Consider the following 57,671-nt stretch of genomic DNA (forward strand, 5'->3'; position numbering starts at 1 on the left):
ATCAGTATGGTTAATCTATACTTCTCAGGAAGGCCGGCGACCAGATAAAGATAATATGCAGTTTACGTCCATTATTAAATATCAGAAAACATATGACAATGGTGAAAATTGGACTGAACCAGAAGTATTATTTAGCCAGCCTGGTACATTTGCTCGACAAACTATTCAAGTATTAAGTAATGGTAGATGGATATTTAGCACGTGGGTATGTGAAGATTCAGAATTAGGTCTTACAAACGATCCAACAGTATTTCAAGTATCAGATGATGAAGGTCTAACATGGAAAGAAGTACGCATGCCTGAAAGTAACGGACGAGTACATGCCAATGTTGTTGAATTAGAAGATGGCCATCTAGTGGCATTTATGAGAAGTAGATTTGCGGATTATATTTATAGAAGTGAGTCAACAGATTATGGAGATTCTTGGACAGTACCTGAGCCAACAACATTACCAAATAATAATTCAAGTATAAGTGCAATCAAACTGGATAACGGTGCAATTGCTATTGCATATAATGCAAACTCTGCTAATAATCCTGAAAAAGGTAAAGTAGCATGGCCTGGATTAAGAAACCCGGTAGTGGTTTCAGTGTCTGAAGATGGCGGAAATACTTGGCCAATCGGTCGAATTATTGAACACGCAGAAGGTTTTATTGGAACAGAAAATAAAACCAATAATTCACAATTTGAATATCCTACTATTTATCAAGACGCCCAAGGACTTTTACATTTAGTATACGCATATAAGAATAGAATATGTGTTAAATATAATAGTTTCTCAGTTGAAGATATATATGGTGAAAAGCGCGAAAATGAAGGGGTTTACAATCCTACATCTGGAGAAATTAGTTAGATAATAAGTTATCACATAATTATATTCCATAGTCTCATTCATAAAAAACGGGCTTTAGACAGAATCTTACACAATAAATGACTCAGGCTCACTAAGAGACCTTGACAGTCTACAATATGATAGCAAAGTGTCATCATTTATGAGAGGAGAAACAAAAAATGACATTGGAAATGATTCTTGCCCTTGGTATCTTGACCTTGATGATTGTAATGATCATGTCAGATAAATTTGCCTTTGGCGCACCACCAATCCTGGCCTGCCTTCTGCTAGTAGTAACCGGTCTATCCACCGTTCAGGAGGCTTTTGCAGGCTTCGTGAACCCAAGCGTTATCATGATCGCTGGCTTTATGGTTGTTATGGCGGGATTAATGAGGACTAGCTTGATTGGTAAGGTTCAGTCCTCTATGCTCGCTTTGGTAAAGAAGGGCGGTTATAAGAGCTATGCTCTTTTGCTCGTGGTAGTTATGTTTGGTGCCAGTTTTCCAGGTGCCGGTGCCACTGGTTATTATGTACTGATTCTATCATTGATATCTACTATCCCTTACAATAAAAAAATGCCTACGTCCAAACTGATGATGCCTTTGGGGTTTGCTACTAACCACCCGTTGCTTCCTTTCAATGTAGCACTCTTCTATGGTGTGACTGTCAGCGTACTGGAGACGGCAGGTTATACCGCCGGGCTTTCTATGTCGAAATTTGCTGTAGTCAATTTCATCCTGGCTCTTGGTTTCTTGGCATGGAGTTTGGCTGCTTATCGTCTTCTACCGGACCATCCAATTTCGGAAGCATCTGAATTTGATGAGGTGGCGGCTGCGGTTGAGGTAATGCCTGCTTGGAAAGAATACTGCACCATCACTGCATTTATCCTCAGTGTTGTTGGTATGATGCTGATGAGCGTGTTGGGCAATGCTGCCTATGTAATCCCTGGCCTTGCAGGGGCATTCTTGTTAATCATCAACGTACTTGACTTCAGGGAAGTTCGAGATAATATGGGTGCACCTGTAATCCTTATGATGGCTGGTGTTATCGGTGTTGCTGACGCTCTGGCTAATTCAGGATTTACGGCTATGATCGGAGAGGTTGTAGCGGATTCATTGGGTACAAATATCAATCCATTCATTCTTATCTTCATTTTCGCACTACTAACTAGTACCTGTGCTACTTTTACTGGTTCAAGTATGGGTTCTGTATTCATCTTTGCACCAATTGCTATTGCAACCAGCTTGAGTTTGGGATTAAATCCTGTTGCAGCCGCAACTGCAGTTGTAATAGCTGGATGGAACGGCGGGTACATGCCGGTCGATGGTATGCCTGCAATGATTTTAGGCATGGGTAAATATAAGCTACCACAGTTCTGGTTGTTCGCAGTACCTATGTACCTGATCCGTATTTTTGCGCTATGTATAGGTGCTATTATTATGTTCCCTGTAAGCTGATAAAGTGATAGAAGAGGCAGTTGGATTAAGTGGGTCGAGCTGCAGAATTACTACAGAGACTGGGGAATAGCGTCAGGTATAACCTGAAACAAAGTCGTTATTACATGGATTACTCCATCGGCTTTGTTGGCATATAACTATGCTTAGCCAGACCTTTGCCTAATTAGATGGCAAAGGTCTCTTTATTCTTACTTTTTATAAGGGAGGAAAATTGTATGGAACAACAACTACCTAAAGTAAAACCTTTATGTCCACCGGGGCGCCCGCCGCGCTACGAAGATGTTCCCTTTGCGGAGGTAACCCTGGATAATGGGGAGCCATACACTCTGAAAATGGATATCTATCAAGATCTTAACCAGAAAACGCCAGGCCCATGCATTATTTACTATTTCGGAGGGGGATGGATGTATGGAGAATACAAGCAGGTTACTCAAAAAGCAGTATATTGCCGGGAACTTATAAGATTGGTAGAGCAAGGATTTACTGTTGTATCTCCATCCTATCGCTTGGCTAGTCAGTCTGTTTTCCCAGCGTGTATCCATGACTGCAAGGGAGTAGTGCGGTTTTTGAAAGTAAATTCAGAAAAGTTTCATATCGATCCCGAACGGATTGGAGTGTTAGGAAATTCTGCTGGTGGGCATCTAGCCGCAATGGTCGCAATGAGCGCAAATTGCAGTGAAATGGAAGGCGATGTCGGCGGTAACCTAGAATATACGAGCGCGGTAAAGGCAGCCACAATTTTTTATGCTCCAACCGACCTAGTCGCACTCCTCAGGAACGACGCGAATGAAGCAATAAAGAGTCTGTCTGGAACAGAAGTCGATAATGCTGGCAAATCCATGGATAATGTGATAACCCAAATTCTTGGATATACTGAACCTGGAAAATCGTTATTAGATTTGAATCAATTGCTAGAAAGCAGCGATACGGGTGACCCAGATTGGAAGTATATAGAACTAGCAAAAAAATGTAGTCCTATTACATATGTAAGTGCCGATTGTCCACCAATGATGATTTTGCACGGTGGCAAGGACCCTCTCGTGCCTATTGATCAAAGCGAGAGTCTTTACAAAGCCCTAGTGTCTTCTAATGCGGACGCGATGTATTTATCGTCTTCCCAGGCTAATCATGGCCCAACGATGGGAATTGAAGCTGATCAAATGGCATATCAGTTCTTAAAAAACAGACTGTAAGAAAAATATATATACTACTGCGATATGGTTTTAGGTAAGTTTGCATTCGCTGTACCCTGATGGCTGCAGTAAACCTTGGGCCTGAATGCATTGGAATTAGACTAAAATATTAACTTTTAAGGCTGTTGCATAAAATCAACAGCCTTTTTATTGTTATATGGGTGCACCGGGTGCCGGGCAACATCCAGAGAATTTCCAGTCCGTTTAAAAGGTAATTTATTATCGAAAGACTTTTACAAGAAACAGGTAAAAGTACTTTTTAATAGAGGCAGTTCTTTATAATTTTTAGTATAATTGATGAAATGATAAAATAGGCTTATTGTACTAAATATATTCTTTACACCCGATTTATTCAGGGAGGAACTAAAATGGAGATGAGAATTGCGTTAGTTACTGGCGGGTTAAAAGGAATTGGACAAGCCATTTGTGAAAAGCTTGCCCAAGATGGCTTTATCACATATGCGACATCTAGAACTCCTAATAAAAATTTTAAGCATGAAAATATCATACCTATACGAATGGATATTACATCCGAGATGGATTATAAAAGTGTGATTAATCAGATAAGCAAAGAACAAGGGAGATTAGACCTATTAATCAATAATGCTGGGATTGGACTTTTCGGCCCATTTGAAGATTTAGACAAAAATAAATGGGAAGAAGTGATTAAAACAAATATTATCGGAACAATGGGAATCACCCAAGAAGTGTTTCCAATGCTTCAAGTAAGGGGCGGACGAATTATTCAAATATCCTCAATTGCGACTAAAAGGGCCCTCCCTTATAATTCCATATATGCTTCATCAAAAATGGCAATGAAAGGCTTTGGAGAGGTGTTAGCGGAAGAGTGGTCTAAATATTCAATTGGTGTAACAAATATACATCTTGGTGCTACTTATACGGATATTTGGAAAGAGCTAGAGGGATTTTCTAAAGAGGATATGTTGAGGGTTGAGGATGTGGCTCGCGTTGTTTCTTTTATAGCTGAAACTCCACTCCATGTTCGGATCGATGAACTTACTTTAACTCCACCAAAAGGGATTTTATAATAAGGCTCCGTTATTATTCATTGTTGATTTTCGAGTAGGGTTGAAAATTCATAGGCGGAGAATTTCCGGCTAATGTATATAGAGGAACCTTAAGAAGCAGATATAAGCGGAGATATTCCGGTTAACTGCTTTAAATAAGACAAATTCCAAGGATTTGGATACAATAAGCGGAAAAACTCCGCTTATTTTTAAGGAAATATGGGTATTTCCCAATTTAAACGGAAATTCTCCGTTTATTTTCCAAACATAGTAAAATCAACATTCAGTTTTAACAGAGCCTATAATAAAGAAAGGGGATTTTTAAAAGTGATGCATTTAACCAGAACCATTTTTTTTGGAGCTGTCCATTTGCTTGATTCTTCACCAGCTGTCTCGGAGCGAACAATGGGATATGATTATAAATTGGATATTACCGTAAAGGGGAATTTAAATCAAAAAACAGGGATTGTTGTTAATATTGTTCATATTGATGAGATGATTCAAACCGTTATGCAAAACATAGATGGAAATCTATTAGATGAGTTGGAGTTTTTTAGGGAAAACAAACCTTCGCTAGAAAATCTATTAATCTATTTTTGGAATGAGTTAGAAGGGCTTTTTATCGATGCAGAATTGGATAAAATAAAGATTCAACAGACACCTTTTATATACGGAGAAATAGGAGGGAACGATAAGATGAATGTATATGTAACAAAGCTTTTCCATTTTAGCAGCGCACATCGTTTACATAGTAATTTTTTAAATCAGGAAGAAAATATTGAACTATTTGGCAAGTGCAACAACCTTTATGGCCACGGACATAATTATAAGTTGGAGGTTACTGTAAAAGGAAGACCTGACCCAAAGACAGGAGCGGTGATCCATTATAAGAGTTTTGAGGATATTGTAAAAGAGCGTGTGGTCAATTTATTTGATCATAAACATATCAATGCTGACTTAGAGATGTTTGAAAATAAAAACCCTACTTCTGAAATGCTGCTTTATGTCATCTGGGATCTTTTAAAAGATGAAATTTCAGGTTTATATAAAATAGGAATTTGGGAAACTGATAAAAATTATTTTGAATATTATGGGCACGATCATGAATAAACATCCTGGGAGAGATTCTTTTGTCGATTAAATCAAAGCTTTCGATTATTTTTTCTTCAGTTGTCTCCATCATTCTTATTGTAAGTAGCGCACTAAATTATTTTTTTACAAAGGATCTTTTGGAAAACGACCAAAAACATCAAATGGATTTATTAGCAAACGAGGTAAAAATTTCAATTGAGCAAGCTGATATTGGTTCAAAATATATTGAGGACTTAATTGGAGAAAAACTCCGTTACGCGGCCATATATGCTAAAAGCAATCTAGACCCCAAGTTAGAAAATATTAGTAACGAGGAGCTAGTAGAATTAAGTCAACAATTAGGTGTTTCCCATATTACCCTTTTTCAACAGGTTGGTGATGATATCGTAGGGAAGAAATCTTCTGATCCGACTCAAATTGAATTAAGTACCAAAGAATGGGGATACTGGTTTGAAGCATTTCAACAATTACTAAACAACCAGCAGGTTACGATTAAAGAGGGGCAAAAGCTTCCTAACTATTGGGCGGGTCCGTTCGATGTGTCTACTTCAGATCCAGGTTCGATTGATAAGTGGGGCTATTATTACGATGGGACAACAGATTATATTATTAACCCGTATATTAAAGACGACCAATTGTACCAAAAATTCATTGAAACCACTAGTTCCAGCTCCATAGTTAATAAGATATTGGCTGAAAGCAATATGATATTAGATATTACTGGTTTTAATCCCAAAACATTTGGCAAAGAGGCTATTTATACAAATCAAAATGGAGAAAGGTTTATCGAATTACGGAATAGGCCATTATTTTTCGGAAAAAACTCATTTGAATCTTTAGAGAAAGATATAGAGAGTGTCGTTAAGGCATACGAAACAGGTAAATCTGTAAGCTATGTTGCTACAATAAATGGTAAGAAAGTGATTAAAAATTTTGTTCCTATCCAAGCGGAAAATCCGTATGTTACTGGTTTAGTAACCGATTATAATGTTATTCAGAATATATTAAATAAACAATTGATTAATAATATGGTAATTTCCATTTTATTGCTATTTATGGTGTTTTTCGGAAGTTACTTTTTGGCAGGTTATATTGTAAGGCCGTTAAATAAGATTTTGAGGTGTGTAGATGAGATTTCGGACGGGAATTTTGGTGTCCGTATCGCCCTTAATCGAAAAGATGAATTGGGTGTTTTAGCAGAACGAGTCAACACTATGTCTGATAGCCTTGCTTCCTATACGAAGCAATTAAAGGATAAAAATGAGGAAATAAAATATTTAGCTTATTATGACGCACTTACTCAATTACCAAACAGAAACGGACTTCATGAGTTATTTAACCTTAAGATTGAAGAATCAAAAAGGGATAATAAAAAATTAGCTACTCTATTTTTAGATTTAGACCGTTTTAAGCCGGTAAATGATTTATTTGGGCATACAATAGGAGACCAGTTACTTAAAGAAGTAGCAAAAAGATTGGATGGGCATTTTGAATCCAATGATAGCGTTACTCGTTTTGGTGGAGATGAATTTATCCTTGTTTTATTTGATACAGACTATAGTCAGACAGTTAAAGCGGTAGAGCGGATCATTGAAATCCTTGGGCAGCCTTTTACATTAGAGGGAAATGAAATCTTTATCACACCGAGTATTGGTATAAGTATGTATCCTCAGGATGGGACGGATATAGAATCACTCATAAAGAGTGCAGATATTGCGCTATATCGGGCAAAAGAAAAAGGAAAAAATACGTATGAATTCTTTACATCAGATATGAAGACTGCTGCTCTTAAAAGAGCACAGCTTGAAAAGGATTTACACTATGCTTTACAGCGCGGGGAGCTTGAACTATATTATCAGCCTCAAGTCAGTTTAAAAAGTGGTAAGGTGATTGGTATGGAAGCATTGCTTCGTTGGAATCACCCAGAGCTAGGTTCAATTTCACCTGATGAATTTATTCCATTAGCAGAGGAATCAAATTTAATTATCCCAATAGGAGAATGGGTCATTAGGGAAGCATGCATACAAAATAAAAAATGGCAGGAAACAATTATGCCTAACATGAGAGTTTCGGTAAATTTATCAGCTATTCAATTCCACCAACATTTACTAGTGAAAGTGATTGAACAAATATTACAAGAAATCGATTTAGACCCGCAATTTTTAGAAATAGAAATTACAGAAAGTATTGCTATGTATAATGCTGATTATGTTATTTCAAAACTAAAAGATTTAAAGCAGATAGGGGTCAAGATTTCTATTGATGATTTTGGTACTGGCTATTCATCCCTTAGCTATTTAAAGGAATTTACAATTGATACATTGAAGATTGACAGGTCATTTATAAATGATTTAGATAATTCGGGAATTATTAGTACGATTATTACGATGGCCAAATATCTTAACCTAAATGTTATCGCTGAAGGTGTAGAGACCGTTGACCAAATTCTATTTTTGAAGCAGCATTTATGTGATGAAGTACAAGGCTATTATTTTAGTAAACCTTTGCCGGCAAGGGAGATTGAAGAATTATATAGCAGTTTGAATGAAGTGGCAGCAAGCTTTACTTTAGATTGAAGTGAGGGAACAAATTTGCTTTTATTGTTAGTTTTTTGGCATCTTGTATAATCACTAGAAATGTATCTAGTTAACTTCATAAGTAAACCCTATTTTAAGAAATCAGGAATCTATAAAGTTTCCTGATTTTTTGCCGTTGTAATCGTTATGGTGACAGGAAAAATCTTTAAGAATAAAGCTGCCCAAAAAATCATTTTGAAAACCATCTTTTAGACAGCTTTTTGGATTTATTTGTTGATCATTGCTATCCCAATTGGCACTCTAATTATCTGCAGGTTAGGGGAATAAAAGCCAGAAGAATCCTCGACGGGGCTTAGTTGGTAGCACCACTATCAACTTTGGCTTCGATGCTGCTTTGGATGCTTGTCGAAATTGAAGATAGGAAATCATAACCAGTCATCGATTCAATAGAGTCAACACTTACCCTGTAGTTGCCCCAAGGTTGACTGGAAGCTGTTTGATCATTCGGTACCATTACAGCGATTACTCTAGTTGCAGTGGATACACGGCTAATATCATTATTTCCTTTAGGCAATACAACGATAACCTTCCACACTTTTGCCGGAACGACAACTCCATTCCCTACAGTCGTTCTATATCCATTTACCCCGGTTCCCCCACTGCCGTAACCACCGGAAATAATATACAATTCGTTACCAGCTGAAACCAGTTTACGTGAATAGGATTCTAAGTTTTCCCATGTGATTTGGTTGTTATTTGGAGCTTGAGGGATAATATTGGTCATCAGAAATGTTGCTGAATTGGCCTCTACGGAAGATGTACGGTCGCCAGAAGGAGTCATGTGCCCTCTGTCAAATCCGCTTCCTGAAAATTCACTAGCCGTAACTTGATACCATCCCGACGGTAATGTGGTATCCGCACGGAAGTCATCCTGACGCGGAGTATTACCAATATCAGATGAATCTAAATGCCAGCTAACCCAGTTAGGTATGTGTTTGCTATTGTTATACGATAGTGTATATTGCAGCTTAGCCATCAGATAATTATTGGAGTTGGTTGTAACGGCAGTAGCCCCACTTGGATTCCCTAGTCCTATATGATCATCCTCAACACCTGTCCCTGTTCCAGGATCTGTCCCAGGGTCAGTTTCTGTTGTAGGTTCAGCTGGTGATGATGAATTCTGAGGGGCCAAGCTGCTTGTAATCACTAAGTCCATTGAATTATTGTTCGTGTCCCAGCCATTACCTTGGCCCTGAACGGTTCCACCGTTATTGTCTTTACGTTCTGCACTTGTAGTAGCAGATAGAGAACCAACTGGAGAAGTTTCTGAATTATTGGCAGAACCGTAGCCTACAAAATCGACAACATTAGAACTAGTTGACCCCGTTACCGCTGTCGTGACTTTTGCTAATGCAACTTTACCACTGGTTGCACTTAAGTTAATGGTACCAGTCACATTAGCAGTCGGTAAATTAACCGTTCCGCCGCCGCCGCTAGCCTGTTTAATTAAATAGTATTGTTGTGGCCCAATACTGCCTGTTAAATTAGTAATGTTATTGAACGAGCCCGTTGAAGAGGCATATTGAACAGACCATCCAGACAAGCTAACACTAGAATTTGTAGGATTGTAGAGTTCAATATAATCATTTTTATAGGAAGAGCCACTATTGCCCCCGCCACCATAAACTTCACTGATTACCACATTCGTCCCTACAGCAGCTTGTACGGGTGAAATATTTACATTCGTTATCGCACCTAAAAACACGAGGCACGTTGAAACAAGAATGGCTACCTTTTTCATTATGCTTTCTTTGCCCCTTTTTGATAAATTTGCATTTGGTACAGAACCGTTTTCAGACATATAGCGATAACCTCCTATTGGTTTTAAGAAAATCAAATTAGTAGAAAAATAGATAGGCAAGAAAAGATTGAACACAAGGTAAAAGTGATGAGGAAATAGCCGGTATATTTTCTTTGAAATAAGGTTGATATTAAAAAAATAGCACTTAATCCCCAGCTACAGGTCTAAGTTTAAATATCCTAAATAGATCTTGGGCACCTCCTTGTATATTTTCTTTTCCACTAACACAACTTACTCCTCGTGCACAGTTATGTACTGTGAATACCTTGATAAAATTTACAATATCATAAAGGTTTTTCTAAAAGTGTTAATTTTCAGTAAATTTGTATTTTGGGGACGGTTCTTATGGCTTTTTGACAATGGGGAGGAGACAACTAAAACCATGCCTGGCAACAAAGGGAGAGCTAATCCACTGTAAAGCTTCCTTTTTCATTCATCTTACTATCTTGTCTTGTGAAACGAGATTTTTCGAGAATCATAGTGACAGATATTTGCAAAAACAAGTTTAATCTAACTCTTACTAGGGTACGGAATACTGTAATGTTTTTACATAATAAATACCTATAGGGAGGAACGATAATGAACGACAAGGGGAAGAAAGTGAATGAAAACAGTAAAAATGAGCAGCTGGAGCAGTTCCGGGTTAATGACGAAGGCAAGCAAATGACGACCAATCAGGGGTTAAAGGTTTCGGAGGATGAGTTTTCCTTAAAAGCAGGTGAACGTGGTCCGACTTTAATGGAGGATTTTCATTTTCGCGAAAAGATGACGCACTTTGATCATGAGCGTATTCCAGAGCGTGTTGTGCATGCACGCGGCTTCGCTGCCCATGGTGAGTTTGAAGTTTATGAGTCGATGAAAGAGTATACAAAGGCAAATTTTTTGCAGGATCCATCTGTTAAAACGCCTGTTTTTGTCCGATTTTCAACTGTAGCAGGCTCACGGGGGTCAGCTGATACCGTCAGAGATGTCCGTGGTTTCGCGACAAAATTTTATACGAAAGAAGGTAATTATGATCTAGTTGGCAATAATATTCCGGTTTTTTTTATTCAGGATGCCATTAAATTCCCAGATTTAGTGCATGCTCTCAAACCCGAGCCTCATAATGAGATTCCACAAGCTTCAACAGCTCACGATACATTTTGGGACTTTGTAGCGAACAATCCGGAAACTGCCCATATGATCATGTGGCATATGTCAGACCGTGCGATTCCACGAAGCCTTCGTATGATGGAAGGATTTGGCGTTCACACCTTCCGATTTGTTAATCATCAAGGTAAAGCGCGTTTTGTAAAGTTTCACTGGAAGCCTATATTGGGCGTTCATTCACTAGTGTGGGACGAAGCGCAAAAAATCTCAGGTAAAGATCCTGATTTCCATCGCCGTGATTTATGGGAATCAATTGAAAACGGCAATTTTCCTGAGTATGAATTAGGTGTCCAAATGATAGATGAGGAAGATGAATTTAAATTTGATTTCGATGTACTCGATCCGACAAAATTATGGCCTGAAGAAGTAGTACCGGTAAAAATCATTGGGAAAATGACATTGAATCGTAATGTCGATAATGTTTTTGCTGAAACGGAGCAAGCAGCATTTCACCCAGGTCATGTTGTACCGGGTATAGATTTCACGAATGATCCTTTGCTTCAAGGCCGCTTATTTTCCTATACAGATACACAATTAATTCGCCTTGGAGGACCAAATTTTCATGAGCTGCCGATTAATCGACCTGTCTGTCCGTTCCATAATAATCAGCGTGATGGCTTTGGACGTCAAACCATTAACAAAGGGCAAGTTAGCTACCATAATAATTCACTAGCGGCAAATACACCAATTCCCGCAACTGAAGAAGAAGGTGGGTATGTTCATTATCAGGAAAAAATAGAAGGCAGAAAGGTACGAAGCCGCAGCGAAAGCTTTAAAGATCATTTCTCTCAAGCTAGATTGTTTTGGAACAGTATGAGTAAAACTGAAAAAGCGCATATCCTTGACGCGTTCCGTTTTGAGCTTGGAAAAGTAAAGAATAAATATGTGCAGCAGCAAGTGGTCGATATGTTTGCTAGCGTTAGTTTAGAGCTCTCAACGGCCATTGCGGATGGGATCGGTGCAACCCCGCCCCAAGGAGAAGTCTCAGAATCAGAAGTAATGAAATCATCTCCAGCACTTAGCCAGATAAATACAAAGACACGGCCGGAAACACGTAAAGTAGGTGTGATTATTAGCAACGGTTATAACGGTGCTGATGTATTGGAAGTATTAAAAGCCTTAAAAGCAGAAGGCATTCAAGTTGAAATCATTAGCGACAAACTCGGAATATGCAAAGGTTTTGATGGGACAGAGCTGGAAGTTAACCATACTTTTTTAACGGCGGATTCCGTATTATTTGATGCAATTTATGCGGTTGGTGGAAATAGTGAATGTAAGAAGTTTAACCAAAACGCAGCCTATTTCATTAACGAGGCATACTCTCACTTCAAGCCGATTGGTGCCACACACGAAGGCGAAAAATGGCTGCAAGCGGGGAATTTGATTAACAGTCCCGGCGTTTTAATTGGAGATAATATGAGAGAGTTTGCAGAGAAATTTGTAAAATCTATTTCTGCTCACCGTCACTGGGATCGCCAAATCGTTTAAACCAAAAAGCGGTGTAGACTAAGGAGGTTGTATCTTTAAGCCCGCCGCTGAATAATGGGTGCTGGGTGAAATGAGAGTCTCACGTCCCGTATTGAGATAGGCGCATGAATTTTTCATGCGCCTACTCTACTTTTTTTTTATGGAATTTTATTTGAAGTCAATAAGATTAAAGGATTCGTCATCGCTCTTATGTAGTTTATTTTTCATAATGTATGCACTGTAAAATTTCCTCTTTCAGTTTACCCAGGAGCAAAAATGTAATGAACTATTGCCCATGTTCAAAGTACCCGATCTGAAAAATAGACGGAAGAATTCCGCCTAATTAGAAAATCTCATTAAAACTAGCATAAATAGACGGAGAGATGAGACTGTCGATTAAGTTGTAGTTTCTTCCACTTCTTAATCTTATTTCACATAATTTGTGAAATTTATAGAATTTTTTCACAAACTTTTATTAATTTTTATGTTTTTTCCCTTATTAAGGCCTTCTATTTGTCCTAATTTCCCTAATTTGGGCAGACGGGGGCCTTCATCCGATTCTCGTATTTTTTAAAACGATAAAAGGGCTGGATGGGTTCAGTTAATTTCTTTACCATTATTTTCAAATTGATGACCATGGCCGTCAATTTGGATATGATCCTTAATGATTCCCTCCCTCTTGTTCTTGGTTTCCTGAGTCCATGATGGTTGGCAGCTTCATGATTCGTTCTTTCCACATCGTACCGAGCACTTAATGCACTCTTTCCAGCTCCGGTTTGATTATAGGATTTTCCTTGTTCCATGATTTCATAATAATCACTGATAAAGACGGTTCGACCATTTTCATTGGTTGTACATAGTTTATATAGTGGGCAAGCTTTACAAGTTTTTGCATCGAATTTAAATTGATGCCCCTGATTCGGGTTATTTCGCACTTTTTTAGAAGTCGAGTACCCTAGAGGACAGGTGACCTCATCCAATTTTGCATCATAAACAAACCAATCGTTTTCTAACAATCCCGTTGGGTTTGTATATTTTTGTATAGGAGCGGTCAGTAAAATCTGCATCTCTTGTATTTTCTTGCGATTTTCACCTGTGCCATAGGCCGTATCACCGACGACTTGTTTCGGTACTATACCGTGACGATTGATCACTTCCTCCACCATCGGGGCAAGACGATCTCCGTCCCATTCGTTACCTGGAATGGGTTCAGTATTCAAGATTAATCCGTGTATTCTTGACTCTAAGACTTGGATTTTATCTCCAGTAAACTTCAAGGATTTCGATTTGTATCCACTCCGGATTTCTGGATCATAGGCACTTCGGATACGATCTTGTGGTTTTTCTTTTTTCGATAATTCTTGGTAGTGGAGTGGTTCCTGTTCGGCACCTTCGGGTTTATTCGAAACCATCGGTTTCGTGTTCTCTTGTAAAATTTGATAGAGGGTCGCTTGAAGCTCCAAACAACGAAGCTGCTGTTTAGCTTTCTCCCATGTCCAGAATAAAGGTTGAACCACGTTTGATGTGTTGAATAATTTGAAGGATTCCTTGCTGGATTAAACGGTAAGCCCCCACCTTCGCAATGTTGGCATACGTATGAAAGGAATCAATAAGCCAACGATCATCATCTTTCCCCCATAGCCCTTTTTCCAAAGCTTGGGATAGAATATGGTGATGACACGCATCAAAAAGGGCAGAACCCATGCGATCTCGGTCGAGCCCCAAGGTACTATGATCGAATCCGTTAAAAGCTACGGGTACTCCCAAAAAACGTTTTAAATGAAGATGATAAAGAATGGCCTCTTCCATTTCACGATCAGAGTAATTGTGATAGCGTTGCGCAAAATGAACCTTTAATTTTAAGGAAGGGGCATAAGGACGTTGTCCTTTGGGGGAATACAAAGGCGCACAGAGTTTATCTGCAAAGGAAAAGTCAACCACTTGGTCCACTCGGTTCCAGAAAGGATGGGGAGGAACCGAAGAGAAGACTTCATAATCTGATAAGGTTAACTGACCAAATGTTTTATATTGAATATAGTCCATCACGATCACTCCATACATAAGATATATCTTAATTTTATCGTACATATGGAGTGTAGTGATGAGTAATTTTAAGAATTTAGAAAAAGTATGTGAAAAAGGAGATTTTTTAAGAGTTAATCGACAGTCTCGAGATTCCGCCTATTGACTCGAAAAATAGGAAAATAGGGGATTTTGCTTTGCATAAGCGGAATATCTCCGCTTATTTACCCCTAATTGAGCTCCGTTCTATATTTAACCGGAATATCTCCGCTTATTTTGCCTCTTCTGGATGACAGCTAATCCTAAGAGAAAACCAATAAAAATAATGGTGCCAAAATAACCGAGGACGATACTCCTTAGCTGTCTCTCTCTTTTTTGAAGGAAAAAATAGGGGACTGTCACAAGTTTTGTGTCAGTCCCAGAAAATCAGAGAGATTTTGTTCGTAATATATTGATAGCTATTGTAACCCGTAAGGCTGCAAACCTTCCTTTTTGACCTTAATTCGCCAGACTTCATTTTTCAATGACTCTGTTACATAAAGGTATCCATTATGAAAAGTCAGATTGGTGGTAAAAGTCCCTGCATCCTCAGGCAGGCGAATGGTACCGTATTTAAATCCACTAGCGTCAAGTACGACAACTTCGCCAGCTTGGAAATGGGCTACATAAAGATTGCCCTCCGTATCGACGGCCAAGCCATCTGGACCGATTCCGCCTTCAAATTGACCGAAGACAAATGGTGTTTCACGCGCGTCTTTCGCCTCTTTTGAAGGTACAGAGATAATTCGATTTGTAGCGAATTCAGAGATATAAACACGTTGACCGTTCGCTGAAATCGCAATCCCATTTGGATAAGCAATACCTTCTTGAAAGAGTACTGGTTCTTCACTATTCGGCGGCAGGTAGAAGACACGGCCTACTGGTTTCGTTGCACTGGATCCCATTGGCTCTGTAAAGTAAAGTCCACCAGATTGGTCAAATACGAGGTCATTTAGTCCATTTAAAGGTTGTCCATTGTAAGAATCCACAATTGTGGTGCGCTCTCTAGTAACAGGGTCATAGGCGTAAAGTTTTCCAGTAACATCTGTGATAAAAAGGCGTCCATCCTTGTGAAACTTTGACCCTACAGGGAGGTCCCCTGCATATGTTTCTGCGATTGAAAGCTTATCGTCTTCGACCTTAATAATTTCGCCTGTAGGCGGGCTGACCATCCAAATATTCCCGCTGCGGTCGAAATTAATGCCCTCCATAAATCCACGTCCGACAGCCACCTTTTCCCACTGACTGCTAGGATGGACAATTTCGGAAATAGAATGTCTTTCCTCTTTTGGCACTGGCTTTGTTACATATAACGATTTTGCTCCAACCACTGTAACCGTAATAAGGGAGAGTATGAGTAATACAGTTACTGCTAATGTCCTTTTTTTCACTTTATACATTCCTCCTTTTTTAACCTATAAATTTTCACACAGGGGTAATAGCCTGTATATCGTTTTAATTTATCATAATATTTTGACAATTATAATATAGGGAAATACCTAAGTTTTTTTAAAAATAAGTAGTTTTTTCTTCTATTTAATTGATGTGAATTTTGTTATATTAAGAGTTTTAGGATTATGGGGACGGTTCCGATCGCTTTTTTGGCTAGATTTACCCGTTATGGAAACCGTGAGAACCGTCCCTGTGGTATAGTTGATTAATGAGCGGAAAATAGTTTATATTTATTTGGTATTAATAATAAGAAGGTCAATAGTTTATTTAAAGGTGTGTAAGAGAATGAATATTAAACCGGAGGATCTTCAAAAAACCAAGCGGCCATTATTTGCAGTTATTTATGATAAATTGTATACACTTATTATGGATGGAACTTTTCCTCCTGACAGCAGGCTCCCGACAGAACCGGAATTGGCCAAGCTTTTTGGCGTCAGTCGGATGACACTGCGGCATGCATTATCACGATTGCAGGAAGATGGTTTGGTTAAGAATATCCATGGAAAAGGAAATTTTATTACAAAATTTCATGATAATAAAAACATGACTGGCTTAGAAAAGCTCGGAAACCCTATATATAAATGCCTTTCAGGAAAAATTGATGATGTCGAAATGCAATTTCGAATTGAACTCATAACCGATTACGCCAAGCAGGTTCTAAATCGAAATATGACCGCCGTTGTTGCCATTGAACGTTGGTATAAAAGAAATGATCAAGCCGTAGCCTTTGCTTTTACAGTCATGGCCATTGAAGCTGTATCGGAATTAAATTTAGATTTACAAGATGAGTCACAATTATTAGATATGATCGACAACAAAGTATACGAGCTTGCAAACTCTGCGACCATTGAATTGAAACGTTCGGATTCCATCCCTTCACTAAAATATGAGATACCTAACGATAAAGATTGTGATTTAATCGTTGAAAGTGTATATATAAGTGATAAATATCCTGTTGTTTATAATAAATTCTATATTCCAACAGAATCTAGCCAAATAACCATTAATGCAGCCAGATAGAGACAGTGGTATGGTTTCAATAAATAAGGAGCAATTTCTCATCAAAATCAGGATGGGAAATTGCTTCTTTTTTTGTAACATATTTCTAGTAACAAGGTAGTTGTGAACCAAATGATAGTATGCTATTATTTTTATTGTTGTGATGTATACAAGTTTTTATACAACTATACAATACTTTTTAACTTTAGATGAGTTTTATACAATCAGTTGTAAGCGGAAACAAGTGGGAATTTTTTTGAAAGACTACCAAAAAAGATTAAAAGGAGAGAAAACAGATGAATACAAACGGACATAAAGAAACCGCGCATATCAAACCAAATGGGGTAGAGATTGCTGAAACGATACTTTTGCCAGGGGATCCATTGAGAGCAAAATTCATTGCTGAAACCTATTTAGAGGATGCAGTCCAATTCAATTCTGTCCGAAATATGTTTGGCTACACAGGAACGTATAAAGGGAAAAAAATATCCGTTATGGGAACAGGAATGGGGATGCCGAGTATGAGCCTTTATTCTTGGGAACTAATCCATGTATTTGGTGTGAAAAACTTGATTCGTATTGGTACTTGCGGCGCAATGCAGGATCATATGAACTTATATGATATTGTTTTTGCCATGGGTGCTTCAACAGATTCACGGTACGTACATCAATACAATCTCCCTGGCCAATTTTCTAACATTGCCTCCTTTGCATTATTAGAAAAAGCAAAAAAGGTAGCGGATCAAAAGGAACTTCCCGTTCATGTTGGAAATGTCCTGACAAGCGACATTTTTTATAACGCTGATGAAACAGCTGTGGAAAAGTGGCGCAAAATGGGGATTTTATGTGCAGAAATGGAGACGGCTGGTCTTTATATGAATGCAGCTTATGCAGGGGTTAACGCACTTACGATTTTAACGGTAAGTGATCATATGATTCGACATGAACAAACGACACCGGAAGAACGACAAGTCGCATTCACAAATATGATGGAAATCGCCTTGGAACTTGCTTAAGCGCACGACAATAAGCATTTGAGTACGAAACGAGGCAAGAATGTCACGTAAATGTGGTGCAGTGAATCGTGACCAAATGCCAGACGTATACGATATCGAATTGACCAAAAGAGAGGGAAGCGGCAATGACAACCATTAGCGCAAATGCGAGCATGACGGAAACTCAGGAATATAGTGTGAAGAAAGCTGTGCCTGTGATGCTCCTGTTATTTCTATTATGTTTAATCATTGATAATTCGTTTAAAATTATTTCTACCGATATGGCAAAGGATTTTCATATTTCTGCAACAACAGTGAGCTGGCAGGCAACCTTAGCCGGGCTAGTCATTGGAATTGGAGCGGTGGTTTACGCTGCTTTGGCGGATTCTATAAGTATTCGAAAGCTGTTAACCATCGGGATTATTTTAATTTGTGTTGGCTCTGTAATGGGCTATCTTTTTCAACATTCGTTTTTACTCGTAGTGGTTTCACGAATCATCCAAACAGCAGGTTTGGCTTCAGCTGAAACCTTATATGTGATCTTCGTCACCAAACATTTGCCTGTACATGAACAAAAGAAGTTCTTGGGGTTAAGTACAAGCAGTTTTGCTTTATCACAGGTTATCGGTGCTTTAACGGGGGGATATGTTTCTACGTACTTTCATTGGACAACTCTTTTTCTAGTTCCATTAGTGACTCTCTTCACCCTTCCGTTTATTCTGAAATACCTTCCTAAGGAAGAGACGAAAAACAGTCATGTGGATGTAGTAGGGTTATTTCTGGTTGCCGGCATTGCCGCCTCCCTGCTACTGTATATTACCGATTTCAATTGGGTTTATCTTCTAGTGTTTGTTGCCGCGGGTGCTTTATTCCTTGCTTATATCAGCAAGAATTCAAGAGCATTCATTGGTATAGCATTCTTTAAAAATAAACAGTTTATTTCATTACTCGGCGTTGCTTTCGTGATTTATTCTGTCCAATTAGCCTATATTTTCTTGTTTCCATTTTTGCTTGAAAAGCTTTATGGCTTGAAGCTGGATACGATTTCGCTATTATTGATTCCAGCTTATCTATTGGCTGCGATCGTAGGAGCACTTTCTGGAAAAATTGCAAAGGTACTGGGAAGCAGACAATGTATCACGATTGCCATGACTGGAATTATCGGCAGTTTGTTGTTGGGCGGTTTCTTTGTAAACACCTCCGTCATTATCTTTGTTCTATCGATGATTGTATTTTCGAGTTCGTTTGCGTTCATGTACGCACCAATGCTGGATTCCTGTATTGGAACAATTGGGAAAGATAAATCGGGGACAGCCATTGGATTTTATAATTTAACACTAAATGTGGCGATGTCGATTGGAATTGCCTATACTGCGGCGATGATGGACCATTCCGCAATGCGTTCCAACATTCTTGGGTATTTAAGCCATCCGGATGCTTCCGTGTTTAGTAATATCCTTTTTGTTCTCGTACTCATTACCGCATTCAGCTTATTCCTGTACTGGGTATTGGTTGGACGAAAAGTGAAAATGACTGCTGGGAACTTGTAGAAAAATAGTCTATATAAATGAATACCTAATAATTTCAGCCTCTCATTTGGTTATGGGAGGCTTTTTTATATACCCCTTCAATAAAGGATCGTCAGAATAGAGGTACCATCCAGAGAATTTCCAGTCGGTTTAAAGGGAATTTTATTAACGACAATAATTTTAATAGAAAACTAGTAAAGGTTCTTTCTTAAATGGGTTTGTGGGACTTTTAATCAAACGTCTAAGTGGTATTTTCAAAAGTAGAAATTTATCTGGTTGGGTATTTTTCTAGTTTCTATTGTCAGTTCGAAGGGGCAATCAAAAAAAACATCACTTTTTTACGACAAGTTCCTCTCCTGGAAAACAAGCAAAAACGCTAATAACAAAGGGTTCATTCACTATTTAATCAAACGATTGATTAGTAGAATTGGAGTTAACTAATCGATTGATTAGAATTACATTACGCGCTGTTAATACAGGGTTTGGTGCTCCGCAGTAGAAAGAAAACTATCGAAAAAAGGGTATAATAATAAAGGTACATTTCGGTAAAAAAAGTATTTTCTCAACTAGTCGATAAAAAGATGCTGGGTCCTGCATCTAGGGGCATGAGGGTCCGCTCTTATCGATTGGGGGATCAGGTTAAGCACCCAATCTGATAAATAGACGGAAAAATTCCGCCTTTTGACTTGAAAAATGGTAAAATAGGGGATTTTGCTTTGCATAAGCGGAAAATCTCCGCTTATTTTCTTTTCGTTGGATACTCAATTTATGACAAGACTTCTTATTTAAAAGAAAGTGAGATGAAAACCATCACGAGACGGGTTTTTAAGGCTGATGTGATGCTACGGGTGAGCTGTTTCATAAGTATGTGGTTAATAGTAAGCTAAAAAGAAGCAAAGAATAGTAAAATAAAATCTTAGGAAAAAATAGGCAGGGACTTTAGATGAAAGAACATCAGCAAGCCGATCCTTCCAATTCATCTGTAAATCGAAATGGGCTTACTCCTGAATACATGGAAACGATTCATATGCTAAGGGAAAAATTACTTCATGGGATTCAACTTGGTGACCAAGAATCGATAGCACAATTTGAAAAAGACATATTTAATGAATTGCAAGGAAATCAATTAAACATTCTTAACAGAGTTCCAAATAATAAGGTTCGATCCTATAAAAATATTCTCTTGTCACACAATACCCTTTATAGCTATGCTGCTGAAAAGGGAGGGTTAAGTGCATGGCAATGCCACTTTATCTCAGAAAAATATGCCATCATGATTGAGCATGCCGAAACTTTTTCTGAACTAGATATGATTCATTCAAATATGATGAGAGAGTATTCCGACCCTGCTATTCGTAAATCTAAAAGTAACAAGTTAACCATTGTTGAAAAGGCAGAAGACTATATAGAAATGAACTTTTCAGAGGACATCTCAATGGAGGAAATGGCAGGGAAATTACATGTTCATCCTTCGCATTTGATGCGTGTATTTAAGAAGGAAAAAGGAATCACCATCAGTCATTATCGAAATCTGAAAAGAATAAAAGAAGCAAAAGAATTAATTCTGTTTTCTAATCTTTCCATGACTGATATTGCCATTATGGTTGGGTTTAGCAACCCACAGTATTTTTCCCGATTTTTCAAAGAGATTGAAGGGATCACCCCTGTAGAGTTTAAAAAGAATAGAAAGAAATGACCAACTAGACGCAGGAGAAATCTTGCGTCTATTACCTTTTTTGGATAAAATTTCATGCAATTATAGTGCAAAAACAATGCAATTGTAGTGCAAAAGTAGTTATTTTATTCGATGTATACTTATGAAGTGTAGAGAAAGGGCTTACAAAAAGTGAAGTTAATAAAAATGTAAACGATTTAAATAGGGAGGGAAATTCATGAAAAAGTTTGGAGTAAAAGATCAAGTTGGATATATGCTGGGGGATGTTGGAGGAAGTTTTGTTAACTTATATATTGGTTCTTTCTTTATTGTCTTCTGTACGTATGTTTTAGGTGTAAGCCCTTACTTTATGGGGACGATGTTTTTAGTCGGAAAGATATTCGATGCCATTGTCACTGGAATTATGGGAACCATTACTGACCGTTACAGAATAGGAAAAAGTGGAGATAAATTCTTGCCTTGGATCAGCTTTTCTAAATGGATACTAGCAGCAGCATGTTTAATCGCTTTTGCAGACATCTCTAGTTGGGGATCTACCGCGACTCACATTTGGGTAGTAGCAGCTTATCTATTCTTCTGTGTTGCCTATACTGCTGATGCCATTCCATATGGTTCATTAGCTTCTGTTATCACAAATGATCCTGTTGAACGTACGAAATTATCTCGTGCCCGTTCCATCGGCGGCATGATCGTAGGAGTTGGGTTCTTATCTTTCGTTCCAATGTTCATCTATGATAAAGCTGGAAATATCGTTCCGGAGGCATTCTTCTATATTGCTATTGTATTTAGTATTTTATCATTATTATCCTATACTGGGCTTGTAAAATTAACAACTGAACGTATTCGTGACGAAAAGTCTGTTGGTGCTAAGCCCGATTACGATTTCAAGGATGCATTTAAAGAGGCATTTTCCAACAGACCATTAATCGGTATGATGGTTGCAACTCTCGGTTCTACCTTAATTATTTCAGGCGTTGCTACTTTAGCTGCTTATGTATTTGCGGAATATTACAATATGCCTGGTGCATTTGCGATCAACTCTTTCATTAGCATGGGAATTATCCTTGTGTTATTTGTTGTCATTCCAAAACTTGTAGCAAAGTTCAATAAACGCAACTTGGTTCTTGCTACATCTGCATTCAGTTTAGTTACATCCGCTTTAATGACTTTTGTTACTTTTGAAAATGTATATGTATTTGCGGCATTATACAATATCGCAACAATCGGTTCATCCGTGTTCGTTATTCTTGTTTGGGCATTGGTTACAGACTGTATTGATTATACAGAGTATAAAACTGGAAAGAAAATTGAAGGAACCCTTTATTCCCTCTATTCTTTCGCGCGTAAAGTAGGAATGGGATTAGGAGCAGCGGTTGGAAGTTACTCGTTAGGCTGGGTTGGATTTGTATCTGGTGCAAAATCACAACCACAAGAAGTGGCTGAAGGGATCTTAAAAATGTACACAGGTATGCCGGTTGTCGCATTTATTCTCATTCTAATCGGTGTAGGTTTAATCTTTAACCTAAATACAAAGAGCACAAATGAAATGTATGCGGTATTAAAAGAAAGAAGAGCTTCGTAATAATAAAGAGATTCCAAAAATGATAGGAGAGGTTTACTTTGCGTACTAGATTCCTTTCAAAACTGACGAATGGGGAAGTCGAAGAGTATTTAAATCGAAATGATATTATCTATGTTCCAGTTGGGGTAACCGAAACTCATGGAGCTTTGCCGCTAGATTCTGAAACGGTTTTGGCTGAAGCGATTGCTTTAAAAATGGCTGAAGAGTCAGATGGGCTTGTATTGCACAATTTACCTTATTTCTTTCCAGGAGGAACGATTGTTGGACGCGGAACGGTTCAAATGAGTGTAAAAGATGGAATGGCTTATTTAGATAAGATAGCCAAGTCATTACTAAACCAAGGATTTAGACGACAAATCTATATTACCAGTCATGGTCCAGCTCACATGACAGTCAGTGGTATGGTTCGTGATTTCTTTGATGAAACAAAGGTGCCGATCTTGTATATGGATGTTATAAAAGCAGGTGAAGCAGCCAATTTCAATTTGATGGATTCATTCCATGATATGACCATTGGTGCGTATAAAGTTTTAGGCAGATTAGAGGATGTTCCGTTGAATGTACCAGAATCTCATTCTGTTACCTATGATGTCGGGCATATGTTAGCAGGAATGGGGAAGAATCCTGGTAATCTATTAGGGAAATATGCTTACCAATCCGGCGCAGTGGGCTCTTACTTTAATGAACCATCTGATCATATGGCTACACCACTTTTGAAAACACCTGAACAAAGAGAAACACATGCAGAGGCGGGTGTCCATGCAATTAATGAACTAGTAAAGGCATTGGACATGCCGTCAATCGTTGAAACACTTCGTCAAGTGGATGTTTATACGAAGGATACAATTCTTCCTAAATACGGTGCAAATTTGGGGGTCAGACCCCCACAAGTTTAACGCCGGTAAAGTTCTAAATGAAAAAATACAGGTGATATAATCAGCATATCACCTGTATTTTTTGTTAAAAATTTATGCTTCTATTTTCGTAAAAAATTGCGGCAGGTGTTCTTTGTGTGCTTCTAGCATTTCATCTAGGATTTGTTTTGCTATTTTGTCAGATGGGACGAGCGGGTTGATGGTCATGGCTAGTAGTGCTGTGTTGTAGTCACCTGTTACCGCTGCTTCGGCTGCTACTCGCTCGAAGGATTTGATTTGTTGTACTAATCCTCTTACTGCAACGGGCAGGTCGCCGACGGAGATTGGTTTAGGGCCGTCTTTTGTGATCACACAGTTTACCTCTACTGCTGAGTCCTCAGGAATACTGGCAATGGCACCGTTGTTGCGCGTATTGACAGGTTGAATGTCACGTTTGTCATTGTAAATAGAGTTAATCAGACTGCAAGCGGCATCACTATAGTAAGCCCCGCCGCGTTTTTCTAATTGAGGAGGCTTAATATCGAGCGTCTCATCTTTATAGAGTTCAAACAATTCTTTTTCTAATCGTTGAACGACTTCTGCGCGAGTTCCTTCAGTTTCTGCCTTTTCTACTTCCTCTTGCAGCATTTCATCTGTTTTATAGTAGTAACGATGGTATCCACATGGGATGACCCCTAATCCACGGATAAAGTCAGGCTCCCATGAAAGACCAGAAATGTTCTTCATCGTTAACGCATTGTCTGGATTTGCCATCGCTTCAATCACTTGCTCTTGTACGCTTACTCCATCTACGAATGTATCAAGGCCGTATACCATATGGTTTAGACCAGCAAAGTTCACCTGAACACGCTCTGGCTCTACATTCAATGATTTTGCAATCCCCATGCGCATGCCAATTGGCACGTTACATAAGCCGACTACCTTTTTAATGTTACTGTAACGTAGAATCGATTCTGTTACCATTCCGGCAGGGTTTGTGAAGTTGACTAGCCATGCTTCCGGGCAAAGCTCTTCGATATCTTTACAGATTTCAAGAATAACAGGGATGGTACGAAGGCCTTTGAATAAACCGCCTGGTCCATTTGTTTCCTGACCGATCACATTGTATTTTAATGGGATTTTCTCATCCTTTGCACGCGCTTCTAAAAGTCCAACACGAAATTGAGTGGTAACAAAGTCTGCGCCCTTTAATGCTTCTCTTCGATCCAATGTTAAATGGACTTCAATTGGAAGACCTGCTTTTGCCACCATCCGTTTTGCAAGATTACCAACAATCTCTAATTTTTCTTTTCCCGCTTCAATATCAACTAACCAAAGCTCTCTCACTGGTAACTCATCATATCGTTTAATAAAACCCTCTACTAACTCAGGTGTATAACTAGATCCTCCGCCAATTGTTACGATTTTAACGCCTTTTGACATTTAGGAAAACCTCCAGTAATTTAGTTTTTCTTTTCTCCATTTCATTCTATTGGGTGAGGGGGATGGAGTAAATGACCCTGAGGGATTTAGGCAAGGGTGTTATGGAAAGCAACGTGTTACAAATGAGTAACACGTTGTTCCAACAAAATGTGATATGATACTTCCAAAGAGATTTAGGAGGGCGCCAAACCATGTTCTCAAGTGAAATCATTGCTACCTTTAATGAGCTAGAAACTTCTTTATACGACTACATCTGTAAAAATAGTGAGAAGGTCATTTACATGCGAATTCGAGATTTGGCAGATGTAACGCATGTCTCTACATCTACCATTCTCCGTTTTTGCCGAAAATTAAAGTGTGAAGGATTTACGGAATTTAAAGTGAAATTAAAGCTTTATTTAGATGAAAGTGAAGAGAGGAATATTAAAAGTACGCAGTACAGCCTTTCAGAATTTGTGGAAAGGACCTTAAAGGGGAACCTTGATGAGGCAATCAAACAAGCAGCGACAATGATTGTGAAATCTGATAACCTTATTTTTATCGGTTCCGGAAGTTCAGGAATTTTAGCGGAATATGGTGCAAGATATTTTTCAAGCTTAGGAAAGTTTTCTATGTATGTGAAGGATCCTTATATTCCAATCCATGCCAATTATCTTCACAATAGTACAACCATTGCTTTATCCGTAAATGGGGAAAATGGTTTTACGATTGCCCACTTAAATCAGCTTAAAGAAAAAGGCAGCAAAATTATTAGTATTACCAATAACAAACATAGTACCATCGCAAAAATCTCGGACATCAACATATCCTATTACGTCACCGAAGAATGGTACAAAAACTCAAACATCACCACCCAAATACCGGTCGTCTACATACTGGAAGAAACCGCTCGGGAAGTTAACAAACTCTCAGAATAGGACGGTTCTCATGCTTTTTTGTCCAGATTTACCCATTATGAAACCGCGAGAACCGTCCCTATGGTCTGGAGGAAAGGAGCGTTATGTTGAAAGTTAAAAGGATTTTTCAGAATGTTTTGCTTACGTTTAAGAGCAGTATTCGTTATAAGTTAATGGTTTTAATGCTTTTGGCGATGATTCTGCCTTTACTTATTTTAATTGTCTTTTCGATTAATGTTTCGCAGCGAAATTATGAAAGAGAAGTGGTAACTTCCAATGAGTCGAGAATTATTTTAGCGGGGAAGTATATCGATGAGAAATTAAATGAAAGTGATAAACTCTTGTTTTCGAGTCTGCTTGATGAAAAATTAATACCAAGTATTAGCAAAAGCGGTGAGGGAGATACTCCAATGGATTATAATACCCTCGATTATATCCAGGACAAATTGTACTCTACCTATTATCGCAATGACTATATTGATAGTATTTCGATCTATGCGAAGGAAACTCAAAAAGTATATATGTTAAAAGAAGATGAATTCCTTTTGTCAAGTATATCCAATGTGAAGGGGACAAACTGGGGGGAATTAAGAGTTAGTCCTCATTATGTTTTTAATAGTGGGCTGCCACAACAAAATTTCTCTCTGACTCGGAGCATTATACGATTTGAGGATCGTGAAATCGTCGGGGGGATTTCGATTGACATTAACTGGAATGTCGTCGACAGTGTGATTGAAATGTTGAAAACCGAACAAGAAAGCTCCGTTTACTTACTAAACAAAGAGGGGCAAATCATTTATAACCCTAACGGGAAAGACAAACCAACTGTAAATACGGACCAACTCTTCGAACAAATCAATACTAGTGAAAATGAAAACTACTTAAAAACGGATAGTCATTATGTTTTTTTCAAAAAGGCTTTTAACAGTCAGGTAACAATCATGAAAATAATTCCAATGACGATCATTATGGACGGCGTAACAAAGACTTTTGTCTATGGAATCATGATTAGTATTATTTCTATCATTATTACGGTTCTTTTATCCATTTATATGTCATTGAAAACCACTAAGCCAATTATTCAATTAGTGGATGCCATGAAGGAAGTTGGCGGAAATAACTTTGATGTGCACATAAAAACAGACCGAAATGACGAAATTGGGCTGCTGGAAAAGAATTTCACCGCCATGGTTTATCGAATAAAAGAGTTGATAGATAAAGAGTATAAAAGTGAAATTGCTACGAAAGAAGCTCAGTTTAAGGCATTACAAGCACAAATTAACCCTCACTTTTTATACAATACACTCCAATTAGTGGGCGGAATGGCCGTTGCTCGTAAAACCACGAATATTTATTTAATCATTGGTGCACTAAGTGATATGTTTCGCTACATTACAGGGAAGCAAGGAGATTTGGTCAAAATCGCCGATGAAATCGAGCATATTAAAAATTACCTCTTTATTCAAGAGCAACGTTTTGAAGGGAAAGTAGAAATTGATATTTTCGTAGAAGAAGGAACAGAAGAGTATATGATTCCTATGCTGATGATTCAGCCTATAGTGGAAAATGCTTTTATTCATGGATTTGAGCAAAAAACGGGAACCTGGAAATTATCGATTGAGGTCCAAAAGGTTTTTGATGAGCTTGAAATGATTATTTCAGACAATGGTATGGGGATACCGGAAGACCGATTGTCAGAACTGCAACAGCAAATACATCATCAATCACAGCCTTTAAAAACCAAAGGCAGCATCGGCATTTTAAATGTTGCTGCAAGGGTTGAGTTTTATTTCGGTATAGATTCATATTTTGATATTTCAAGTGAAGTTGGAAAAGGGACACAAGTCATTATTCGATTTCCTGCTAGGATGACAAGGGAGGCTACAGCATGATTAAGGTATTAATTGTGGATGATGAGAAATGGACACGTGAAACCATAAAAGAGTTTGGTCATTGGGAGCAGTACGGAATCCAAATAATGGGGGAAGCCGCTGATGGACAAGAGGCGTTAAGCTTCATTGAACAAATGTCACCGGATATTGTTATCACAGATATGAAAATGCCAGGTATTGATGGCCGGGAATTACTTCGAATCGTGGCAGAACGGTACCCACAGATAAAGCTTATCGTGGCGAGTGGTTATGACGACTTTAATTATATGCGACAGGCCATCCTTTCCAAAGTGAATGAATATTTACTGAAACCGATTAATGCCAGGGAATTAAATCTTGCTCTAGAAAAGTGTACAAATGAAGTGAAAAATGAATTAAGGTTTCAATTAAAAAAGTCGCTTTCGTTTGTGAGCAAGGATCTCTCTGCTGTGATCTTAGAGTATAAAAAAACCATCACGTCTTTTTTGGACGAATTAAACCTGGAAGGTTTTGAAAACAGTATGCAGCGTTTTTCCAGCGTACTGCAAAAAGTGGAAGGTCTTGACACTAGTGTCCTGGCTAAAATTGAACATGAAATTCTTTTACTATTAGAAGAACAAATCATCAAAAATAACTGCGATGTCTTAGTAGTGTTTGAACAGAATAAAGACCTGATGAATGAAAGCGGCCATACGCTTGATTCCATCATAAAGAAACATATGGTTCTTGGAAAAAGCTATATCGAGTATATGCTCCATTTGAAAAAAAAGAAAAGTAGAGTAGATTTGGAGGAAATAAAAGAATATATGGATCGGAATTTTACCGATTCACATCTTTCATTGGAGGTTTTAGCTAACAAGTTTTTCGTAAGTAAAGAGTATTTAAGTAAAGCCTTTAAAAGTATGTATCAATGTAATATCACAGAATATATCGTTGGCCGGCGCATGGAACAGGCTAGGAAGTTACTAGAGGATAATGAACTGCAAATCAAGAGTATTGCGGCCATGGTTGGCTATGAGGATGTCACGTATTTTTACCGTGTATTTAAAAAATACTTTAAAATTTCTCCGGGTGAAATGAGGCAAGGTTAAAAAAGTCCAAATGTAAGCGCTAATATTTTCAATTTTCAGGTTACTAATAAATGATTAATATTAGGTATGAGCTTATTATTAATCAGGGGGTTGTAAAAATGAAGAAAGCGTTTTCTGTTTTTCTTGTTTCACTGCTGGCCATTGGATTGTTGGCAGGTTGTAACTCCAAAGACACTGCTTCTGGCAGCAGTGATGGTAAAGAAGGAAAAAAGGTAGAATTAAAAGTTTTTATTGGACAACCACGATTTAAAGAGCAATATGAAACCTATTTGGACCAGTTTGTGAAAAAGGAAAAGGAAGAAAAGAACATTGATGTCACCATCAAGCTGGAATTACCAAACGTTAACCAAGCATCACAGCTATTAAAAACAAGACTTGCCTCTGGAGATAGTCCTGACGTATTCAGTCTACATGCAGTCAATGACATCCCGCTATTTCATAAAGCTGGATATTTAGAAGATCTATCAAATGAGCCATTTGCGGATAAACTTTATGACACGGTTAAGCCTGCTGTTACCACTACGGATGGAAAAGTGGTTGCTGTTCCTTTGGAAACACTTCAGTGGGGATATTTATACAACAAGAAGATTTTTAATGACTTAGGTTTAGAAATTCCACAAACGATATCTGAAATGAAAGAAACGGTTGAAGTATTAAAACAAAATAATATCACACCATTTTTGTTAACGTATAAGGATGCCTATATCCCGCAATTATTCTTACCATTAACGGTAGGTGGAACGATTGGTACGGAAGCACCTGACTTTATAAAGAGTATGAATGAGGGTAAAAGTTCATTTGAAGAAATCAAAGACATGTTTGCCATTATGGATTTAACAAACGAAAACGGTACAGACCGCGCATTTGAAAATGGCCAAGACCAAGGTGCATCTGATTTTGCCAATGGTAAAGCAGCGATGTGGGTACAAGGGCCATGGATGGCGGAATCGATTTTAAAAGCGAATAAGGACTTTGAATTTGGGGTAGCACCACTGCCGATTAACGACAATCCAGAAGCTACTTTGCTGAATCTTAGTACTTCAACATCTCTTGCTGTGTCCAAAATGAGTAAGAATAAAGAAGTTGCCAAGGATTTTATCAATTATGTTCTAGATGAACAAGATTCAAGTGCATTTTATGAAAGCCTAGGATTTAATGCGGTTTCTGATGTTCATACGTTTAAACCATTCCCATGGTTAACAGAATCAACGGAATATGTATCACAAGGAAAAGCGGTGCAAGATCCAGCTATCCCTATCGCTGTTAAGGATGAGTCGCAAAAATTGTTCCAGAGTTATTTTGCAGGTGATGCTTCTAAGGATGAAGTCATCAAAGGATTAGACCGTGCCTGGGAGCAATTCAATAAGAATAATAAGTAAAACGGAATCATTATTAGCCAACGATAAAGGCAGCTTTCAAGCTGTCTTTATCATTATCAAAAAACATCCTTAAGCGAGGTGTAGGGGAAATGTCACAGCTAGGTAAACAAAGCAGTGAAATGGTAATCAAACAGGTGCCGAATAAAGTGAAATCGAAAGCAACTCTCAGCACGAAGAATCAAAAAGCTACGCTTAGCTTGATTTTATTTGTTCTACCAGCATTTATCTTTTATTTTGTGTTCTTACTCATACCAATGGTTGGGGCAGGATTTTACAGTTTCACTGATTGGAATGCGTTATCTCAAACTTATAGTTTTGTAGGCTTTAGTAACTATATTGAAGCATTCAAAGATGATCCTGATTTTCGTCATTCGTTTTTCTTTACGTTAAAATATACGGCTTTCATGTTTGTTTTTCAAAATGTGATTGCGCTGCTCCTTGCTTTATTTATTGAAACGCGGGTAAGGACGAAGGGGTTTTTCCGAACTCTCTTCTTTATGCCGAATATGTTAAGCCTCATTATTAGTGCGTTAATGTTTTCGTTTATTTTTTCAAATGTCCTTCCTGAACTTTCGCAGAAAGCGATGTTACACTTTCTCGATCAACCATGGATTGGTGATGCAAGATTTTCATTCTACTCCATTCTCATTGTTTCATTATGGCACGGAATCGGTTATATGATGGTCATTTATATGGCCGCACTTCAAGGAGTTCCGTCACATCTGAAAGAAGCAGCGATGATTGACGGGGCTAATCCTTTCCAACGACTGATTCACATAACGATCCCGATGATCATGCATGCGATCACGATTTGTGCCTTCTTGACTCTAAATGGTGCTTTTAAAGTGTTTGATGTGGTATATGCACTAACAGCAGGTGGACCAGGAAGATCGACACAGGTTATGGCGCTGAATATTTATGAAGAAGCCTTTTCCAATAATTTTCGGTATGGTTATGCCAATGCCAAGGCTATGATTCTCTTTTTCATCGTATTAGTCATTACGTTAATTCAAACAAGAATGTTGAAAAAGAAGGAGGTGGAAGCATAATGAAAAGAATGTTTGGGGTTATGACTACACTCATCCTGGCTATTTTTGCGGCCATTTCGTTTTTCCCCATCTATATGGCTGTTATTAATTCTTTTAAAACCCAAGGGGAAATTTTCGATTCTGTTTTGAATTTGCCGACTACCTTACATTTTGAGAATTACACCGGAGTATTTGAGCAGCTTGACTTATTTCATAGCGCTGGAAATACCGTGATTGTTACGGTGATTGGATTAGCCGGGATCGTGCTTTGTGGATCGCTGGCAGGATATAAGCTGGCTAGAACTCCAGGTAAACTAAGTAATTTTATCTTTACATTGTTTTTAGCTTCAATGCTTGTTCCTTTCCATTCGATCATGATTACCTTGACCAAAGTGGCTAAGGGTATGCACGTTCAGGGATCCTTATGGGGGTTGGGGTTAATTTATATCGGGCTTGGCGTTAACATGGCGATCTTTTTATACCACGGCTTCGTGAAAACAATCCCAAAGGAGCTTGAGGAAGCAGCCAGGATTGATGGATGTAATGATTTTCAAATCTTTACGAAAATCATTTTTCCACTCTTGAAGCCAATCACGGCGACCATCCTGATTTTAGATCTTTTATGGCTATGGAATGACTTCTTACTTCCGTTGATCATGCTAACGGATGTCAATAATTATACTCTTATGTTATCGGTAAATATGTTATTTGGGCAGTACAATAGTGATTGGCCGAAAATCCTTTCTGGTCTTATTGTCACCGCCCTGCCAGTGGTAGTCTTCTATGCAATCTTCCAAAAATACATCCTTAAAGGAATTGCAGATGGAGCGATTAAATAATTTTTATAGACTAGTTATTTAGAAGGAGTATAGGTTATGAAGAAATTGTTATATGGGGTGGCGTATTACGATGAATACATGCCTTATGATCGATTAGAAACAGATATCCAGATGATGAAAGATGCAGGAATTAATGTCGTTCGTATTGCAGAGTCCACATGGAGTACCCACGAGCCACAAAACGGCGTTTTCGATTTTTCATCCGTAGATCGTGTATTAGAGGCGATGAATAAAGCGGGAATGAAAGTCATTGTGGGAACACCCACTTATGCCATTCCTACTTGGATGGTGAAAGAACATCCCGATGTTTTGGCCATTACCCCAAGGGGACCGGGAAAGTATGGAGCCCGTCAGATTATGGACATTACGAATCCTACCTATCTTTTTTATGCGGAAAGAATCATTCGAAAATTGATTGATCGTGTAAAAAATCATCCTGCTGTTATTGGCTATCAGACAGATAATGAAACCAAGCATTATGACACATCAGGACCTAATGTCCAGTTATTATTTGTAAAATACATGAAAAAAAAGTTTAAAACGCTTGATGCTGTAAATAAGAAGTTTGGTCTTGATTACTGGAGTAATCGCATTAATAGTTGGGAAGACTTCCCTTCTGTTGTTGGGACGATTAATGGCAGCTTGGGGTCAGAGTTTGCTAGGTTTCAACGGCAGCTTGTTACCGATTTTCTAGCGTGGCAGGTTTCGATTGTAAATGAATACAAGCGCAGTGACCAGTTTGTGATGCAGAACTTTGATTTTGAATGGAGAGGTTATTCCTTCGGGATTCAACCAAGGGTGAATCATTTTGAAGCATCGAAGGCTTTTGATGTGACCGGAGTGGATATCTATCATCCATCCCAAGACGATTTAACCGGAATTGAGATTTCCTTTGGCGGTGACGTTGCCCGTTCAACAAAGGGGACGAATTATCTTGTGGTCGAAACAGAGGCGCAAGCTTTTACAAATTGGACGCCATACCCAGGTCAACTTAGGCTGCAAGCATTCTCTCATCTCGCTTCAGGAGCGAATATGGTAGCCTACTGGCACTGGCATTCTATCCACAATTCGTTTGAAACCTATTGGAAAGGGCTACTAAGCCACGATTTTGAACCGAATCCCGTTTACCATGAAGCGAAAACGATTGGCAGTGATTTTGAAAGACTGTCTCCACATCTCGTTAATCTTAAGAAAAATAATAAAGTTGCGATACTCGTTAGCAATGAGTCTTTAAGCGCAATTGATTGGTTTAAATTCAATAGTAAAAGTTCTAAAAGCTACAATGATATCGTTCGAATGATGTATGACGAACTTTATAAAATGAATATTGAGTGCGATTTTGTGAATCCAGCGAGTGAAAACTTTGAAGACTATCAGATGTTGATTGTCCCTGCCTTGTATACGGCACCTGATGGCTTACTAGAACGTTTAAACGAATTTGTGTTAAACGGCGGACATATTGTTTACACCTTTAAGAGTGGATTTACGGATGAACATGTAAAAGTAAGAACCACCCATCAGCCTGGGATTATTAATCAAGCATGCGGTGTTTATTACAGTATGTTTGTAGAACCGAAAAATGTTTCGTTAAAAGATGATCCTTTCCAGGTGGGACCTGAAAATAATACGGTTGATACCTGGATGGAACTTCTTACTCCAACAACAGCGGAGGTTCTCGCTTATTATGACCACACGCATTGGGGGAAATATGCAGCAATCACGGAAAACCGGTACGGCAAGGGTACGGCAACCTACATCGGTTGTATACCAAGCCAAGCGATTATGAAAGAAGTACTACGGCATGCGGTGAAAAAAGCCAATTTATGGGGCATTAATCAGGAACTTTCCTTCCCGCTAATTATCAAGGAAGGGATAAATCAAGACGGAAAGCTGCTTCATTATTACTTTAATTATTCCGAGGACCAACATTCCTTTACTTATCCTCATCAGCAGGGAAGGGAATTGCTAACGGAAAGTAAGGCAGAGACCGGCCAAACCTTAGATATTGAACCTTGGGGCGTAGTTATTATAGAAGAGTCATAGATTACTGATGTTAATAAAAGGTTCTGTTGTGATTCACATCGGGACCTTTTATTATATGTCAATTTTGGAGGGATACTGATGGAGAAAAAATTAATTCAATGGGTGTCAACAACAAAGGAAGCTTATTGGAACCAGCAAGAGGTTGTTGAAACGGTGGCTGGTCCTGCCAATTTGTCTTTGACTAATCAAACCGGGCGGATTATTGACGGTTTTGGCGGATGTTTTAATGAACTTGGTTTTACTGCATTAGAAAACTTGCCAGAAGAAGAAAGAAGCAAGGTCTATGATGAACTTTTTTCACCTGATGGTGCGTGTAAATTCACTATTTGCAGGCTGCCGATTGGGGCAAGCGATTATGCCTTGGAATGGTATAGTCATAATGAGGTAGATGGTGATTATCATATGGAGCATTTTAACATTGATCGTGACCGTACCTATTTAATTCCCTACATAAAAGAAGCGTTGAAGCGAAATCCAGATATGAAACTATTTGCTTCTCCATGGAGTCCTCCCACTTGGATGAAGTTCCCTAAAGCTTATAATTATGGAAAGCTTCGGTGGGAAAAAGAAATACTAGAGGCATATGCGTTATACTTTGTAAAGTTTATAGAGGCTTATGAACAAGAAGGTATCAAGATTCACCAAATTCATGTGCAAAATGAGGTGGTTGCCGACCAAAAATTCCCTTCTTGTGTATGGTCCGGAGAAGAACTTCAAGAATTTATCCGCGATTATTTAGGACCAGCCTTTGAAAAACATAATATCGATACGGAGATTTGGCTTGGAACGATCAATGGAATTGTGAACGAGCTTTTTCAAAAATCAGCTTCTGATTACGATCAGATGGCGAATGTCGTTCTCAGTGACCCTGAAGCGAAAAAACACATTAAAGGTGTCGGCTATCAGTGGGCAGGGAAATATACCATCCAACAAACGGTACAAAGCTATCCAGAACTACGTTACATGCAGACAGAAAATGAATGTGGAGACGGTGAAAACACATGGGATTATGCTCAATACGTCTTTAACTTGTTCCGCCATTACTTTGTGAATGGTGCCAATGCCTATGTTTATTGGAATATGGTCTTAGAACCGTTTGGCCTTAGTACATGGGGATGGAAACAAAATTCGATGATTACAGTCGATCCTGAAACGAGAGAAAGTATTTATAATCCTGAGTATTATGTGATGAAACATTTTTCTCATTTTGTCCATTCCAATGCAGTAAGGATCGAAACCACAGGAGCATGGACTGGTAATAGCGTGGCATTTCAAAATCCGAATGGTTCTAGAGTAGTAGTGCTAGCTAATCCGTTTAAAGACCAACGAGAACTCTTGCTATCAAATAATCATGAAACCTATCGTGTTACACTCGAGCCTGAGTCTTTCAACACATTTATCTTGGATATATGATTTTAACCATTGCAAAAAAACAGCACCAGAATGAGGATTCTCTTGAAGTGTCCAGCCTTGGAATTTAGTCGTAATAAATTTAATAGAGTAGGAGAAAAATTATGTATTTAGTCATCGATATTGGAGGAACATTTGCGAAATATGCATTAATGGACGGAGAAGGCCATATATCAGCAAAAGGAAAACGTCCAACCCCAAGAACCAATTTAACGGAATTTGAACAAGTGATTTTCTCTATTATTGATCAACATGATTTATCCAATGTTAAAGGTATTGCTATCAGTTGTCCAGGTACAATAGATGTTGATACAGGAATGATTTACTACGGCGGTTCACTTCCATTTTTACACAACGTGAATTTACCTAAGATTATTGAAGATAAATATGGGAAAAAGGTGTGTATTGAAAATGATGGGAAATGTGCCGCCTTAGCTGAATTATGGCTTGGAAGTGTGAAGGAGGCAAAGGACTCTGTTGTCCTTGTTCTTGGAAGCGGTGTCGGAGGGGGCATTATCATTGACAAAAAACTTCACCGCGGAGTAAATCTCTCTGCTGGGGAAGTCAGCTTCGTGATGGACCAACTGGACATCAAAACAAAAGAGGCAACCTTTTTTGGTTTAGACGGGTCTGCAGTGAAAATGGTCCGTCGCATTGCTGAACTCAAGAATCTCGATGATTTGAATGATGGAGAAAAGGTATTTGACTATATTAACCAAAGCGACGAGGAAGCTAATGCGATCTTTAATGAATATTGTCTTTACGTAGCTTCGCAAATCTTGAATTTACAATATATTTTAGACCCAAATGTTTTTGCGATTGGCGGCGGAATCAGTGCACAGCCCATTTTACTCGAACGCATTCAATGGGCCATTGCCGAAATCAAAAAAGCTAACCCACAGCATATGGCAAATCCCAAAGTCGTAGCATGCCAATTCCAAAACGATGCCAACCTATATGGAGCACTTTATCACTTCTTGAGCCAAAGCCATTGAACACCTTGGGGACGGTTCTCATGGCTTTTTTGGCCAGCTTTACCCATTATGAAACCGTGAGAACCGTCCCTATGGTAGCGAATTTTTTCGACAAGTTCCTCTCTTGAAAACAAGCAAAATCCCTTATAATAAAGGGTACATTCGCTATTTAATCAAGCGTTTGATTAGTGAAATTGTAGTTAACTAATCGATTGATTAGAATTGCATAAAGTGATGTTAATACTGTATTTGCTCCTGTTTAGCAGGAAGAAAATTGTCGATAATCATAACGGGTACAATTTACTTTGAATTAATCTTTAAAGGACTGATAATGGAGATGGATAAACGAGATCTTGTCCAATATTTTATTGTAAATCAAGATTTAAAAATGTCGACGGGTAAAACAGCTGCACAAGTGGCTCATGCTGCAACTCTAAGTACTGTTAACCTGATGTCTTCGCAATCATCTTTTCATGAAAGGCATGATGATTTTGTAGAATGGATACAGAATGGAATGAAGAAAGTTATTTTAAAGGGTAAGCAAGCTGAGCTTGAAAAGTTAGAACAAAGAGGATTTTTCAGTATTCGTGACAGTGGTTTAACCGAAATTAAATCAGGTTCTTTGACTGTTATTGCACTTCCGCCTATGGTGAAATCTGAAGCGAAAGAAATGGTCGGGCACTTAACTCTTCTTAAAAACTAACACCTTTTCTTTTGGGGACGGTTTCCAAGGCTTTTTATGGTCAGATTTGCCCATTATGAAACCTCGAGAACCGTCCCTGTGGTACTCCTCTGGATTAATATTTGTCCTTCTAGTAGTATGGTAATATGCGTTATTGACAACCAGATATAGGAGGAGAAGAGTTGTATAAATTAATTGCAATCGATATTGATGGAACGCTGATGAATGACCGAAAAGAAATTACAAAAGAGGTAAATGACGCCATTCAGGCTGCTAAGGCTAAGGGAGTAAGGGTGGTTATCTGTACGGGGAGGCCGATCGTTGGTGTCCAATCGATTATCGAGGAATTGAAATTAAACGATGAAGATGACTATGTGATTACCTTTAATGGTGCGCTTGTGCAAAATACTTTCAACAAGCATGTAGAATCACAAATCACTTTAACCTATGACAACTTAAAAGAAATATATGAATTAAGCCAAAAGCTCCATTCACCGCTTCAATTTTTTGATACCGAAAATCTTTATACACCGAGTCGAGAAATCAACCGGTACACCGTTCATGAAGCCCATATCAATCAAATTCCTATCCATTATCGGCCAATTGATGAGGTACCAGTGGACATGCTGATTCCGAAAGTGATGTTTATTGATGAACCGGAGCGTTTAAATCAAAACATCGCAAACATACCTGAATCATTCTGGGAAAAGTATACGTTTGTTAAAAGTACTCCGTTCTTCTTAGAAATCCTTGACCCGCGTGTCAGCAAAGGAAATGCAGTCAAACAACTGGCCGAAAAACTTGGGATTAAACAGGAAGAGGTCATTTGCATCGGGGATGGCGAAAATGATCTTAGTATGATTGAATATGCGGGCTGTGGAGTGGCAATGGCTAATGCAGAATCCGTCGTCAAAGAAGCGGCCCAGTTCCATACATTGTCTAATAATGAAAATGGAGTGGCTTATGCGATTGAAAAATTAGTACTAAACAACTAAATAAAATGCGATGGAATGGTCTATGGCAGCTGCAGTCACGTTATCTATAGAATGAGGGAACGATCGTTGTGTAATCGTGCCCGTGCGGTGACGTTTTTATTGAGAAAGGTAACAATTATCGGTTAATCGTTACCGTGGAGTGACGTTATTAACAAAAGAGGGAACGAATAGAAGCTATTCATGCCCATTCAGACAGGTATGAAGAGAAAATGGTTACGAATAACGCCTCTAATCAAGCGACCTTTTTTATATGAAAGGGGAATCACAAACACATTTGATTCCCTCTTCTTAGAATGTTTACCACTTAAGGTCACCAAATAACCTTTTTATTCACCTGTCACGAAAACTCCTTTACTATTTCATGAAGTTTTTCAGGGTTTAAAAATGGTGATATAGATTTTTCAGTCTGAAGGGTAAGAGCAGCACCTGCAAGTCCTAATTGGCAAGCATTAAAAAGCGATTCTTCGTTCATGATTCCATATATTGCACATGAGGCAAATGCCTCACCAGCTCCTGTGTCATCAACCACATCCGTTTTGAAAGGAGGCAGCAGACCAAATTCCTCATCAGAGAAATAATAAGCCCCCTGGTCCCCCAGTGTAATAATCACGTTTTGAACCCCACGCTGTCTAATTTTTTCACAGGCTGATTGACAATCCTCGATAGAGTCAATTTTTATGTTAGCAAGTATTTCTGCTTCTTCCCGGTTAGGAACAAGCAGTTCTACACCGTCAAGGCGAAAAGGAAGTTTTCCTGCCTTGACAGGAGATACAGGGTCAATGTAAATAGGGATGTTTACATCGCTGCAGCGTTTAATTATATAACTGATACAATCCTTTGGGATATTTGTATCCAAAAAAACCGCGGATGAGGCAATGATATAGGACCATTTTTCCTCAAACATGGAAGTTGTAATTTTTTCGTATATATTCATATCAGCCATAGAGACAATACTTTGACCGTTAATATCCAGAAGAGTAGTAAAGGTCCCTGTTCGTTCTGTTGGTAACACCCATACTTGACTAATATCAACGCCTTGGCTTTTCGTTTCCTTCAATAACCAGTGACCTTCTTTATCATCTCCGATACAAGTCATAAGAGAAGTGCTAAGCCCGAGTCGACTTAAATTTTCGGCAAAGTTGCGTGCTACACCGCCACAAGATTCAGTAATTTTTACTGGATTAGATGAATATAAACGCACCTTTTGCTCTGTTCGCGCTTTTCTGTCTGTGTTTGCTCCTCCAATACACACGATCGCTGATTCTTCGCGAAGAATATAGCCACGTCCTTTGATTTCACCGCGTTTCGTCAGGTTAGCAATATAATTCGCAACCGCAGGTCGTGATAATCCAACCTTACTTGATAGTTCTTGCTGTGAAATGAAAGGATTCATTTTTATGTAATGTAAAATTTGACTCTCTTTATCCATGAAACAACCTCATTTCCCCTTAAACAATAGTTTAACAAATAAACAAATGTTTGTAAACGCTTAATTATGAATCCAATCTTGAATTCTTAGAATTCCATTATAACAAAAAAAATAGATTGCAAAAAAGTCAATCTGTGTTTTATAGTGGAGACTATGATTTTTTTATCAGAGGAAAATTGAAAAATCATACTAATTAATCATTATTGGAGGAAGTAGAATGATCAAGATGTATCTGTACCCTCTGCTGGTAATTATTGCGGCAAGTAGTTATGGTGTAGTTTCAACGATTATAAAACTAGCTATGCATAGTGGCTTTTCGGTCTCAGAAGCAGTCACAAGTCAATTTTTTATGGGTTTTTGCATTGCTGTAAGTATCTTCATTCTAACGAACAGAGCAAAATTTAGCTTAAAGGGGGTTAACATTCTTATCATTGCAGGCGTTTTAACAGGGTTAACCAATATTTTATATGGGCGCTCTTTGAACTATTTACCTGCTTCTTTGGCCGTTGTACTATTATTTCAATTTACTTGGATAGGGATGTTGATTTCTTGTTTATCAAAACGCCAACTTCCTAGTCGAGTTGATTTTATTTCTTTACTAATATTGGTTTCGGGAACCATACCAGCAGCTGGTCTGATTGATGTTGACATTTCTCAGATACCTTTTCAAGGGTGGTTATGGGGGTTAGCGGCGGCTCTTAGTTATTCTCTATTTTTATTTGTTAATGATCGGGTAACTACAAATATGAATACAACGAACCGATTAGTATTGGTTTCTTTCTTTGCGTTTATGATTTCTGCTGTTTTTCAATCTCCAGAAATTATATGGAATGGGACTTTGTTTAACGAAGGACTTTGGATTTATGGATTAGCTTTGGGGTTGTTTGGGCTGATTATTCCAGTATTCTTATTTACGATTGCAGTTCCAAAAGTTGGATTAGGTATGACATCCATATTGAGTGCGATAGAATTGCCAATCGCGGTGATGGTGTCAGTCATATTACTAAGTGAAACGGTGACTACAATGCAAATCGCAGGGATAGTAATCATTCTTCTCGGAATGGGGTTACCAACCATGCTAAATAGTAATAGGCTGTTGATTATTAATAAAGTTGCAAAACAAAAAGTGAAAAATAGAGCCTCATCCGGGAGAGTATAGCGGATGAGGTTTTTTTGCCGAGTCGGATAGGACTGTGGTTAGCTGTGGGTAATATCGTTTTGTTTGAAATAATATTAATTTTATAAAAATTCTATTGACAACCTAAATTGGAAGCGTACACTAAACATATGTTTAACAAATAAACTTTTGTTGTAAAGTGAGGTGTGAAAATGACAAGTGATATGAATGAGAAAGAAGAATTAATATTAGGCAAGATTAAGGAAAACCCATTTATTTCTCAACAGGAGTTATCAGAAGTTGCAGGGATTTCAAGATCGTCAATTGCTACTATTATTTCTGAACTAATTAAGAAAGAGTATGTTTTGGGCAAGGCTTACGTCTTGAATGAAACAAACCCTATTATTTGCATAGGGGGAGCTAACGTAGATAGAAAATTCTATGCAAAATATGAAATCACGAATGGAACGTCGAATCCAGTTAAATCCTCTAGCTCGGTTGGTGGAGTTGCAAGAAATATTGCTGAAAACTTAGGAAGATTAGGCGAGGAAGTGATACTAATTTCAGCAAGTGGTCAGGATTCAGCGTGGGAAGAGATTTACAATTTATCGTCACCTTTTATGAATTTAGAGCATGTCGCTCAATTTGAAAATTCATCAACAGGATCCTATACAGCGGTCTTAGATAAGAATGGTGATTTATCAATCGCGTTAGCAGACATGGATGTTTATGAAAAAATTACTCCTGAGTTGATGATAAAAAACAGTAACTTTCTTAGAAGAGCTAAATGTATCGTAGTGGATTTGAACTGTCCAAGCGAAACGATTGATTATATTTCTTCTTTCACATCTAAATATAATATTCCATTAGTCATTATCCCTGTTTCGTCTCCTAAGATGAACCGTCTTCCCAAAACGTTGAGTGCAGTGAATTGGCTCATTGTAAATAAAGATGAAACAGAAACGTTTATGAATATTAAAATCAATGATGAAAAAGAATGGAGAAACTCAGTAAAGAGCTGGTTAGAGCTAGGGGTTAAAAATGTGATTGTAACGAACGGATCAAAAGGTGTCATGGCAGGTGTGGAAAATGGTGAGATTCAACATTTTTCAGCTATCGAAACACCTATGGTTGTGGATGTTACAGGTGCAGGAGATGCATTTTGTTCAGGAGTAATTTATTCTTGGTTACAAAAAAAAGAAATAGATTTTATCATTAAATCAGGTTTGGTCAATGCGCATAAAACAATTATGTCGAACTATACAGTTAGACAAGAATTATCACAAAAACAATTTATGATTGATATGGAGGAACTAATAAAATGAAACAATATATTGAGTTATCACAAGAGGTACAACAAGCAAAAGCTGAAGGAAAAGCAATCGTTGCATTGGAATCTACGATTATCTCTCACGGTATGCCTTATCCTCAAAATGTAAAAATGGCTCGTGAAGTTGAACAAATTGTTCGCGAAAACGGTGCAGTCCCAGCAACAATTGCCATCATTGACGGCAAAATTAAAATTGGATTAACAGATAAAGAATTAGAGTTATTTGGTAAAAGCCCGGATGTTGCGAAAGTATCAAGACGTGACTTAGCACACATTGTAGCAACAAAAAGACTAGGTGCTACGACTGTTGCAACCACAATGATCTGTGCTGATTTAGCTGACATTAAAATCTTTGTAACTGGCGGTATTGGCGGCGTTCATAAAGGTGCTGAAACAACAATGGATATTTCAGCTGACCTTGATGAGTTAGCGCAAACGGATGTAGCTGTAGTATGTGCTGGTGCAAAATCGATTCTAGATTTAGCTCTAACACTAGAATATCTTGAAACAAAAGGGGTTCCTGTGATTGGATTTGAGACAGAAGTCCTGCCAGCATTCTACACAAGAAAAAGTGAACATAAATTGAATATCTCTACTGATTCCATCGACGAAATTGCTGAAACATTAAAAACGAAATGGGAATTAAACCTTAAGGGTGGAGTAGTAATCGCGAATCCGATTCCTGAAGAACATGCAATGGACGAAGAATATATCAATGGAATTATCGACCAAGCAATCAAAGAAGCTGAAGAAAATCATATTATCGGTAAAGATAGTACACCATTCCTGCTAGGGAAAATTAAAGAATTAACTGACGGGAAAAGCCTTGAAGCCAACATTGAATTAGTAAAACATAATGCTAAAGTTGGAACCCAACTTGCAGTTAGTTTCAACAATAAAACAAAGTAATACCTATTTGATCTCGAATGCATAGAGATAAACTCAACTTCTATAAAGTTAAAGATGGAGATTATTTACAATAATCAATACAACTATAGCTTTATAGAAGTTGTTTTTTAATATAAGTGAAAGCGTTGCCACATAAAGGGAGAGACGGTATATGAGGTTTATTTTCTTACTAATAGGAATTATGCTTGTGTTTGTTATTGGTTTTTTAGTTAGTAATGATCGAAAACAAATAAATTATAAACGTATTTTGATCATGTTAGCTGTGCAAATTTTCTTAGTTTACTTCATGATGCACACCAGTATAGGTCTAATTGTTATTACCAAAGTGGGCGTGTTTTTTGAAAAATTAATGAAGATTGCTGATTCCGGAATTCAATTTGTATTTGGCGGTATGTTGAATGAAGGCGAATTTTCATTTTTCCTTGGCGTGTTATTACCGCTAGTTTTCATATCCGTTTTAATAGGAATACTTAATTATATAAAAGTTTTACCAGTCATAATCAAATATTTAGGGTTAATGCTAAGTAAAATAACTGGAATGGGTAAACTAGAAAGCTATTTTGCTATATCTACAGCTGCCCTTGGACAACCAGAAGTGTTTTTAACGATTATGAAGCAAATTCCGCTTCTATCACCAAAAAGACTTTACACAATTTGTACTTCAGCAATGAGTGCAATAAGTATGGCGATGGTTGGGTCCTATATGACAATGTTAGAGCCAAAATTTGTTGTAACAGCTGTTGTATTGAATATTTTTAGCGCACTTATCGTTGCTAATATTATTAACCCATATGATTTAGACGATGATGAAGATCTAGTTCAAATAGAAAAAAAAGATAGAGTTCCTTTCTTTCAAATGGTTGGAGAAAGTGTAATGGATGGATTTAAAATTGTTATTATTGTTGCAGCTATGTTGTTGGGGTTTATTTCCTTGATGGAATTGATTAATGTAATTTTTCTAGGGGTATTTCAGGTTTCTTTCCAAACCGTTATTGGTTATGTCTTTGCACCAATCGCTTTCTTAATGGGTGTTCCATGGGCAGAAGCTGTACAAGCAGGTGGAATTATGGCTACTAAACTTATAACAAATGAATTTGTGGCGATGTTGAATTTTGGTGAAATTTCAAACCAATTTTCCGATAAAACCATTGCCATTGTATCCGTTTATTTAGTTAGCTTTGCAAATTTTGGAACTGTGGGTATTGTTGCAGGTTCAATCAAGTCAATCAGTGAAAAACAAGGAAGCTATGTTGCAAAATTTTCTATGAAACTATTATTAGGTGCGACATTAGCATCTGTCATTTCAGGAACAATTATGGGTATTTTCATGTAATTTTTACACTTAGATACTATACGGTGAACCTTACTATAAATAGAGGTACAAAAAATGGAGCCAGTATTAAAACTTAGCTCCATTTCATGGAAAAAAGGTAAGGGATATATTCTATTTGTGCAGATATTCCCTATGTTGTAACCATTTTGGCACTAGTCATATATGCCATACGAAAGCAAAGAAAACAAGATTCTTTCAGTGCGGTGACGACAAAATAATAAATTAGGAGGGATTTTCAATGAAAGAAAATAAGAAACGTAAAATTATTCTAGATTGTGACCCGGGACATGACGATGCAATAGCCATTCTACTCGCAGCAGGTAATCCAACCATCGAATTAGTCGGCATTACAACGGTTGCGGGGAACGCTGAAGTTGAAAAAACAACGAATAATGCGCTAAAGGTTTGTGAGATTGCTGGTATTTATGATATTCCGGTACTAAAAGGAAGCGGTCAGCCACTCGTTAGAAAACGAGAAACAGCGCCCGATATTCATGGGGATTCCGGTATGGACGGCCCGGTACTGCCGGAGCCTACGAGGACTGTCGAAGAGGAACATGCGGTTGACTTTATTATCCGAAAACTGATGGAATCAGATGGGGATATTACACTTGTTCCTACTGGCCCGCTAACCAATATTGCGATGGCAATGAGGCGTGAACCTGCTATTTTATCCAAAATCAAAGAAATCGTCATCATGGGTGGAGGTACGTTTGGCAACTGGACTCCAGCAGCTGAATTCAATATTTATGTGGATGCGGAGGCTGCGAAGGTTGTTTATGAGAGTGGAGTGCCTATTACGATGATGGGTCTTGACCTAACTCATCAAGCTTTAGCAACGGAAGAGGTTTCTGAACGCATTGCTGCGATTGAAAACCCTGCTGCAAAGTTTGTCAGTGACTTACTCGTGTTTTTCCGAAAAACCTATTTAGAAGTGTTTGGATTCGAACATCCACCTGTACATGACGTCTGTTGTGTAGCGTATTGTATAGATCCTTCTGTTGTAGAGGCGAAAAAATTGCGGGTGGATGTGGAGACAAAAGGGGAACTAACTTACGGCATGACATTAGTAGATGTACATGGTGTAACCGGGCTTGAACCAAATGTAAATGTAGCAATGAAGCTGGATCATGCTAAGTTTTGGGATATGGTAATCGAGGCACTTAATAGCTATACAAAAGTATATTCCGAAAAATAATTTTAACTGTTGAATGGAGTGATTAGATTTGAAGCCAATTATATTTGATGTTGATACTGGGATTGATGATGCTTTAGCGATGTCTTACTCATTAAACTCTCCAGAACTAGAGGTGCTTGGTTTTACGACCTGCTTCGGCAACGTATCAGTAGCGGAAGCGACGCGTAATACACTTGCAGTGTTAGAAAAAGTAGGGAAGCGGATTCCTGTTTACCAAGGAGCCGATCAAACATTCATGCGCGGGGAAAAAGATCACTGGGCAAAACATGTACATGGAGAGGATGGGTTAGGAAATACCTTGAACAACGATCCCATTGCTCAAGCGGAAAGTCAATTTGCACCAGAGTTTATTATCGAGCAGGTAAAAAATCGCCCGCATGAAATAACCATCATTGCAGTTGGTCCGCTGACTAACCTTGCTTTGGCAGTGAAAAGAGCACCGGAAATAATCCCGCTTGTTAAAGAGGTTGTTGTGATGGGTGGTGCTGTAACAGTACCAGGGAATGTGAATGCCTTTGCTGAAGCAAATATCATCTCTGATCCCGAAGCAGCCGAATATGTTTTCTCTTCAGGTTTACAGGTTACCATTGTAGGACTTGATGTCACCATGAAAACATTATTGCCACTATCGAAGCTCGATGAGTGGCGTGCTACCGGAAAGGATACAGCTCATTTTTTTGCAGACATGACCGAGTTTTATATCGGATATTATGAATCTTTTTATCCAGGAATTGGCGGCTGTGCTCTTCATGACCCACTCGCAGTGGGTGTTGCGATTGATTCAAGTTTTGTGGTGACAGAAACGATGAACGTCAAGGTTGTCACAGAGGGAGAAGAGGTTGGGAGAACAGTCGGTTATGTTGAAGGTAAGCCAAAGATTCGCGTCTGTAAAGAAGTAGAAGCAGATCGATTTTTAGAACATTTTCTAAGCAGAGTAATATGATTGAAATGGAAAAAAGTCTGCCTATAATAGCTAGAGGCAGACTTTTTTTCTAAGGAGACAATTAAATGTTAAAAAAACTAGCAAATAGAGTGTATTATATGCCTCATTATTCAGAAACTGATCGTCCCTCATTAGGTTTAATTTGTGGAGATACCTTTAGCGTAATCGTGGATTCAGGGAATTCCCCAGCACATGCAAGGGATTTTCTCAACCTCGTGCAAAAAATGGATATACCGCCGGTGAAGTTTGTTGTCATTACACATTGGCATTGGGATCATATTTTTGGTATGAAAACAATGGGCTTTTTAACGATTAGTCATGAGGGAACAAAGAAGAAATTGGAATATTTGAGAACGTTAAAATGGGATGATGCTTCATTAGATGCAAGAGTTGAGACGGGTGAAGAAATTGAGTTTTGCAGTGTTATGATAAAACGTGAAATGCCTGCCCGGAATCATTTGGAGTTAAAGGTACCGGAGATAACATTTAACCATACGATTGAATTGGATCTGGGTGGCGTGACTTGTATTGTTGAACATGTGGGAGGCGTCCATGCACAGGATTCTTCCATTATTTATATCCCTAATGAAAAGGTAATGTTTCTAGGAGATTGTATTTATCAAGACTTTTATAGCGGTGACTGGAGCTATAACTTGAACGAACTCGTTGTCTTATTAGAAAAAATAAAAAAATATGATGTGAATTGCTATGTAACCGGTCATCAAGATCCAAAAACGCATGAAGAAATGTGGGCATTCTTTGATGATCTAACTACTATAGGGGAAATCGTGGGTAATGAGGTTTCTCTTGATAAAGCTGTCACCAGATTTATTGAGATACGAAAGACAAACCCAAGTGATGAGCAGCTTGAGTATATCCAAAATTTTGTAAGTGGAAATCATAAGAAAAGGAGAAATTGAATTATAGAGGTTACCATCCTTATCTAATCCTATGTAATGGGAGAGTTTGAATTAAGTCTTATTAAAAATGGTGAAGACGCTAAAACTGTTAAAACCAAATGGTGTCCGAGGAACTTGAGGTAGATTCGGAGCAAACGAAAAATAAACGGAAAAAGTCCGGCTAAATTGGGAAATACCCATATTTCCTTAAAAATAAGGGAGGTTTTTCCGTTTATATTCTCCAAAACTTTGGATTTTGTCTTATTTAAAGCAGTTAATCGGAAAATCTCCGCTTATATCAGTTTCTAAGCTTCTCCTATATACATTAGGAGGAAATTCTCCGCCTATGAATTCTTATACCTATACAAAAATTGATAGGGAGAGGGCGGAAATGTTTTGAGTAAAATTCGTCGGCGCAATCCGAAGAATTAGCAATTAAAAGCAAAAATAGCAAGGGTATAAACCCTTGCTAATTAATCTCTCTAGCCTTACAAATTGCCTCTAAACTGTAAATTCTTGTTATGTCTAAGGTTGTTGCACTAAACGGACCAGCATATGAGCCAGTTTATGCTGTTCTTCCTCGGTCCCCACGTTCCAAAGTTCCTGCAATAAACGCTCCTCGGTATTCTTAGGAGGCTCTTTATGGGCAAGGTAATCGGCTACTTTCTGAGCCGAGTTGGCTAATTGCTCTTCATCCATACCAAGTTTCTTTCCTAAATTAACTTTTCCACTAAGATATTCCCTGAAATCATCAAAACTTGTTAACGAATCTCCGTTTTTGTATACCTGGTTTTCTATTGTTTTCTCATCTAACTGTTTGTCCATAAATATCCACTCCTTTAGTTGTACATCATTTTTTCATGTGCTTGCCCTATACATTCCCTGAGTATTTATATATAAAACCTTATAAAAATAATTCTTTATAATAGTTCCTCGGACAAATTTATCCCGATAGCTAAACTGTTCGCCCCCTACTTGTATAAAAAAGTTGAGGAGGATTTCAGCCAATTGGTCAAGGGTCACGCTATCGATTTGTATATGAAGTGTTTGGTAAAAGCAGCATTAGAATAGATAGAAAAAAAGCCGGAATGATTATGTTCCGGCTTTTAACTGTTGCTACAATTTTAAATTAGAATTCGGCTTTTTTACTATGTTTTAATTAATTTCATTCCAAAAGTTAAAATCTCATAGCTATTTTTAAGAATAAATCCATAATTCTTTTTATGGTCGATGATGATATCGCCATCTAAACGGTTAATCACCAATGGGTCGATTAGGATTGTAATTTCATCGACTTTAAAAATCTCATCATTATTTATCTGCTCAACCTGAGCAAGTTCGTACATATACGTGGCACCTCAACCAGTCGTTCGGATTTCATTAAGCTTAATGGTGGGCTCTTCTCCCAGTACATTTATAAGCTGCTGCTTTGCGTCTATCGTTATAGTAACCTTCATTATATCACCTCCATTTATTTATACCCTTCCTGACCAAATTCAATCGAGAAAATTTAACAAGGCTCAATTCATTTTAATATAAAAAACAGTAGGTTTGAATTAACTGCCTACTACTTTGTATGTTCTATTATAATGGGGACGGTTCTTGTGGGTTACACTGAACATATAAAAAACCATGAGAACCGTCCCAGTTGATAAAACAATTTTTGAAATATTTTAGTTTAGTTCAATGTAGATGTGGGTAATTAAAAAGTAGATTAGAAACTTCCTTTTAATGCGCGAATTTAAACTAGTATTTTTTAGTAGTCGTTTTGGAGTGGATAGATTTTCCAGGATTGTAACCTTTGAACTATTTTTTAGAAAATATGGAACATTTGCAATTATAAAATGTTTTAATAGGTATAGGATCATTTTGGGGGGTAATGAAAAGATGAAGCATGGTTTAATTTTGATAACTTTATTAATGTTAATGACTGCATGTTCTTCTGAAGATGTTTCTCAAAGGAAGATTTATACTACCAAAGATTTATCTCCACAAACTATCACCTTGGAAGAAACCGAAACGATTACTGAAAAAGAAGTGAATGAGAGCAATCAAGAAATTCAACTAATAAACAGTGAACATAATGACAGCGTTGACACGCAAAGTTCCCTTTTAAATTCATCTCAGACAGTAGAAGAAAAGGAAGATGAAATTGAAATCCAATCACAGGAACCTACGGAATCTCTAGTGGAGGAGAAGGGAGAAACACCTGCTGAGGATTCTATTATAATCGGTGGTACGGAATATATTAATTTAATGCATGAAGAAAAATTTCAGGATTGGATAAGTGTTGCGGAGAAATATGGGGCAATTCTATATGCTATTCCATATTCTGATGTTTTTGCTATTGTGAAGGATGGGGAGGTGCTCGTCAGTATGAGTACTGGGGTTGCAAGTGCTTCGCCAAACCATATCGATATTCTATGTGAATTGATGTCAGATAAGGGAGAAGCTGCAGGTATCATAATAGAGGGTATCAAACATGTGGCTCACACGGGAGAAAGTATTCAATTGGCAGGTCCGCAAGAATTTGGCGATGATTTTTCAATCGTAAAGCAGGATGAATGGATTGTCGTTTCATGGTAGCAAGAAGTGAGAGGATTTCTAGTTGTTTAGAAACCTCTCTTTTTTTAGTTAAATAGTCAAAAAAAGTTTTTTAATTGGATCAAGGTAACGTTCATATCCTAATCATCAAAAAACCACTGAGAATAAAACTCAGTGGTTCTGCCAGTTACTTACTAGAATTATCATTGAACAAGAAGTTATAAATATTGGCTTCGCCTGCTCCGTATAGCGGATCTACTCCAACTTTTCCAAAGTCATTGGCACTTTGTCTGATGGCAGCTGCTACTTGAGCTGGAGTATACTCAGGGTGTGCGGCTTTAATGACACCAGCAACTCCAGCTACTTTCGGCGCTGCCATGGAAGTACCATGCAAATAAGAGTACCCATGCCATTGCCCGTCGCTAAACTGCGTTGTAGCATTACTTCCCCCACCTACTGGATAACTAGGATAAGTAGATAATGTACGATAGGTGAAATCACGTCTGTCTAAATAGTTACCTGCTGGATTTTGACGATACAAGCCATCATAAACTGGACCATTATCTCCGCCAGGGCCTGCCACATCTATCGCATTCCCGTAATTTGAGTAGAATGCAATATTGTTTTCTGACCATTGATTAGATGAAGAAACCGTAATAACCCCAGGAATTTGTGCTGGAACTACACGGGATGGCCCCTTAATGTCTATGCCGTAAGTAGCCTTCCAATAGGCTTGCATATCATGTAAATTGTTTAGGTCTTTTGAGTCGTTCCCAGAAGATACGACCACTGTCACTCCTTTTTGAATTGCGTATTGAACGGCACGGTGATAAGCAACCATAGAAGCGGAATCCCCTTTCTCTTCTAGGTTATAAGCCATCCAGCGCCAGCCGCCAATGGACATATTTATAACTTCAACGCCGTCATTTGCAGCTGCTACAATGGCATCGGTAATCCATGATTGCTGTGCTCCTCCAGTTGCGCCAAAAACACGGTAAGCTCTGACAGTTAAATCCGGACCAACACCCTTTACCTTTCCATTCGCAGCTATCGACCCAGCAACATGTGTGCCGTGGCCATTTTGGTCCCAAGAATCTTTAGTTCCTGGAACAAATGTTTTTGATCCATCCTCATCTGCATTTGCCGCTAAATCTGGATGGCTAAAGTCAATACCGGTATCAATTACGGCAACAACCGTATCTTCATTTCCGTCATTTAATTTATAAGATTCCCCATTGTTAGTAAGACGCTGCATGTCCCATTGTTTATCCCAATAGCTAGCTTCGTTTGGATCTAAAGTAACCTTCGCACCATTAGGAGTTCCTCCGTTAAAATTAACTTTGGTATCTGGATCTGTTTCTAAGTAAGCTTCAAGTTCTCTTCCTGCTGATTGTACGTTTGAATCTTTTTTTACATTAGTAAGGAAGGTAGGGTTCGCAGATGCAACTTCTACAATGCCAATTTCTTCTATGATTCGTTCTACTTTCCCGCCTGATTTTTCAATTCTCTCAGAGAAATTGGATGGAAGTTTCCCCTTATAGGCTACAACATAATGCTCCAGTTCCGATGAAGCCTTTGTTTTGTTCGGTAGAACCCCAACCAGTAGTGAAAATGAAAGAGCAGAACAAATAGAAAGTACAGCTAGTTTCTTCTTCATTTAAATCCTCCCTTTATATCTAATTTTTTACGTGAGACACGTAGAATTAGATTTTATTACAAGCCCTTAAATATATTTGTCGAAGTATAAGTGGGAGGAATAGGAATATTCCGACAAAAAACAATGCTGGACCCTGTAAATACCCGTCCAGTCACTTTTGGATTTTTCTCAAAAGGTTGATAGATTGGTAAGATACTAATCTATAAAAAGCGCCTTCCTATTAATGTTCCGATAAGCCGCAAAAAAAGTGAAGAATTACATCTCCACTTAAACTGTGATATTCATTCCAGTAAAGTTTAGTATGGGCTTTACATGTTATGGATTCGTTGACCAAAGACCAGCCGTTTTTAGGACAACTCTTGGGTGTAGTTTTAAACCAGAGACAATCAGGTCTGCTAAATCTTCCGGATGCATTACTTTTTCTGGATCTCCAGTAATTAGATTTGTATCATAGGCTAAGTCCGTTGCTACTGTGCTTGGTGTTAATGCTGTTACGCGGATATTATGTTTTCGAACCTCTAGCATGAGTGATTCTGTTAGCCCCAGAACAGCGAATTTGGATGCACTATATGCACTTGTAACCGGAGCTCCTTTTTGCCCTGCCGACGAAGATATGTTGACAATATCACCAGATTTCCGTTCGATCATTCCCGGTAAGACAGCTCTCGTAACATTGTAGACACCCATTACGTTAACACTTATAATGTTTTCCCACTCTTCGGGGTTAAATCTAAAAAGCCGCCAAATTTCGCTATACCTGCGTTGTTTATTAAAATATCAATAGACTCTAGGTCTGATTGTATATGCTCTACAGCATGCTGAACGGAAGTTAAGTCTGATACATCAGCTGCTGCGGCAGAAACGTTGACATCATAAGAAGCCAGCTCATCTGCTACTTTTTCCAAATTAGACATGTTTAAGCCGATTAATCCAAGATTTACGCCTTCTTTCGCTAAAGCAATGGCTGTAGCTCGGCCAATTCCTCTTCCTGCTCCAGTAATGATTGCATTTTTACCTTTTAAAGAAATCATCCATACACTCCCTAAGTTGAATAAGATAGTCTAACACATGTATTCTCTCCAAATTTTTCAAAATAATTTCACCATTAAAAAGCTTATAGGGACGGTTCTCGTGGTCTGCACTAACCATAAAAAACCATGAGAACCATCCCTGTTGGTCGTGAATAGAAATGCAAGAAATAGCGTATAAATTAACAGGTATGATACTATTTTCAAGTATGAAGGTTAATACATATTGATTGTCAAAGGAGAATATAGGATGAATTTTGTTACGCTAAATAATGGTTTAAAGATGCCGCAGCTGGGCTTTGGTGTTTGGCAGGTTCCAGACGAACAAGCGACAGAGGCGGTTGAAATCGCACTTAAAGTTGGTTATACCTCAATTGATACAGCGATGATTTATAAGAATGAAAAAGGCGTGGGAAGGGCGATCGCTGAATCCTCCGTTCCTCGTGAAGAGTTGTTTATTACCACCAAGGTTTGGAATTCTGACCAAGGCTATGAAAAAACTTTACGTGCATTTGAGGAAAGCCTGGACAGATTAGGACTTGATTATGTTGATTTATATTTGATACACTGGCCAACTCCTAATTTTGACCAGTATGTTGACACCTATAAGGCATTAGAAAAGCTTTATCATGATGGCCGGGTGAAGGCGATTGGGGTTTGTAACTTTGAAATTGAACACTTAGAGCGCATTTTAAAAGAGTGTGAAGTCGTACCTGTATTGAACCAGATTGAGTGTCATCCTTACCTAGCTCAAAATGAGATTAAAGAATTTTGTGCAAAGCATAATATCTTTGTAGAAGCTTGGAGTCCTCTTGAACAAGGAGGAGAGGTGCTGCGAGACGAAGTGGTTCAAAAGATAGCTTCTGCACACAGCAAAACTCCAGCACAAGTAGTGTTACGTTGGCATTTACAAAATAACACCATCGTCATTCCGAAATCTGTAACACCATCAAGAATCGAAGAAAACTTTAACGTATTTGATTTCGAACTTACCGCAAATGAAATGGACCAAATAAATAAACTTAATCGCAATCGACGCAGAGGCCCACAGCCAAACGACATGCATGTTCGATAAAATCCTTCTTTAAACCAATGCAAAAAACCGCGAAGACCATCAAGTGATGGTCTTCGTTTGTTTTATCTCCTAGCTTTTCATTAAATATTCATCCTCTAGTAGATAAAAAAATCCATGAAATTTTGGCTAATATGCAATAGTTATAAAAAATGCTCAGTCAATCTGAGCATTTTTTTTGAATATATCTTCATAGATAGGAATTTTGAAACTTGTCTAAAAAACGGAACAAGAGTTTTTTGTTGAATTCGTTTCGATTGACGAAGTGTTTTTCCTTATGCTAAGTTTTATGAATGCATAAACTTTTAATAATCCATTCATTATAAAATCGCCAGTCAGCCGTTACCGCATAAATCGGCAGGGTTTAAAATGAACCAAAAGTAGACGCTCACAGTGAATAGAAAGGACAGAAATAGTGAATAAATTAACAGGTACGAAACGATTGCAACTAGCTTTACTCTTAGGGTCACTTTCATTATTAGGTCCTTTTACCATTGATACATATTTACCTTCTTTTCCTACCATCGTAAAGGAATACAACACAACTGCTTCTTTAGTACAAATTAGCTTAACGACTTGCTTATTAGGTTTGGGATTAGGACAATTGATTATTGGACCCATGAGTGATGTTCAAGGCCGCCTCAAGCCGTTGCGAATTTTCCTCATTATGTATTTGGTCGCTTCTGTAATATGTGCGTTTTCACCCAATATTTACACATTTATCGTGGCACGCTTCATGCAAGGTTTTGCAGCAGCAGGCGGGCTCGTTATCTCAAGAGCGATTGTTCGCGATGTGTACAGTGGAAGGGAACTCACCAAGTTCTTCGCCTTATTGATGTTAGTGGGAAACCTCGGGCCGATCGTGGCACCGATTGCCGGTGGGATGATACTCGCATTTACAAATTGGTCAGGTGTTTTTCTTGTTTTGGCTTGCATAGGGCTGGTATTGGTTCTCATCGTTTCATGGAAACTGAAAGAAACATTACCAAAGGAAAACCGTGTCCCAAGTGATATTACACAAATTTTGAATAATTTTGGCTCTTTGTTAAAAGATCGCCAGTTCACGGGATATGCCCTTAGTCAAGGCTTCATGGTTGCAGGAATATTCGCTTATGTTTCGGGTATTTCGTTTGTCTATCAGAATATCTATGGAGTAACTCCCCAAGTGTTCAGTCTATTGTTCGGTGTGAATGGTATTGCACTTATTGTCGGAACGCAAGTAGTTGGCCGCTTTGCAGGTATTCTATCAGAGAAAACGTTCTTAAAGATCGGGTTATTGGTTGCGAACGTTTCAGGTTTTGCTTTACTGGTAGCTTTTCTAGTCAAAGCACCACTGATTGCGGTTGCGATCCCCATCTTCTTTTTTGTCGCTTCAATCGGTATCACGGGTACCACTTCGTTTGTATTAGCAATGGAGACACAAGGACATATTGCGGGAAGTGCTTCTGCACTATTAGGGCTCCTTCCCTTTGTACTTGGCTCATTAACGGCGCCACTCGTAGGGATTGCCGGAGAATATTCAGCCATTCCAATGGGGATAATTATGTTTTCAGCTAGCTTATTGGCGGTCTTATCATACTATGGATTAGTTGGAAAACCTTCTATACGGATTCCGGCTACAAAGTAATTAGTTCGATTTGATTTTGAACGAACGACGATGAAACGAATCGTATTCGATGCGCAGGCCCTCAGCCAAACGACATGCATGTTAGATAAAATCATTCTTTAAACCAATGCAAAAAGCCGCGAAGACCATCAAGTGATGGTCTTCGTTTGTCTCTCCTCCCAAACTTTTATTAAATTTTTATGATGTTCCTTTGGCTTTTTAATTAAAAACAAATCAATTGAATGTTCGGGAGTGGGCAGTGTTCTCTTACGACGAATTCTTATGTTTTCGTGACTTGTATAATAAGGATAAATAACGGTAGACCTCATATGCGTAACACTGCTTTGAAAAATCTTTATATCTTCAATCTCATCCCAATAAACCATATTGCCATTTAGGTCAATGACAACCCCTTCATCATCCCAAAAGAACCCTTTACCCTGTTTTCTTTTGCTTAAAAGATAAAAGGAGTAACCTAAAAAAACAAAGGATAGCGTTAGTGGACCAATAAAGACAAAAAGATGTTGAAGAACACCTTTTATATCGAACAGAGGCAATAATAAGAAGATGATTCCCGCCAACATAAAAGAGATTATTGGAAACCAAGAAATTCTATGTGTTTAGTTTTTTCCAACAAAGCAGTATGGAAGGGAAAACTCTCCATCTTATCGTGATTTTAATCAGAAGTTCATAATAACTTTACATTCTAGTTTTACAATTTAATAGAGTACTGAATAGGAGGAGAGAGTATGAGTAAAATGAGAAAGAATTTATTGACGGGCTGCTTTTCACTGGCGATGGCTGCTGCTTTTGTCGCAGCACCTGTTACGGCAGATGCCGAGGAAAAGCTTAAGGAGGGAGAGAAGTTTGAACTCACTATACTCCAGACGAATGACTTTCATGGTCATGTGGATGACATTGTCACACTAGAAGATGGAACTGTTCATCACAATTCAATTGCGAAGTATGCTACGATCATTGAAGAAGTTCGCAATGTAGAGGAGAATGTGTTACTTGTGGATGGCGGGGATGTCTTTCTGCGCGGAGAGTTTCAGAGCGGTCAAGGAGAGTTGGAGACGTCTCTTTTGAAGGCAATCGACTATGATGCGATGGTTCTCGGAAACAACGATTTCCGCGTTTACCCTGCAGGAGAGGGCACACCGTATAGCCTTTATGAACAGTTAAAGAATTACCACTGCAACGTAAACTTCCCAATCCTTACTGGTAATGTCATTGATAAGGAAACAGGAAAGTACATACAGAATGTCAAGCCTTGGAAGGGGTTTACTTACAAGGGTGTTCAAGTCGGGGTAATTGGTCTTACTTCGATGAAGCCGGAAATTCGCGGCTGGAATGACGTTGCAGACCTTGATTTTATTGAACCGGTTGAAGCGCTAAATGCCTTGCTTCCTGAAGTAAGTGAAAAGTCGGACATAAACGTTGTCCTTTCTCATGCCGGAAACCCTGAAGACCACAATTTGGCTAAGGTTCCCGGAGTTTCTGCGGTAATCGGCGCTGATACACACAAAGTCATCACAACGCCTGAATACGAATTCAACGGAGAGGTAATGGTGCCAATTACTCAAGCCGGTGGAGAACAAGAGAATTATTTAGGTCGCTTGGATTTGACTTTTGAAGTCGTTGACGGTCAAATGAAGTTGGTAGAGTCTGATGGATTCCTCTACGACGTGACAAATGTTCCGGCAGATCCGAAGATACAAGGAATTATTGACGAATATCGTGCAGCGATGAATTAATGATGAAGTAGTAATGCAAGGGGTTGTCCAGTAGTCGGTGAAACCAACTGGCTGGCGGCCTTTTTTAATTTTTAATCCAGCACAGTGCAGGAGACTGATACAAATTTGTGTACACAAAAAAAAGATCCTGCAAAATGCCGAATCAGTAGAAATGATTATTAAAAGGGTGATGGCCAATGAGATATAAAATCAATTAAGACCACTTCTGTGAGTGCAAACCCGCGTCATAACAGACCATGATAGAGGATGTGCAGCAAAGTAATTTCACACTTCATTGGAGGATATTATGTAGTGAAAATACCCCATATAACGTATATACAGATACTTCGAGAATTCTTCATCCGAATCGTTGATAAGTGTGGTTCTCCCAGCTCCCTTAATCAGTTATTTTAATTCCTCTGTTGTTTCTTCTGTATTGGCTCCACCTTCGCCATA

General features: G+C 38.3%; 45 protein-coding genes and 1 pseudogene (1 of these 46 cut by a window edge). 35 read left to right on the top strand and 11 right to left on the bottom strand.

The genetic code is table 11. The features are described from left to right. From QFZ28_RS04525 to QFZ28_RS04550, 6 genes are all read left to right on the top strand, one after another. Window positions 1–853 carry the 3' portion of a sialidase family protein gene (locus tag QFZ28_RS04525; RefSeq protein ID WP_307193549.1) on the top strand. Its footprint begins 314 nt before the window's first position, so only the last 853 of its 1,167 coding nucleotides appear in the window; its start codon lies beyond the left edge, outside the window; the stop codon is at window positions 851–853. 158 nt (window positions 854–1,011) lie between these two features. After that, the gene (locus QFZ28_RS04530) at window positions 1,012–2,289 is read left to right on the top strand and encodes an SLC13 family permease (protein WP_307193550.1); all 1,278 of its coding nucleotides are present in this window, start codon (window positions 1,012–1,014) and stop codon (window positions 2,287–2,289) included. Window positions 2,290–2,504: 215 nt separating this feature from the next. Beyond that, on the top strand, window positions 2,505–3,482 hold the full coding sequence (locus QFZ28_RS04535) for an alpha/beta hydrolase fold domain-containing protein (protein WP_307193551.1): 978 nt from the start codon (window positions 2,505–2,507) through the stop codon (window positions 3,480–3,482). Window positions 3,483–3,850: 368 nt separating this feature from the next. Beyond that, window positions 3,851–4,531, top strand: coding sequence for an SDR family oxidoreductase (locus QFZ28_RS04540; RefSeq protein WP_307193552.1), 681 nt, complete (start codon window positions 3,851–3,853; stop codon window positions 4,529–4,531). Between the two features lie 309 nt (window positions 4,532–4,840). After that, entirely contained in the window at window positions 4,841–5,620 is a 780-nt protein-coding gene (locus tag QFZ28_RS04545; protein ID WP_307196947.1) for a 6-carboxytetrahydropterin synthase, read from the top strand. A 20-nt stretch (window positions 5,621–5,640) separates the two neighbouring features. Then, window positions 5,641–8,178 (top strand): bifunctional diguanylate cyclase/phosphodiesterase, encoded by a 2,538-nt coding sequence (locus tag QFZ28_RS04550; RefSeq protein WP_307193553.1) that lies wholly within the window; start codon window positions 5,641–5,643, stop codon window positions 8,176–8,178. 313 nt (window positions 8,179–8,491) lie between these two features. Here QFZ28_RS04550 and QFZ28_RS04555 read toward each other — a convergent pair whose 3' ends face one another. Then, a complete protein-coding gene (locus QFZ28_RS04555; protein WP_307193554.1) occupies window positions 8,492–10,000 on the bottom strand; it encodes a DNA/RNA non-specific endonuclease in 1,509 nt (502 codons plus the stop codon). Between the two features lie 579 nt (window positions 10,001–10,579). On the opposite strand from QFZ28_RS04555, the gene QFZ28_RS04560 reads away from it, so the two are divergent. After that, a complete protein-coding gene (locus QFZ28_RS04560; protein WP_307193555.1) occupies window positions 10,580–12,637 on the top strand; it encodes a catalase in 2,058 nt (685 codons plus the stop codon). A 506-nt stretch (window positions 12,638–13,143) separates the two neighbouring features. On the opposite strand, the gene QFZ28_RS04565 is transcribed toward QFZ28_RS04560, so the two are convergent. From QFZ28_RS04565 to QFZ28_RS04575, 3 genes are all read right to left on the bottom strand, one after another. Then, window positions 13,144–14,133, bottom strand: coding sequence for a transposase (locus QFZ28_RS04565; protein WP_307193556.1), 990 nt, complete (start codon window positions 14,131–14,133; stop codon window positions 13,144–13,146). Beyond that, entirely contained in the window at window positions 14,096–14,659 is a 564-nt protein-coding gene (locus QFZ28_RS04570; protein WP_307193557.1) for a transposase, read from the bottom strand. The genes QFZ28_RS04565 and QFZ28_RS04570 overlap by 38 nt, the downstream gene beginning before the upstream one ends. A 437-nt stretch (window positions 14,660–15,096) precedes the next feature. Beyond that, complete coding sequence (locus QFZ28_RS04575; RefSeq protein ID WP_373428042.1) at window positions 15,097–16,077, bottom strand: SMP-30/gluconolactonase/LRE family protein; 981 nt, start codon at window positions 16,075–16,077, stop codon at window positions 15,097–15,099. A 337-nt stretch (window positions 16,078–16,414) separates the two neighbouring features. Between QFZ28_RS04575 and QFZ28_RS04580 the strand changes: the two genes are divergently transcribed. From QFZ28_RS04580 to QFZ28_RS04605, 6 genes are all read left to right on the top strand, one after another. Beyond that, complete coding sequence (locus QFZ28_RS04580; protein WP_307193559.1) at window positions 16,415–17,149, top strand: GntR family transcriptional regulator; 735 nt, start codon at window positions 16,415–16,417, stop codon at window positions 17,147–17,149. A gap of 275 nt (window positions 17,150–17,424) precedes the next feature. Next, window positions 17,425–18,144, top strand: coding sequence for a purine-nucleoside phosphorylase (gene deoD, locus QFZ28_RS04585; protein WP_307193560.1), 720 nt, complete (start codon window positions 17,425–17,427; stop codon window positions 18,142–18,144). 152 nt (window positions 18,145–18,296) lie between these two features. Beyond that, a complete protein-coding gene (locus tag QFZ28_RS04590) occupies window positions 18,297–19,673 on the top strand; it encodes an MFS transporter (RefSeq protein WP_373428114.1) in 1,377 nt (458 codons plus the stop codon). Window positions 19,674–20,595: 922 nt separating this feature from the next. Then, a complete protein-coding gene (locus QFZ28_RS04595) occupies window positions 20,596–21,348 on the top strand; it encodes a helix-turn-helix transcriptional regulator (RefSeq protein ID WP_307193562.1) in 753 nt (250 codons plus the stop codon). Window positions 21,349–21,544: 196 nt separating this feature from the next. Next, the gene (locus QFZ28_RS04600) at window positions 21,545–22,909 is read left to right on the top strand and encodes an MFS transporter (RefSeq protein WP_307193563.1); all 1,365 of its coding nucleotides are present in this window, start codon (window positions 21,545–21,547) and stop codon (window positions 22,907–22,909) included. Between the two features lie 38 nt (window positions 22,910–22,947). Next, window positions 22,948–23,805, top strand: coding sequence for a creatininase family protein (locus tag QFZ28_RS04605; protein WP_307193564.1), 858 nt, complete (start codon window positions 22,948–22,950; stop codon window positions 23,803–23,805). A 72-nt stretch (window positions 23,806–23,877) separates the two neighbouring features. Here QFZ28_RS04605 and QFZ28_RS04610 read toward each other — a convergent pair whose 3' ends face one another. Then, window positions 23,878–25,206, bottom strand: coding sequence for a 6-phospho-beta-glucosidase (locus tag QFZ28_RS04610; protein WP_307193565.1), 1,329 nt, complete (start codon window positions 25,204–25,206; stop codon window positions 23,878–23,880). Between the two features lie 191 nt (window positions 25,207–25,397). On the opposite strand from QFZ28_RS04610, the gene QFZ28_RS04615 reads away from it, so the two are divergent. The 11 genes from QFZ28_RS04615 to yidA all read left to right on the top strand — a co-directional run bounded on the left by QFZ28_RS04615 (window position 25,398) and on the right by yidA (window position 38,414). Continuing rightward, on the top strand, window positions 25,398–26,123 hold the full coding sequence (locus tag QFZ28_RS04615; RefSeq protein ID WP_307193566.1) for a MurR/RpiR family transcriptional regulator: 726 nt from the start codon (window positions 25,398–25,400) through the stop codon (window positions 26,121–26,123). 83 nt (window positions 26,124–26,206) lie between these two features. Then, on the top strand, window positions 26,207–27,994 hold the full coding sequence (locus QFZ28_RS04620) for a sensor histidine kinase (protein ID WP_307193567.1): 1,788 nt from the start codon (window positions 26,207–26,209) through the stop codon (window positions 27,992–27,994). Then, the gene (locus QFZ28_RS04625; RefSeq protein ID WP_307193568.1) at window positions 27,991–29,064 is read left to right on the top strand and encodes a response regulator transcription factor; all 1,074 of its coding nucleotides are present in this window, start codon (window positions 27,991–27,993) and stop codon (window positions 29,062–29,064) included. The genes QFZ28_RS04620 and QFZ28_RS04625 overlap by 4 nt, the downstream gene beginning before the upstream one ends. Before the next feature lie 98 nt (window positions 29,065–29,162). Next, a complete protein-coding gene (locus QFZ28_RS04630; RefSeq protein WP_307193569.1) occupies window positions 29,163–30,443 on the top strand; it encodes an ABC transporter substrate-binding protein in 1,281 nt (426 codons plus the stop codon). Between the two features lie 119 nt (window positions 30,444–30,562). Next, a complete protein-coding gene (locus QFZ28_RS04635; protein ID WP_373428115.1) occupies window positions 30,563–31,492 on the top strand; it encodes a carbohydrate ABC transporter permease in 930 nt (309 codons plus the stop codon). Next, entirely contained in the window at window positions 31,492–32,310 is an 819-nt protein-coding gene (locus QFZ28_RS04640) for a carbohydrate ABC transporter permease (protein ID WP_307193571.1), read from the top strand. The genes QFZ28_RS04635 and QFZ28_RS04640 overlap by 1 nt, the downstream gene beginning before the upstream one ends. Before the next feature lie 36 nt (window positions 32,311–32,346). Then, on the top strand, window positions 32,347–34,353 hold the full coding sequence (locus QFZ28_RS04645; protein ID WP_307193572.1) for a beta-galactosidase: 2,007 nt from the start codon (window positions 32,347–32,349) through the stop codon (window positions 34,351–34,353). 78 nt (window positions 34,354–34,431) lie between these two features. Beyond that, window positions 34,432–35,766, top strand: coding sequence for a glycoside hydrolase family 30 protein (locus QFZ28_RS04650; RefSeq protein WP_307193573.1), 1,335 nt, complete (start codon window positions 34,432–34,434; stop codon window positions 35,764–35,766). 101 nt (window positions 35,767–35,867) lie between these two features. Further along, window positions 35,868–36,758, top strand: coding sequence for an ROK family protein (locus QFZ28_RS04655; RefSeq protein WP_307193574.1), 891 nt, complete (start codon window positions 35,868–35,870; stop codon window positions 36,756–36,758). 253 nt (window positions 36,759–37,011) lie between these two features. After that, window positions 37,012–37,440, top strand: coding sequence for an aminoacyl-tRNA hydrolase (locus QFZ28_RS04660; RefSeq protein WP_307193575.1), 429 nt, complete (start codon window positions 37,012–37,014; stop codon window positions 37,438–37,440). A 161-nt stretch (window positions 37,441–37,601) separates the two neighbouring features. Then, window positions 37,602–38,414 (top strand): sugar-phosphatase, encoded by an 813-nt coding sequence (gene yidA, locus QFZ28_RS04665; RefSeq protein WP_307193576.1) that lies wholly within the window; start codon window positions 37,602–37,604, stop codon window positions 38,412–38,414. A gap of 337 nt (window positions 38,415–38,751) precedes the next feature. Here the strand turns inward: yidA and QFZ28_RS04670 are convergent, their stop codons facing one another. Continuing rightward, complete coding sequence (locus QFZ28_RS04670) at window positions 38,752–39,843, bottom strand: carbohydrate kinase family protein (protein WP_307193577.1); 1,092 nt, start codon at window positions 39,841–39,843, stop codon at window positions 38,752–38,754. Window positions 39,844–40,069: 226 nt separating this feature from the next. Here QFZ28_RS04670 and QFZ28_RS04675 point away from each other — a divergent pair, with 226 nt between their 5' ends. From QFZ28_RS04675 to QFZ28_RS04705, 7 genes are all read left to right on the top strand, one after another. Next, entirely contained in the window at window positions 40,070–41,002 is a 933-nt protein-coding gene (locus QFZ28_RS04675; RefSeq protein ID WP_307196948.1) for an EamA family transporter, read from the top strand. Between the two features lie 182 nt (window positions 41,003–41,184). Continuing rightward, window positions 41,185–42,285 carry a carbohydrate kinase gene (locus QFZ28_RS04680; protein WP_373428116.1) on the top strand — a complete coding sequence of 367 codons (1,101 nt, stop codon included), beginning with the start codon at window positions 41,185–41,187 and terminating at the stop codon, window positions 42,283–42,285. Next, window positions 42,282–43,199 (top strand): pseudouridine-5'-phosphate glycosidase, encoded by a 918-nt coding sequence (locus QFZ28_RS04685; RefSeq protein ID WP_307193579.1) that lies wholly within the window; start codon window positions 42,282–42,284, stop codon window positions 43,197–43,199. Before QFZ28_RS04680 ends, QFZ28_RS04685 begins: the two co-directional genes overlap by 4 nt. Before the next feature lie 151 nt (window positions 43,200–43,350). Further along, a complete protein-coding gene (locus QFZ28_RS04690; protein ID WP_307193580.1) occupies window positions 43,351–44,532 on the top strand; it encodes a NupC/NupG family nucleoside CNT transporter in 1,182 nt (393 codons plus the stop codon). A 238-nt stretch (window positions 44,533–44,770) separates the two neighbouring features. After that, a complete protein-coding gene (locus QFZ28_RS04695) occupies window positions 44,771–45,730 on the top strand; it encodes a nucleoside hydrolase (protein ID WP_307193581.1) in 960 nt (319 codons plus the stop codon). Between the two features lie 28 nt (window positions 45,731–45,758). Continuing rightward, complete coding sequence (locus QFZ28_RS04700) at window positions 45,759–46,673, top strand: nucleoside hydrolase (protein ID WP_307193582.1); 915 nt, start codon at window positions 45,759–45,761, stop codon at window positions 46,671–46,673. A gap of 65 nt (window positions 46,674–46,738) precedes the next feature. Continuing rightward, the gene (locus QFZ28_RS04705) at window positions 46,739–47,593 is read left to right on the top strand and encodes an MBL fold metallo-hydrolase (protein ID WP_307193583.1); all 855 of its coding nucleotides are present in this window, start codon (window positions 46,739–46,741) and stop codon (window positions 47,591–47,593) included. 504 nt (window positions 47,594–48,097) lie between these two features. Here the strand turns inward: QFZ28_RS04705 and QFZ28_RS04710 are convergent. Beyond that, complete coding sequence (locus QFZ28_RS04710; protein ID WP_307193584.1) at window positions 48,098–48,397, bottom strand: DUF3243 domain-containing protein; 300 nt, start codon at window positions 48,395–48,397, stop codon at window positions 48,098–48,100. 323 nt (window positions 48,398–48,720) lie between these two features. Continuing rightward, entirely contained in the window at window positions 48,721–48,918 is a 198-nt protein-coding gene (locus tag QFZ28_RS04715) for a hypothetical protein (RefSeq protein WP_307193585.1), read from the bottom strand. Between the two features lie 541 nt (window positions 48,919–49,459). On the opposite strand from QFZ28_RS04715, the gene QFZ28_RS04720 reads away from it, so the two are divergent. Beyond that, a complete protein-coding gene (locus QFZ28_RS04720; RefSeq protein ID WP_307193586.1) occupies window positions 49,460–50,158 on the top strand; it encodes a hypothetical protein in 699 nt (232 codons plus the stop codon). Between the two features lie 145 nt (window positions 50,159–50,303). On the opposite strand, the gene QFZ28_RS04725 is transcribed toward QFZ28_RS04720, so the two are convergent. Beyond that, a complete protein-coding gene (locus QFZ28_RS04725) occupies window positions 50,304–51,773 on the bottom strand; it encodes a S8 family serine peptidase (RefSeq protein ID WP_307193587.1) in 1,470 nt (489 codons plus the stop codon). Between the two features lie 315 nt (window positions 51,774–52,088). Beyond that, a pseudogene (locus tag QFZ28_RS04730) lies at window positions 52,089–52,804 on the bottom strand (3-ketoacyl-ACP reductase). A gap of 247 nt (window positions 52,805–53,051) precedes the next feature. Between QFZ28_RS04730 and QFZ28_RS04735 the strand changes: the two are divergent. After that, the gene (locus QFZ28_RS04735) at window positions 53,052–53,876 is read left to right on the top strand and encodes an aldo/keto reductase (RefSeq protein WP_307193588.1); all 825 of its coding nucleotides are present in this window, start codon (window positions 53,052–53,054) and stop codon (window positions 53,874–53,876) included. A gap of 412 nt (window positions 53,877–54,288) precedes the next feature. Further along, window positions 54,289–55,500: a multidrug effflux MFS transporter gene (locus tag QFZ28_RS04740; RefSeq protein WP_307193589.1), complete on the top strand. Its 1,212-nt coding sequence runs from the start codon at window positions 54,289–54,291 to the stop codon at window positions 55,498–55,500. A gap of 128 nt (window positions 55,501–55,628) precedes the next feature. Here QFZ28_RS04740 and QFZ28_RS04745 read toward each other — a convergent pair whose 3' ends face one another. Then, entirely contained in the window at window positions 55,629–56,063 is a 435-nt protein-coding gene (locus QFZ28_RS04745; RefSeq protein WP_307193590.1) for a hypothetical protein, read from the bottom strand. A gap of 165 nt (window positions 56,064–56,228) precedes the next feature. On the opposite strand from QFZ28_RS04745, the gene QFZ28_RS04750 reads away from it, so the two are divergent. Further along, on the top strand, window positions 56,229–57,236 hold the full coding sequence (locus QFZ28_RS04750) for a bifunctional metallophosphatase/5'-nucleotidase (RefSeq protein WP_307193591.1): 1,008 nt from the start codon (window positions 56,229–56,231) through the stop codon (window positions 57,234–57,236). The last annotated feature ends 435 nt before the right edge of the window (window positions 57,237–57,671 follow it).

Source organism: Neobacillus niacini (assembly GCF_030817695.1).
GTDB classification, from domain to species: Bacteria; Bacillota; Bacilli; order Bacillales; family Cytobacillaceae; genus Neobacillus; species Neobacillus niacini_F.

Excerpts from the sequence above, each read along its gene's own strand:
- QFZ28_RS04695 (WP_307193581.1), top strand. The coding sequence starts at position 44,771 with ATGAAAGAAAATAAGAAACGTAAAATTATTCTAGATTGTGACCCGGGA.
- QFZ28_RS04535 (WP_307193551.1), top strand. The coding sequence starts at position 2,505 with ATGGAACAACAACTACCTAAAGTAAAACCTTTATGTCCACCGGGGCGC.
- QFZ28_RS04650 (WP_307193573.1), top strand. The coding sequence starts at position 34,432 with ATGGAGAAAAAATTAATTCAATGGGTGTCAACAACAAAGGAAGCTTAT.
- QFZ28_RS04720 (WP_307193586.1), top strand. The coding sequence starts at position 49,460 with ATGAAGCATGGTTTAATTTTGATAACTTTATTAATGTTAATGACTGCA.
- QFZ28_RS04625 (WP_307193568.1), top strand. The coding sequence starts at position 27,991 with ATGATTAAGGTATTAATTGTGGATGATGAGAAATGGACACGTGAAACC.
- QFZ28_RS04735 (WP_307193588.1), top strand. The coding sequence starts at position 53,052 with ATGAATTTTGTTACGCTAAATAATGGTTTAAAGATGCCGCAGCTGGGC.
- QFZ28_RS04545 (WP_307196947.1), top strand. The coding sequence starts at position 4,841 with ATGCATTTAACCAGAACCATTTTTTTTGGAGCTGTCCATTTGCTTGAT.
- QFZ28_RS04640 (WP_307193571.1), top strand. The coding sequence starts at position 31,492 with ATGAAAAGAATGTTTGGGGTTATGACTACACTCATCCTGGCTATTTTT.
- QFZ28_RS04530 (WP_307193550.1), top strand. The coding sequence starts at position 1,012 with ATGACATTGGAAATGATTCTTGCCCTTGGTATCTTGACCTTGATGATT.
- QFZ28_RS04685 (WP_307193579.1), top strand. The coding sequence starts at position 42,282 with ATGAAACAATATATTGAGTTATCACAAGAGGTACAACAAGCAAAAGCT.
- QFZ28_RS04590 (WP_373428114.1), top strand. The coding sequence starts at position 18,297 with ATGACGGAAACTCAGGAATATAGTGTGAAGAAAGCTGTGCCTGTGATG.
- QFZ28_RS04630 (WP_307193569.1), top strand. The coding sequence starts at position 29,163 with ATGAAGAAAGCGTTTTCTGTTTTTCTTGTTTCACTGCTGGCCATTGGA.
- QFZ28_RS04715 (WP_307193585.1), bottom strand. The coding sequence starts at position 48,918 with ATGTACGAACTTGCTCAGGTTGAGCAGATAAATAATGATGAGATTTTT.
- QFZ28_RS04570 (WP_307193557.1), bottom strand. The coding sequence starts at position 14,659 with ATGGACTATATTCAATATAAAACATTTGGTCAGTTAACCTTATCAGAT.
- QFZ28_RS04750 (WP_307193591.1), top strand. The coding sequence starts at position 56,229 with ATGAGTAAAATGAGAAAGAATTTATTGACGGGCTGCTTTTCACTGGCG.
- QFZ28_RS04600 (WP_307193563.1), top strand. The coding sequence starts at position 21,545 with ATGAAAAAGTTTGGAGTAAAAGATCAAGTTGGATATATGCTGGGGGAT.
- QFZ28_RS04670 (WP_307193577.1), bottom strand. The coding sequence starts at position 39,843 with ATGGATAAAGAGAGTCAAATTTTACATTACATAAAAATGAATCCTTTC.
- QFZ28_RS04680 (WP_373428116.1), top strand. The coding sequence starts at position 41,185 with ATGAATGAGAAAGAAGAATTAATATTAGGCAAGATTAAGGAAAACCCA.
- QFZ28_RS04595 (WP_307193562.1), top strand. The coding sequence starts at position 20,596 with ATGAAAGAACATCAGCAAGCCGATCCTTCCAATTCATCTGTAAATCGA.
- QFZ28_RS04620 (WP_307193567.1), top strand. The coding sequence starts at position 26,207 with ATGTTGAAAGTTAAAAGGATTTTTCAGAATGTTTTGCTTACGTTTAAG.
- QFZ28_RS04575 (WP_373428042.1), bottom strand. The coding sequence starts at position 16,077 with ATGTATAAAGTGAAAAAAAGGACATTAGCAGTAACTGTATTACTCATA.
- QFZ28_RS04555 (WP_307193554.1), bottom strand. The coding sequence starts at position 10,000 with ATGTCTGAAAACGGTTCTGTACCAAATGCAAATTTATCAAAAAGGGGC.
- QFZ28_RS04635 (WP_373428115.1), top strand. The coding sequence starts at position 30,563 with ATGGTAATCAAACAGGTGCCGAATAAAGTGAAATCGAAAGCAACTCTC.
- QFZ28_RS04540 (WP_307193552.1), top strand. The coding sequence starts at position 3,851 with ATGGAGATGAGAATTGCGTTAGTTACTGGCGGGTTAAAAGGAATTGGA.
- deoD (WP_307193560.1), top strand. The coding sequence starts at position 17,425 with ATGAATACAAACGGACATAAAGAAACCGCGCATATCAAACCAAATGGG.
- QFZ28_RS04615 (WP_307193566.1), top strand. The coding sequence starts at position 25,398 with ATGTTCTCAAGTGAAATCATTGCTACCTTTAATGAGCTAGAAACTTCT.
- QFZ28_RS04745 (WP_307193590.1), bottom strand. The coding sequence starts at position 56,063 with ATGTTGGCGGGAATCATCTTCTTATTATTGCCTCTGTTCGATATAAAA.
- QFZ28_RS04560 (WP_307193555.1), top strand. The coding sequence starts at position 10,580 with ATGAACGACAAGGGGAAGAAAGTGAATGAAAACAGTAAAAATGAGCAG.
- QFZ28_RS04675 (WP_307196948.1), top strand. The coding sequence starts at position 40,070 with ATGTATCTGTACCCTCTGCTGGTAATTATTGCGGCAAGTAGTTATGGT.
- QFZ28_RS04645 (WP_307193572.1), top strand. The coding sequence starts at position 32,347 with ATGAAGAAATTGTTATATGGGGTGGCGTATTACGATGAATACATGCCT.
- QFZ28_RS04655 (WP_307193574.1), top strand. The coding sequence starts at position 35,868 with ATGTATTTAGTCATCGATATTGGAGGAACATTTGCGAAATATGCATTA.
- QFZ28_RS04690 (WP_307193580.1), top strand. The coding sequence starts at position 43,351 with ATGAGGTTTATTTTCTTACTAATAGGAATTATGCTTGTGTTTGTTATT.
- QFZ28_RS04710 (WP_307193584.1), bottom strand. The coding sequence starts at position 48,397 with ATGGACAAACAGTTAGATGAGAAAACAATAGAAAACCAGGTATACAAA.
- QFZ28_RS04705 (WP_307193583.1), top strand. The coding sequence starts at position 46,739 with ATGTTAAAAAAACTAGCAAATAGAGTGTATTATATGCCTCATTATTCA.
- QFZ28_RS04610 (WP_307193565.1), bottom strand. The coding sequence starts at position 25,206 with ATGTCAAAAGGCGTTAAAATCGTAACAATTGGCGGAGGATCTAGTTAT.
- QFZ28_RS04580 (WP_307193559.1), top strand. The coding sequence starts at position 16,415 with ATGAATATTAAACCGGAGGATCTTCAAAAAACCAAGCGGCCATTATTT.
- QFZ28_RS04725 (WP_307193587.1), bottom strand. The coding sequence starts at position 51,773 with ATGAAGAAGAAACTAGCTGTACTTTCTATTTGTTCTGCTCTTTCATTT.